Below are 57,671 nucleotides of genomic sequence, written 5' to 3'. Positions count from 1 at the left end.
TTGGGAGAAAGCCTCGGCTTTCCTGTCGCGCACGGCAGCCCAGTTGCGCCTGGTCAGCTCTTCCGTCTCTAGTGTGGCGCTTTGGGCCCAGCACAGCGTAGCGGTATGCGTGATCATCATTGGCGTCTACCAGATCATGGAGGGCAATCTCACCCAGGGTGGATTGATAGCCGCTTATTTGCTTTCGTCGCGGGCGATGGCGCCCGTCAGTCAGGCGGCCTCCCTGCTCGCCCAGTACCACCAGTCATCGACCGCACTGCAATCGCTCAATGATGTCATGGAGCGCCCAATAGAGCGTCCGGAGGGCAAGGCATTCGTTAGTCGCCCCGCGATCCGTGGTGAAATCCGCTTCGACAAGGTGAGCCTTCGCTACCCTGAGGAGGAGCGTGAGGCACTGCGTGATATTTCGCTCAAGATTGAGGCGGGGGAGAAGGTAGCGTTACTCGGACGCGTTGGCTGTGGCAAGACTACGCTGCAAAAACTGATTCTGGGTCTCTACCAGCCGACGGCCGGCGCCGTGATGATCGACGACGTTGACCTGCGCCAGATCGACCCGCTTCAGCTGCGCCGGCAGATCGGCTATGTCCCCCAGGACGTTAACCTGTTCTTCGGGACGCTGCGCGAGAACATTGTCGCCGGTGGCGGTAGCGATGGCGTCGACGATGAAGCGCTCCTGCGAGCCATCAAACTCAGCGGTCTAGAAGCCTTGGTCAATGCCCACCCTCAGGGGGTTGACCTGCAGGTCGGTGAGCGCGGTCAGGCGCTCTCCGGTGGCCAGCGCCAGGCCGTGGCTATTGCCCGTGCCCTGGTCAACGATCCTCAGGTGCTGCTGCTCGACGAACCCAGCAGCTCGATGGATCACGCCAGCGAAGAGGCCTTCAAGGCCAGCCTCAAGGAGTATGCTCGCGCCAAGACCATGATTGTCGTGACCCATCGGACCTCGCTGCTTTCCCTGGTTGACCGCATCATAGTCATTGATGGCGGGAAGGTGGTTGCAGACGGTCCGCGTGACAAAGTGGTAGATGCACTGCGCAAGGGGCAGATCGGGAGGGCAAGCTAATGGCCGGCAAGAATAGTCGCAGCGCTGAACAGCGGGGGTTCGAAGCGATCGGGCGATTCTCGGAGGCCGGGGGCAAGCCGTTTCGACCTTTCATCGACCGGCTATTCGCTAGGCGAGTGACCTCCGCCCACCTCAATCGTGATTGGGCGAGTGACGCTGACTGGGCGCGCATGCAGCAGGATCCTCTTCGGGCACGTGCTTTTCTTTACATCGTGCTGCTGACTGTGGCGGCGCTGCTGGTGTGGTCCTACTTTGCTGCCATTGATGAAGTGACGCGCGGCAGTGGGCGGGTGATTCCCTCCAGTCAACTGCAGCGTGTACAGAGTTTCGATGGCGGCGTGGTTCAGGAAATCCTGGTGAGAGAGGGGCAGCTGGTTGAGGCGGGGCAGGTCCTCATGCGTATCGACCCCACGCGCTTTGTCGCCAGTTTCAGAGAGAATCGGGCACAGGCCTTGGCGTTGAAAGCACGTGCCGAACGCCTGCGGGCGCTGGTGACCGATACACCGTTCGATCCTGATGAGGAGTTGCGTGTCGAAGCCCCACACATCGTGGCCCAGGAGCGCGAGGTGTATGAAAGCCGGCGGGAGGAGCTTCGTGAGCAGGAGCAGGTGCTGCGTGACCGCATCCGTCAGCGTGAAGAGGAGCTCAATGAAGCAACCGCCCGGCGCGACACTGCCCAGCGTGAGGCCAATATGGCCAGCAGGGAGCTTAACCTGACTCGCCCGATGCTGGAATCCGGTGCTGTATCCGAAGTGGATGTGCTGAGACTCGAGCGCGAGGTGTCACGTGCCACCGGTGAGCGGGATCAGGCCCAGGCCTCCATGGCCAGGCTGCAGGCGGCGGTGGAAGAGGCCCGCAATCAGTTGAGCGAGCTTGGCGTCGAGCGGCGAAGCGACTGGCGCAACGACCTGGCCCAAACCCTGGGGGACCTCAATGCGCTGGATGAGTCGAGCGCTGGCCTGCAGGATCGGGTGCGCCTCGCCGAGATTCGGTCACCGGTGGATGGGGTCGTGCAGCGGCTCAACATCAATACCATCGGCGGGGTGGCCCAGCAGGGGCAGGAAGTCGTCGAGATCGTTCCCTCAGATGATCAGCTGTTGGTCGAGGCCCGTATCGCGCCGCAGGATATCGCCTTCCTGCGTCCCGGGCAGCCAGCCACCATCAAGCTCACCGCCTATGACTTCGCCGTCTATGGCGGACTCCAGGCGGAACTCGACCATATCAGTGCCGATACGATCACCGACGATGACGGCAATACCTTCTACCTGGTGCGCGTGCGCAGCATCGAGGGGGAAGAAGTGGACAGTGAACTTGCCGTGATACCCGGAATGACGGCTCAAGTCGACATCATGACCGGCAAGCGCACTGTGATGCAGTTCATGCTGAAGCCCGTATTGCGGGCCTGGAGCAATTCGATGGGAGAGCGATGATGGCGGTCTACTTCATCAGTCAAGGACGTGATGAGTTTCCACGCTGGCGCGAGGCCTTCAGCGATGCTGAAATCATCGTGCCCGATCAGGCTCGCAGCGTAGGTCGTGGGGACAGTGTCTGGGTCATGTCGAGGTTGGATGGTTGGGAGGAGCTGGTCAGGGACTTGGCTGCACGTGGTGCCTTTATGGCAGTGCTAACGTATCGACCCGAGGCCAGAGAGGCCTTGCAGGCACTGGAAGCCGGAGCCAGGGGATATACTCACGCGCTAGCTGCGCCGGAGGTGCTCCGTCAGGTTCAAGTCGTAATGACGCATCAAGGGATTTGGGTGCCATCGGAGCTGATGGCCCGCGTGGCAGGTGGCACGTTCCGGGCCTTGGGTGGCGTCCATGAGGAGAGCGCTGGCGCGCTGGACGATCTCACAGAGCGGGAGCGAGCCGTGGCCGAAGCAGTGCTGGAGGGCCTTTCCAACAAGGAAGTGGCACGAAAGCTGGGCATCACCGAGCGTACCGTCAAGGCGCACCTTGGTGCTGTGTTCCACAAGCTGGGTGTGAGGGACCGGATCCAGCTTGTGTTGCGGCTATCGGGGCGCAACGCCGAGGTTGTGTCGAGCTCTACCTGACCAACGTCAATGACAGGTTGCACAATGCTAAAGGCCGAGGGCATAAGCTTCTCGGCCTATGTCATTTGTGGGGTGTCTTGACCTGTCCATCGGTCCAATACTGCTTCTTCCGTACAGCGGATACCTTAAGGGTAATAGCCGGCCTTGTGTCGTCTTGCCTTGATAACGCTTTCATGCAGGGAGTCTTACCATGACCATCGCAACTGTCATAGCTATCACCGGACAGGCCTGGGCGCGCGACGCCGATGGCAATCTACGAGAGCTGCGTGTGGGGGACACCCTGCAAGAAGGGGAGGTGCTCGTCACCGCGGAGAACGCGCGCGTGCAGCTCGACTTTGGCGATGGTCTGGACCCCACGGTGATCGCTGGCGATCAGCAGATCGTCATGGCACCGGAGCTGGATGCCAGCGAGCCTGCTGAAGCCTTTGATTTTAGTGCCGAAGATGAAGACCTCGATGCCCTCCTTGCGGCGATCGACGAAGGGGAAGGCGACCTGCTCGAACTGCTCGATGCTACTGCTGCCGGTGCAGGCCCGGGTGGTGCCGCTGACGGTGGCCATAGCTTCGTGATGCTGGGGCGGATTGCTGAAGACGTCGACCCGCTTGCCTTTGAAACTCAAGGCATTGAGCTTGGCGCCGTAGATTTCCCAGAAGATGAACCTGCACTGCTGGCAGAAGAGGAAGAGCCCGTCGAAGAGCCGGAGCCGGAACCTGAGCCCGAGCCCGAGCCCGAGCCGGAACCCGAGCCCGAGCCTGAGCCGGAACCCGAGCCCGAGCCTGAGCCGGAACCCGAGCCCGAGCCCGAGCCGGAACCTGAGCCCGAGCCGGAAGATCCGGAGCCCGAGGATCCGGAGCCGGTGCCTGAACCGAGTCTGAGCGTAAGCGTCGAGTCGGTCCTGGAGCTGGAGAGCAGCGCCGATGCCGAAGCTGGTCAGACCGCGTTCACCATCAGCAGCGAGACCACGCTAGACGGCATTGATCCCGCCTTGGCTGGTGACGTTACCTATGTGATCACCGGGGGCAATGACAACGGCTACTTCGAACTGGGCGAGGACGCTGACGGCAACCCGGTGTTGGTGCTGACCGAGGACGGTGCCGAGGCGATCCGCAATGGCCAGTTCGACCCGGCGGGGGCCAATGTCACCGTGACCGGCACCCAAGAGGTGGATAGCATCACGGTCACTGATGACGACTCTGCCGGTATCGAAGTCCCGACGCCGTCCCCGAGCCTGGAGGTCAGCGTTGACGCGGCCCTGGACCTCGACAGCAGTGCCGATGCCGAAGCCGGCCAGACGGCGTTCACCATCAGCAGCGAGACCGACTACGCGGGCATCGATCCGGCGCTGGGCGGTGAGGTCACCTACACGATCAGCGGCGGCAACGAGGAAGGCTACTTCGCACTGGGAGAAGACAGCGACGGCAACCCGGTGTTGGTGCTGACCGAGGACGGTGCCGAGGCGATCCGCAACGGCCAGTTCGACCCGGCGGGGGCCAATGTCACCGTGACCGGCAACCAGGTGATTGCCGAGGGCGAGCTCAACGAGTTCACGCTCAACGCCAGTGACGATGCCGGCGTTGAAGTGCCGACGCCGTCCCCGAGCCTGGAGGTCAGCGTTGACGCGGCCCTGGACCTCGACAGCAGTGCCGATGCCGAAGCCGGCCAGACGGCGTTCACCATCAGCAGCGAGACCGACTACGCGGGCATCGATCCGGCGCTGGGCGGTGAGGTCACCTACGCGATCACCGGCGGCAACGAGGAAGGCTACTTCGCACTGGGAGAAGACAGCGACGGCAACCCGGTGTTGGTGCTGACCGAGGACGGTGCCGAGGCGATCCGCAACGGCCAGTTCGACCCGGCGGGGGCCAATGTCACCGTGACCGGCAACCAGGTGATTGCCGAGGGCGAGCTCAACGAGTTCACGCTCAACGCCAGTGACGATGCCGGCGTTGAAGTGCCGACGCCGTCCCCGAGCCTGGAGGTCAGCGTTGACGCGGCCCTGGACCTCGACAGCAGTGCCGATGCCGAAGCCGGCCAGACGGCGTTCACCATCAGCAGCGAGACCGACTACGCGGGCATCGATCCGGCGCTGGGCGGTGAGGTCACCTACGCGATCACCGGCGGCAACGAGGAAGGCTACTTCGCACTGGGAGAAGACAGCGACGGCAACCCGGTGTTGGTGCTGACCGAGGACGGTGCCGAGGCGATCCGCAACGGCCAGTTCGACCCGGCGGGGGCCAATGTCACCGTGACCGGCAACCAGGTGATTGCCGAGGGCGAGCTCAACGAGTTCACGCTCAACGCCAGTGACGATGCCGGCGTTGAAGTGCCGACGCCGTCCCCGAGCCTGGAGGTCAGCGTTGACGCGGCCCTGGACCTCGACAGCAGTGCCGATGCCGAAGCCGGCCAGACGGCGTTCACCATCAGCAGCGAGACCGACTACGCGGGCATCGATCCGGCGCTGGGCGGTGAGGTCACCTACGCGATCACCGGCGGCAACGAGGAAGGCTACTTCGCACTGGGAGAAGACAGCGACGGCAACCCGGTGTTGGTGCTGACCGAGGACGGTGCCGAGGCGATCCGCAACGGCCAGTTCGACCCGGCGGGGGCCAATGTCACCGTGACCGGCAACCAGGTGATTGCCGAGGGCGAACTCAACGAGTTCACGCTCAACGCCAGTGACGATGCCGGCGTTGAAGTGCCGACGCCGTCCCCGAGCCTGGAGGTCAGCGTTGACGCGGCCCTGGACCTCGACAGCAGTGCCGATGCCGAAGCCGGCCAGACGGCCTTCACCATCAGCAGCGAGACCGACTACGCGGGCATCGATCCGGCGCTGGGCGGTGAGGTCACCTACACGATCAGCGGCGGCAACGAGGAAGGCTACTTCGCACTGGGAGAAGACAGCGACGGCAACCCGGTGTTGGTGCTGACCGAGGACGGTGCCGAGGCGATCCGCAACGGCCAGTTCGACCCGGCGGGGGCCAATGTCACCGTGACCGGCAACCAGGTGATTGCCGAGGGCGAGCTCAACGAGTTCACGCTCAACGCCAGTGACGATGCCGGCGTTGAAGTGCCGACGCCGTCCCCGAGCCTGGAGGTCAGCGTTGACGCGGCCCTGGACCTCGACAGCAGTGCCGATGCCGAAGCCGGCCAGACGGCGTTCACCATCAGCAGCGAGACCGACTACGCGGGCATCGATCCGGCGCTGGGCGGTGAGGTCACCTACGCGATCACCGGCGGCAACGAGGAAGGCTACTTCGCACTGGGAGAAGACAGCGACGGCAACCCGGTGTTGGTGCTGACCGAGGACGGTGCCGAGGCGATCCGCAACGGCCAGTTCGACCCGGCGGGGGCCAATGTCACCGTGACCGGCAACCAGGTGATTGCCGAGGGCGAGCTCAACGAGTTCACGCTCAACGCCAGTGACGATGCCGGCGTTGAAGTGCCGACGCCGTCCCCGAGCCTGGAGGTCAGCGTTGACGCGGCCCTGGACCTCGACAGCAGTGCCGATGCCGAAGCCGGCCAGACGGCGTTCACCATCAGCAGCGAGACCGACTACGCGGGCATCGATCCGGCGCTGGGCGGTGAGGTCACCTACGCGATCACCGGCGGCAACGAGGAAGGCTACTTCGCACTGGGAGAAGACAGCGACGGCAACCCGGTGTTGGTGCTGACCGAGGACGGTGCCGAGGCGATCCGCAACGGCCAGTTCGACCCGGCGGGGGCCAATGTCACCGTGACCGGCAACCAGGTGATTGCCGAAGGTCTGCTGAATGAATTCAATATCACTGATTTTGATTCCGCAATAGTGGAAGTGCCTGTTGACCCACCCCAAATCCAGGGTCTCGATGGAGAGGGTGCTGATGTCGTGCTCAACGAGAAGCACCTTGAAGATGGTACCAAGCCTGCTGAAGAGAAGCTGACACAAGGCGGTGTCTTTACCCTTGTAGCACCTGCAGGCATCGACAAGCTGACCGTTGGTGACAAGGAAGTTACCCTTGCCGAGCTAGAGGCTCTTGAGCCGACGGATCCGGTCCAGATCACCTCCTCTTCCGGGAATACGCTGTCGCTTATTAACTATGATTCAGCGACTGGTGAAGTGTCGTATGAATACACTCTGGTCAATAACCTTGAGCATGAGGAAGGTGGTGGAAGAAACTCGCTCTTCAAAGAGTTCGAAATCGTTCTCTTCGACACCTTAGGGCGTGATTCGGATCCAGCCTCGCTGGATGTGGAGATCATCGATGATGTTCCCGAGTTTGATGAGGCTGGAATTGATGATGTCACCGTGTCCGCAGCTGAGGGCAGCGATGCTTCTGGTGACCTGAATCTCACCATTGGTGCTGATGGCGACGGTGCCTTCGTGCAGAATGTTACGCTGCAGGAAAGCGGCGGCTTCATTCAGGTTCAATATACTGATGACGGGGAGTCAAACACTGCCTTCCTGACCTCTAATGGCAGCAAGCTCCAGTATGAGTTTGATCAGGATAGCCAGCAGCTGATCGCCTTCAAGGAAGGCGAGAGTAGTGAAAGCCCGGTATTTACCATCGATTTCAGCATTGATGGCAATAGCTACGAGCTCAATGTGATCCAAGAGCTTGATCCGGTAGCTGCCTCCTTTACTTCTGATGTGGCCGGTACGCAAGGCGGCGGCATAGATGGCGAGCTGGAAATCAGCAGCCCGAACCTGGAGGCAGAGTTCTTTGCCTTGGGTGGGCAAGTCAACTGGTCAACCAATGGGATTGGTGTCGACAACAATCTGATTGGTGCCGGTGAGACGCTCGTGGCGCAATTCAGTCAGCAACTGACAGAGCTTTCCTTCAAGATGGGTAACAGCGGCGCGATGAGCTGGGAGATTTTCAGCGGCGGTGAGTCGGTTGGCACAGGCTCTGAGTTGACGGTTGATTACCCTGATGGTTTCGATGAAATTCGTTTCTACGGAAGCTCAGGTGGCGATCAGTATAATGTCAATGACTTTAGCGGGACGTTCCTGGATACGCTGCTCCCGTACCAGCTACCTGTAAACGTTGATGTGGTTGATGGTGATGGCGATCCTGCCTCAAGTGATTTCGACATCACCTTCGAGCCTGTCGAGTCTGTTAATGAGCCAAATCCGCCGTCAGATCCTGATGGGCCGGCAATTCTTGGACTGGGTGCTTCAGGTGGCGATGTGGTTGTCGATGAAGCCTGGCTGGAAGGCGGCACTAAAGAAGGCGAAGGCAACCTGTTGCAGCACGACACCTTTACTCTCGAGGCCGAGGGGGGTATTCGCTCGTTGACCGTGGCTGGGAAGGAAATTACCTGGGAGAACTTGCAGGAACTTTCAAATAGTGCCCCCGTGGTGATTGAGCTTCCAAGTGGTAACGTACTCTCCATCACCGGTTTCGATGGCGATCTGTATGGTGGTGAGGTCAGCTACACCTATGAGCTGAAAGACAACTCGCTAGCCCACGACGAGCAAGGGCGAGATGAGTTGGAGAAAGAGGTGTCGGTAGTTCTTGAGGATCGCTTTGACAGCACCTCTGAGTCCGAGATGTCGATTGTCATCATTGATGACGTGCCTGGTGAGTTCGAGGGTGGTCAAACCATTCAGGTGCCGATCAGCGAGGTCATCGTGGGTGACTGGGCTGCGGGGTGGATCAATATCAACACCACTAACGGTCAGTTCAACGCTGAGGATCTCGATGAGGATGACTTCAAGGATCTGATTTCCTGGGGTACTCCGGCGGGTGGCTCTGAAGGCTCGAATTATGTCTTCGATGATAATGAAGACCTGCGTGATCTTGACACCGGTAAGGTTGACCAGACTTTTGTGCTTGGCACTTTTACCCATAACAATTTCCCGATCTTTGCTGATGGGGGCGTGCTTCAGTCAGTCGATCTGACTATGGAGTTCACCATTGTGATTGATGGTGTCGAGACGACGGTGACGCACACCATCAATATCGAGCATGATGAGACGCCCAACTATGATGATTGGGGTAATCCGCTGCCCCCTGAAGAGGCTGCGGATATCGTCACTATCTCCAATGCCATGACTCAGGTACCGATTGAAGTCGGTGATCGTGAGTATGTCTTCGATATCCTTGGCTTCAAGCCTATCGGCGAGCCGGATGGCGAGCCCGTCAACGAAGTGATCACCTTCGAGGATGCATCCAACAGCTTCGAACTGGTTGGACGAATTTCCTCTACGGATGATCTTCCTGTGCTCACGGGGCAGATTGAAGAGCCATTCTGGGGTGCCGATGGCCCTGATGAAGAGGAGCCGCTGCTGTGGTCCACGGCCGAGGGAGATCAGGCAGTTGCCGAGGGGGAGACGCTGTCAATTGAAGGGCAGTTTGGCACGCTGATCGTAAGTGATGATGGCAGCTATACCTATGAGGTTAGCCGCGAAACACGCGACAACATTAATATCGGAGAAGACAAGGAGGACGTATTCACTTATTACCTCCAGGATGCCGATGGAGATCGTGTGCCCTCGACGCTGACCATCACCCTGGAGGGTGCCGTCAACTCGATTGATCTGGATAGCCAGCAGGCCAGCGCCGAGATCAACAGTGATACCGTGACACCCGATCCGGTCCCTGCGGGCTCCATCGCAGGTGGTGGCCAGATTCAGACAACGTCCAGTAATCATAGTAATGGCGTCGAGGATACATGGGAGAGCGAAAGCTTCACGGTTGAGGAGGGCGGCACAGGTAGCTTTAGCTTTACCGCCGAACTGTCTTCACCGGGTAGCAGCTCGGCCTCTCTCAAGTGGCACCTGGAGAAGCTGGATAGCAACGGTGATTGGCAGCAGGTCGAGGGTGTCGGTGGCACCGTTGGCTCTGGCACCCACTCGGTGGATGGGCTTGAGTCCGGTGAGTATCAGGCTGTCTTTGAGGCTGAAGCTGACGGTCGGGAGTCCAATTTGGTATGGCCACTTCCGCCAATATTTAATTACAACTATCCCTCAGTAAGCGTGGGTGGGCTTGAGTCCGAGTTCCTGGCCGACCCCTATGAAGAGCTTTCGGTCAGTGAGTTTGAAGGTAACGTGCTTGAAGGGGCGACGCCGGGCTCCATCAACTCGACCCTTAGCGTCAAGCTGCCGGATGGAGACTGGCAGGAGGTCGGTGAAGCGGGCCTGACGCTGGCTGGAGAGTACGGCACCCTGGTGATTCAGAAAGATGGGAGCTATGTCTACACGCCGGAAGCCAATGCGGACTTCGTAGGGAAGTCAGAAGCCTTCGAGATCCAGCTGACGCATCCGGCCGGAGAGTCGGTCACGGCGACATTGACGATCGATATCGGTGGCAATGCCCAGCCGGCTGGCGACCAGGGTGGCGAGATTCAGGCAACAGGCTTTGGTCTCTTCTCGCTGGAGGACCTTGACGCGCTAAGCGGGGAAGAAGATGCCGCCGCCTCCGATGAGTCTGAGGATGCCGTTGAAGATGATGAAGTGGAGCCTGAGCCCACAGACGAAGACGACACGGAGTCAGAGTCTAAAGATGAGGATGAAGGCGACGAGAAAGAGGGCGAGGAAGGTGCGAATGAGCCTGTAATCGAGGGTGAAGACGCAATTGATGAGCCTGAGAATGAAAATGCAGATTCAGCACAGGATGATGAGGCAGGCACAGCGCCCGAGGATGCTGCTGAAGATGACGAGGGCGACTCTGACAGCTCCGATGAGGGGGAGCAGGTTGCCGAGTCTGGCAGTGTTGACAAAGACGATAAGGATGAGCGTGCCGAAGAGGACGAGAAGGAAGATGGCATCAAGCTTCAGGATGTCGTCAGCGATGACGATGAACTTCTGAAAGACGATGATTCCTCTATGGACAAGATGCCGAAGTCGGTGAATGGCGGTGACGATCCTTCTGTGGGCTATTCCTCCGGCCCCGACGAGTTGGATACCACGACCAACACCACCGATCAGTAACCTTTAACTGTGTTGAGTTGGCCCCGCCCGGTTCGCCGGGTGGGGCTTTTTGCTAGGCTAAGCAGAACGAAGCCATCACTCTGGGGAGAGACGTGTGTTCATCAAACGCAACGAGTCGGGCGAGATCGTCCAGGTCAGCCGCGAGGCCACCGAGGAGTGCCGGGAGTTTGCGCCCCCATGCTCGCCGGAGCTTCAGGCCTTCGTCGGGGACGACGATGAGCTAAAGAACCAGGCGCTGACCAAGTCCGACCTGGATTTTGTGCGGGTACTGGAGGATGTGATCGATGTGCTGATGGACAAGGGCGTCATCAGCTTTACCGACCTGCCTGAGCCCGCTCAGCGCAAGCTGATGGAGCGTCAGTCACTTCGCCAGCGCTTGAACAGCGTCGGCTTGATGTCGGAGACCGACGACGACAGCGGCGTCATCTAAGTCGCGCCAGGGCAGGGGTGAGGCAGCGGTGCGTGGATCATGGCACTTACCGCCGCTCTGTGCCTAGCGGATCCACGCACCGCCTTGCCTGCAGGTCGTCAGTCCTTGCGCTCGCTGCCGTTCTGGCGAACTCCCGGGCCGGTCACCCCGTCCATGCCGAGTTCGAACAGCGTGCGGGCTGCCGTTTGAGTCTCCACCCCCTCGGCAATGACTGTGATGCCCAGCGAGTGGGCCAGGGTCGACACGCCTCGCAGCAGGCTCTGATGCTCCTGATTCTCTGCGATGCCCTTGCTTAACGAGGCGTCGGTTTTCAGATAGCTTAGCCCGAGGTGCTGCAGCCCCTCGATCTGCCCGAACTGGCTGGTGGCGTGCTCCAGGCCCATCTGGCATCCCAGCGTCCGTACTTCACGACACAGGCTGCTGAACCCTTCGGGATTGTGGATGGCGACTGCTTCCGGCAGCTCCAGCCACAGCCGTGCGGCTTCCTGCGGGTGGGCGCGAAGCGTGGCGATCAGTTCGCTGACGAATCGCCCGTCGCGCAGTGAGCGCGGGGAAAGGTTGATGCCAACGGGCTTGCCGCTTATCGCCGTGTCGTCTAGCGCTGCCGCCACCGCGGCGAGATCCAGCTGGGTGGCCATCTCCAGGCGCGAAATCCACGGCAGGAAGACCCCGGCCGGTCGCCACTCGCCCTTTAGCTTGAGGCGCGTGGGGGCCTCGTAGTGGAGCAGCTTGCCCTCGGTGTCCAGGACCGGGAAGTGGGCGAGATAGACGCCTTGCTTCAGGGCGTCTTCCAAGGCATGCCGCCACTCGTCATGGGTGGTGAATAGGGCTTCCTGATCGGGGGATTCCACGATGACCTGGCCGACAACGCCCTGGTTCTCGGCGGCGGCTAGGGCCCCGTCGAGGCTTGCCAGCAAACCTTCGCGACTCTTGCCCTGGGCGTACTCTGTCAGCGCCGAGGGTAGCGTCAGAGAGGCGCCAGACTGGTTGACAAGCGCTTCGAGGTGCTCGGTCAGCTCGTCCCCCAGCCTTTTCAGGTCGTGGGCGCGGGGAATCAGTAGAGCGAAGTCGCTGCCGTTGAGACGGCCTACCCGGCCATCGCCGTTCATCAGGCTGAGCTGCTTGAGGCGGCGTGCTAGCTCGACCAGCAGGGCATCGGTTTTCTGGTGGCCGAGCTGCTGATTCACCTCGCTCAGATTGCCGACGCGAATCATGGCCAGGGTGCCGCTGGCATCGTGGCTGTCGCTGGCCAGGCTTGACTCGAGACGCTCCAGGAAGGGGGCGCGGGCCAGGGTGTCGGTCACCGGGTCGTGCTGCAGGCGGCGCCTGAGCTGGTCGAGCTTCTCGCTCTCCCTGCCCAGCATGGTGCGCACGCTTTCCGAGAGGCGGTTCATGGCCTTGACCAGCTCGCGTAGCTCACGGGTTCTCGGTTCCGGCGAGGTGACGAAGCGCTGCTCGCCGATGGCCTGGGCCTGATTCACTACGTTGCGTAGCGGCTGGCGGATGGTGCGCACGATCCAGGCGGCCAGCAGCAGGCTGATGGCGGCGGCAACGGCAAACCAGCCGGCAAGCGTCAGGCTGCTGCGCCACAGCGAATGGTAGGCAAAGCTGTGGTGACTCTCGAGAATCAGGGTGCCGTACTGACGCCAGCCATCCTGGACCACGGCGCGCCCCGGTGGCACGTCGAATCGCACCAGGTTCACGAACCAGCCGGGGACCTCGTCGATGGCCTCGTTGCCGACGCGCCGTTCGATGACTTGGCCCTCGGGGTCGCGCAGCTCGATGCGCCGATAGTGGCCGGTATCGAACTGGGCAGCCAGTAGCAGCTCGAGAATCACCGGGTCCTTTTCCAGCTGGCTCATGGACAGCGCCAGGGCGTTGGCGTTATCGCTATTCTTGATGCGGACTTCCTGCTCGATATAGTGCCGGCTGCTGCTGATACTGACGAACAGACTGCCAACGAAGGCCAGTATCAGCAGTGCCACGATGGTCAACCAGAGCTGCTTGATCAGTGACATCTTGTCTCCCCCTGCGGGCGTTAGGTCCCTTGTCGCGTGGTCGCGTGTTGTTGTGGCGGCTCAGATAAATCCTTGTTCTTGCATGCGGCCGACGACGCTGCGCCAGCGCGACAGACGTGCCAGCGGGTCGGCCCTGGATTGGGTCGAGCCGCCTGCCCAGAGCCCTTCGCTGTTGAAACTGAAGACCGGGTCCAGGTCGGTGCGCTGCGAGGCCGGCGTGATCGAGGGCACCAGGTTGTCGAGGATGCGCGGCTCGGCGGCGGGGGTCTGGTAGTAGCCCAGCACCATGTGGGCCTGCACGATCTGGCTGCGACCGATCCGGGCCCTGACATAGATCAGCCGCAGCCGATCTCCCGGGACGCCCAGCTCCTTGAGGGAGATATACTTGGCGATCGAATAGTCCTCGCAGTCGCCCTGACCCTGGCCCAGGGTTTCCAGCGGTGTCGCCCAGAAGTCCTCTTGCCCCCAGTTGTCGATGTCGTCCACCCAGCGTATCCGACGATTGAAGAAATCGTTGACACTGCGAAGCTGTGTTTCGAGGTCGCTGTGGCGAAGCTGGTCGAGCAGGTCGAACCAATCCTCCAGCGCCTGGACCCCTTGCGGCCCGTGCATCTGGCGCATGCTGTCGCGCAGCCGGGCGCGGTTGATGCCGGCCTCGAGCGGGGCGGACGTCAGCCCCAGGCCCGCCGTCAGCACAAGCGCTCCCAGGCCCACCAGAAAGCGGCGGCGTCCGGTGTGGCAGCGATGGGAGGTGATGGGCTGTCGCATGAAGTGTCGCAGGATGAATGAGCACTTGCTCAAGTGTAGGAGGCGGGTGCCGGCGTTGCTACCGGTACCAGGGACCCCAGTCGTTGGCATCAGTTCACGTTCAGCCTTTCCCCGGCCCTTGCCAGACCCGCAGACGACCGAGCCAGGTCAGTTCCCGGGAGGCGTCACGCAGCTCCCTGGCGGCAGCCTCCAGGCTCTGACCGGCGGGCAGGGCATTGACATAGACGGAGACATCGACCTGGTTGTCGAGGTAGTGCAGGTCCAGCGCTACCCGACTCTGCCAAACGGCGCTGGATGACCACACCCTGTCTAGCACCCCTTCTACATCGCGGCGCAGGGGCAGGCCGGGGCGCAGGCTGTGCTCGGTCTCCCCGGCGTCGTCCTCGGGGTCGATATGGAAGGTGACATCGGCCAGGGCGGGATTGTCCTCGCGCAGGCGTCGGCTGACTTCGTTGCCGATCTCATGGGCCTCCGACACCGTGAGTCGAGGGGCTACCACGATATGCAGATCGAGCACCGCCTGGCTGCCCAGCGATCGGGTTCGCAGGTCATGCACGCCCTGCACGCCGGGCACGGTCTCCGCCAGGGTCTGCATGGCCTCGCGCTCTGTCGCCGGCAGCGCCGTATCGATCAGTTCCTGACTGGACTCCCACAGCAGCCGCCATCCCACTCGGCCGACCATGACGCCAACGATGATGGCGGCCGCCGCGTCGACCCAGCCGGCTCCGAACTGGGCGGCCACCAGGCCCACCAGCACCACCACCGTGGAGAGCGCGTCGGAGCGAGAGTGCCAGGCGTTGGCCTCCAGCAGCCTGGAGTTGACTCGCCTGGCCACGCGCATCGTATAGCGGAAGATCCACTCCTTGGCGAGCAGAGCGAGAATCGCGACACCGATGGCCCAGAGGCCGGGTGCGGCAATCGGTTCGCCGCCGATCAGACGCACGAGGCTCGCCCAGGCGATGCCGCCGGCGACGAAGATCAGCACGCTGCCCAGCCACAGCGTCGCCAGGGTCTCGATGCGGCCGTGACCGTAGGGGTGATTGCTATCGGGAGCCTGGCGACCGAAGTGGGTGGCGGCCAGCACGAAGGCATCGGTCACCAGGTCGGAAAAGGAGTGGATACCGTCGGCGATCAGCGCCGCCGAGCCAACCAGCCAGCCGGTGATGAGCTTCATCAGGCCGAGCAGGAAGTCCACCGCGGCGCCGATCAGCGTGACCTTGTGGGCCTCGCGGGTCTGGGCGCCCTGGTCCGGTGAATGGTGCGAGGGGGTGTGCCCCATGGCGCTCGCCCTCCGCGGTCAGCTGTCGATCATTCCGGCACGATGGCGAACCGGATTGGCATACTGGGCCAGCCACCATTCGCGTAGCGCCGGGGGAATCTCGTGCAGACGTGCCTGGAAGCGGGCGCGATCGGCCTCGGTCACCTCCTGCATATCCAGCAGCTCGGGGGCGTCGCCGAGGGCCTCCAGCGCCAGATAGTGACTGGGGAAGAGGCGATAGCCCGAGATGACCTGGCGGTCGATCTCTGCCGCGACGGCTTCGGGCGTATCGAAGCCGGGGCCCAGCGGCTCTCCGAAGCGCAGCTGCACGCGCCCCTTGTGGCCGGTAATGCCGGTAACGATGGAGAGAATATCCTCGAACTCCCCCTTGTCGTAGCGACCAGCGGTGTGCACGGCGTGCAGCTCGCGGGCCTTCTGCAGGTCGCAGGGGTCGTACTCGTAGCTGATCGATACCGGCACCAGCCTTAGCTCGGCGATGGCGTCGCCGATGGGGGCCTGGCGATCCTCACGACGGCGCGCCATGGTCAGCATCTTGATGATGGCAGGATCGGTGCGGTCGATCCCGTCCTTGGCGCGCCCCTCCCGCTGGGCCATCCAGATGGAGTGGTTGTCGGCGGTGATGGAGTGGCGGATATAGTCGGAGAGCGTCTGGTAGGCGGCCAGCATGGCGCGCTTGCCACGCAGGGCCCGGGGCACGATGAAGCTCTTGTTGAGCCGCATCAGGTCGGTGACGTAGGGCTTCTTGAGCAGGTTGTCGCCGATGGCAATGCGCACCGTGTCGCGCCCCGCCTGGTGCAGGGCGAAGTTGACGAAGGCCGGGTCCAGGGCGATGTCGCGATGGTTGCCGATGAACAAATAGGCGGTATCCGGCGCCAGGTGCTCCAGGCCGTCGACCCGAAAGTCGGCGGTGGAGGTACGAATCATGCGCTCCATGTAGTAGGCGACGCGCATCTGGAAGTCGTGCACGCTGGCCACGCCGCGGGTTTCCCGGCGAATGGCGAAAGCGGCGATGGCTCGGGCCAGGCCGGGCAGCAGCCGGCTCAGTCGCGGCAGACGGTAGCGGGTCAGGGCGTCCAGCAGCTCCCGATTGCCGGCCAGGCGTGTCAGCACCGCGGCGACCTCGTCGTCGTGATAGGGGCGGATGTCGGCCCAGGGATCCTGCGCGGGGGGAGTCGCGTCGTTCATTGTTGCGTCTTGTCGGCCTGGGTGAGTCATGCGACGCCCTGCGTCGGACTGTTCTCGGCTTCGCCGTCGAGCCACTCTATCAGTCGCTCGATCAGCTCGGCCAGAGCCTGGGTCATGAGCATGAAGTCGGCCTCCAGGCGCACGATGGCGTCTCCATCGTCCTCGATTTCGCCGGCCTCGTCGATCAGTGCGTCATTGAACCGCAGCGATTTCAGCGCCAGGTCGTCGTGCAGGACGAAGCTTAGCTGGCCCTCCCGCTCCAGCGCCATGCGACTGGCCTGACGGCCTGCGGACAGCAGCTGCTGGATCTCGTCGCTGTCCAGGTCCACCTGGCGTGCGCGCAGTACGCCGTCGTCGCCCTTGGCCTTGAGCTCGACCTGATCGCCGAGCAGCAGATCGGCAGGGCGGGTCTGCTCATCCGCTAGCCACTGGGTCATGGCCCGCATCGGCAGGGCTCGGGTGGCCAGCGGCGTTACCTTCAGGCTGCCCAGCGTCTCGCGCAGCAGATCCAGGGCTTCCTCGGCGCGCTTGCGGGAGCTGGTGTTCACCGCGATCAGGCTGCGGCGGGTGTCCCACCACAGGTCGACCTTCTGGCGGCGAATGAAGGCGCGGGGCAGCAGTTCCTCATAGACTTGTTCCTTGATCTCCTGCTTCTCCTGGCGACGCAGCTTGCGGCCCTCGCGGGCCTCGATGTCGCTGGCACGCTCCTCGACCTCCTCGCGAACCACGCTGGCCGGCAGCATTCGCTCCTGGCGCAGGAGGGTCATCAGCCGCTGGCCCTGAAGCTCGTGCAGCAGCGCCGTGCCGGCACGGCCGGCGGGGGGCACCAGCCCAGACGCCTCGCTTCGCTACCGCCCGGCTGGCGGGCGGCCTGCTCGGCCAGGGCCGCTTCCAGGTCGGCAGCCGGGATCGCCGTTGAGCCGTGCAGGCGGTAAAGATGCAAGTGCTTGAACCACATGGCGCATTCCCAGAATGAAAAGGAGGCATATTATGGCGAACGGGGGGCGGCTGTACCAGTGCGCGGGCCACGGCAGAAGTGTTGAACGTTATCGCATGGATTCAAACTGCTGTTTGAAAGTGTGTCGGGGCGGGGCCTAGAATCGGTCCTTTCCCCTGCAAGGAGCTTGTTCGATGGATTCACGACTCTCCCGCGCCACCCTGCGCGTGCGCGGCTACCACCTGGACGGCTACGGTCATGTCAACAACGCTCGCTACCTGGAGTTTCTCGAGGAGGGGCGCTGGGGGTATTTCGATGACCGCCCCGATGTCGCCCGGCGGTTTGCCAGCGGCAATCCCGCCTTCGTGGCGGTCAACCTCAATATCAACTACCGGCTTGCCGCCGTGGCCGGCGACGATCTAGAGGTGGTGACCCGGTTGGCCGAGCTGGGTACGCGCAGCGCCCGCATGCATCAGGAGATTCGCCGTGTCGATGACGGGGCGGTGGTGGCCGACGCCGACCTCACCTTCGTGCTGCTCGACGTCAAGGCCAACCGCTCGCTGGCCATCGAAGGGGAGCTGCGTGATGCCCTGGCGCCCCTGGTGCTGGCGGACTGAGGCTCACCGCTAATGCCGGTCAGCCGGCGCGCCGTCGTCATGCGACGGCGGTGAGCGCTTAGGGCGATTGCATGATGCAATGTTTTCTCATCGGGTGGCTTCTGATTGGCAAGGGATGGCAGGTGGGAGGGCGGCTTTGCCGCGCGAAGGCGCCGACAGGCGCCCATTCTCTGGCAGCACGACGCGCTGCTTCGCCCGCTGAAGCGGCCTCCCACGGTAGGAATCGCCCTATGACGAGAGTCGTTCTTGTCGTGCGATTGCCCTGGGCGAGCGCTCCCTGCGCTGCCTTTGTGCTGAGCAGAGTGGTATGATGGCAGGCTGTTATGGCGCGCCCCTTAGATGGCTCGGCGGCGTGCCAACCTGCTGCAGTGCAAAGGATTCGACGACCCATGGGTGACATCGCCAGAGAGATTCTGCCAGTCAACATCGAGGACGAGCTCAAGCAGTCGTACCTCGATTACGCGATGAGCGTGATCATCGGCCGCGCGCTGCCGGACGTGCGCGACGGCTTGAAGCCGGTGCACCGGCGCGTGCTATTTGCCATGCACGAGCTCGGTAACGACTGGAACAAGCCGTACAAGAAGTCGGCCCGCGTGGTGGGCGATGTCATCGGTAAGTACCATCCCCACGGCGACAGCGCCGTCTACGACACCATCGTGCGCATGGCCCAGCACTTCTCCATGCGTCATGTGCTGGTGGATGGCCAGGGCAACTTCGGCTCCATCGACGGCGACAGCGCCGCCGCCATGCGTTACACCGAGGTGCGCATGGCACGCCTCGCCCACGAGCTGCTCGCCGACCTGGAGAAGGACACCGTCGACTGGGTCGACAACTACGACGGTACCGAGCGCATCCCCGATGTGCTGCCCACCAAGGTGCCGAATCTGCTGATCAACGGCTCCTCGGGCATCGCCGTGGGCATGGCCACCAATATCCCGCCCCATAACATGGGCGAGGTGATCGACGCCTGCCTGGCGCTGATCGACGACTACACCCTGTCGGTCGATCAGCTCATGGAGTATGTCCCGGGGCCCGACTTCCCCACCGGGGCGATCATCAACGGCCGTGCCGGCATCCTCGAGGCCTATCGCACCGGCCGCGGACGCATCTACGTGCGCGCTCGCCACACCATCGAGCACGATGACAAGAGCGGGCGCGACCATATCATCGTCACCGAGCTGCCCTACCAGGTGAACAAGGCGCGGCTGATCGAGAAGATTGCCGAGCTGGTCAAGGACAAGAAGGTCGAGGGCATCGCCGAACTGCGCGACGAGTCCGACAAGGACGGCCTGCGGGTGGTGATCGAGGTCAAGCGCGGCGAGTCCGGCGAGGTCGTGGTCAACAACCTCTTCGCCCAGACCCAGCTGCAGAACGTCTTCGGCATCAACATGGTGGCCCTGGAAGACGGCCAGCCGAAGATCCTCAACCTCAAGGAGGTGCTCGAGGCCTTCATCCGTCATCGCCGCGAGGTGGTCACCCGTCGCACCCTGTTCGAGCTGAAGAAGGCCCGCGAGCGCGGCCACATCCTCGAGGGGCTGGCGGTGGCGATCTCCAATATCGACGAGGTGATCGAGCTGATCAAGGCCTCGCCGAGTGCCGCCGAGGCCAAGGAGAAACTGCTGGCCCGGACCTGGCAGCCAGGGCAGGTCACCGGGATGCTGGAACGTGCCGGCGCCACCTCCTGCAAGCCGGAGGACCTCCCGGAGGGCTTCGGCCTCAGCCCGACTGGCACCGAGTATCGGCTCTCGCCGGCCCAGGCCCAGTCGATCCTCGAGCTGCGCCTGCACCGCCTGACGGGCCTTGAGACCGAGAAACTTCTCAACGAGTACCTGGGCATTCTCGAGAAGATCGCCGAGCTGATGGCGATACTGGCCTCCAGCGAGCGGCTGCTCGAGGTGATTCGTGAAGAGCTGAACGCGGTTCGCGACCAGTTTGGCGATCCCCGGCGCACCGAGATCCAGGCCAGCCATCTCGACCTCTCCATCGAGGACCTGATCGCCGAGGAGGACATGGTGGTCACCGTGTCCCGCTCCGGCTACGCCAAGACCCAGCCGCTTTCGGACTACCAGGCCCAGCGCCGGGGTGGTCGCGGCAAGTCGGCCACCGCCATGAAGGACGAGGACGTCATCGAGCACCTGCTGGTGGCCTCCACCCACGACACCGTGCTGCTGTTCTCCAATCGCGGCAAGGTCTACTGGCTCAAGGTCTACGAGATGCCGGCGGCCAGCCGTGGCTCCCGTGGCAAGCCGCTGGTCAACCTGCTGCCGCTGGAGGAGGGCGAGGCGATCAACGCCATCCTGCCGGTGCGCGACTACTGCGCCGAGAGCTACATCTTCTTCGCCACCGCCAAGGGCACCGTCAAGCGCACCAGCCTGGATCAGTTCTCCCGGCCGCGCAGCGTGGGCCTGATCGCCATCGACCTGGAGGAGGGCGATCGCCTGGTGGGGGCCGCCATCACCTCGGGTAGCGACCACGCCATGCTGCTCTCCTCCAACGGCAAGGCGATCCGCTTCGAGGAGGGCAACGTGCGCGCCATGGGCCGCACCGCTCGAGGGGTGCGCGGCATGCGCCTGCAGGATAATGCCGAGGTGATCAGTCTGATCATTCCTCAGAGCCAGCAGATCGACGCCAACGCCGACCTGGAAACCGAGGATGAAAACGGCGAGCCCCGCGAGAACGGCAACGGCGGGCAGATCTATATTCTCACCGCCAGCGAAAACGGTTACGGCAAGCGAAGCCGGCTCGAGGAGTTCCCGCTTCGCGGTCGCGGCGGCCAGGGGGTCATCGCCATGCAGACCAGCGAGCGCAACGGCTCGCTGGTGGCCGCCATGCAGGTCTACTCCACCGACGAAATGATGCTGATCACCGACCGCGGCACTCTGGTGCGTACCCGAGTCGATGAGGTCTCGATCACCTCGCGCAACACCCAGGGCGTCATGCTGATTCGCCTGGGCAACGACGAGAAGCTGGTCAAGACCGTGCGCATCGACGAGCCTGAGAGCGAGCTAGAGGATGAGCCGGAAAGCGGCGTCGAGAACGAGCTCGAGGGTGAGCAGCAGGAAGGGCAGGGCCCGGAAGAAAGCGAGCCGCGAAACGGCGAGTAATCGCGCTTCAAGCCCGGAAAGCGATGAGCTGTTCCGGCGACAAGCCTCGCGAGGGCGCTGTGAACCCATCCCTGGGCGCTACTTTTGCCATCCATGGCAAAAGACCCTCGCTACGGCTTGTCCCCGGCGCTCATCCCGCTTGGTCACGAGACATGAGAAAAACGGAACACCACGCTGATGACACGCCACTATAACTTCTGCGCCGGCCCCGCGGCGCTTCCCGCGCCGGTGCTGGAGCGGGCTCGCGAGGAGATGCTCGACTACCAGGGGCGCGGACTCTCGGTGATGGAAATGAGCCATCGCAGCCCCGAGTTCGTCGCCATCGCCGAGCAGGCCGAGCGCGACCTGCGCGAGCTGCTGGCCATTCCGGCCAACTACAGGGTGCTCTTTCTTCAAGGCGGCGCCAGCCTGCAGTTCGCCATGGTGCCCATGAACCTGCTGGGGCGGGGCGGACGCGCCAATTTTGTTTATACCGGTATCTGGGGAAAGAAGGCCCTGGCCGAGGCCGAGCGCCTGGGCTTTCCGGTGCACCTGGCGGGTTCCAGCGAACCTAGCGGCCATACCCGGGTGCCCGAGCCGTCGCAGATCGCCCTGTCCGACGACGCTGCTTACCTGCACTACACCGCCAACGAGACCATCGGCGGGCTCGAGTTTGACTACATTCCCGAGGTTGGCGCGCCCCTGGTCTGCGATATGTCCTCGTCGATTCTCTCCGGGCCGCTGGATGTGTCGAAGTTCGGCATCCTCTATGCCGGCGCCCAGAAGAACATCGGCCCGGCGGGCCTGACCCTAGTGGTCGTGCGCGAGGATCTGCTCGACCGGGCGGGGAATGCCATTCCGAGCCTGTTCGACTACCGCGGCCTGGCCGATGCCGGCTCCATGGTCAATACGCCGCCCACCTTTGCCTGGTACCTGGCGGGGCTGGTCTTCCAGTGGCTCAAGCAGGATATTGGCGGCCTGGCCGCCATGGACGTCATCAATGCCCGCAAGGCCGCCAAACTCTACGCGGCCATCGACGCCAGCGAGCTCTATTCGAACCCCATCGCCGAGCGCAACCGCTCGCGGATGAACGTGCCCTTCGTGCTCGCCGACGCGCGCCTGGACAAGCCGTTTCTCGCCGAGGCCGAGGCGGCCGGGCTGCTCAATCTGAAGGGGCATCGCAGCGTGGGCGGCATGCGGGCCAGTCTCTACAACGCCGTTCCGGAAGCGGGTGTCGACGCTCTGATCGCCTTCATGGCCGACTTCGAGCGGCGTCACGGTTGACCCCTTCGGGGAGCTATAAGCTGTAAGCTTTTAGCTGTAAGAGAAAACCGTTGCCAGCGACGGGGCTGGTAGTAGCATCTCGGCTTACGGCTTACGGCTTACGGCTTACGGCTTACGGCTTACGGCTTACGGCTTACGGTCATCAACAATTCAGGGAAGCGCCCATGAGTGAACCCCCCATCGATCTGGATGCGCTGCGCGAGCGCATCGACAGCCTGGACAACGAGATCCTTAGGCTGATCAGTGCCCGGGCGGACTGCGCCAAGCAGGTCGCCGAGGTGAAGACCAAGACCGATCCGGGCGCGGTCTTCTACCGCCCCGAGCGTGAAGCCCAGGTGCTGCGCCGCATCATGGAGCTCAACGCCGGTCCGTTGGACAGCGAGGAGATGGCGCGCCTGTTCCGCGAGATCATGTCCGCCTGCCTGGCGCTGGAGCAGCCCATCAAGGTGGCCTACCTGGGCCCGGAGGGCACCTTTACCCAGCAGGCCGCGCTCAAGCACTTCGGTGAAAGTGCGGTGAGCCTGCCCATGGCGGCCATCGACGAGGTGTTCCGCGAGGTGGAGGCGGGCGCCGTCAACTACGGCGTCGTGCCGGTGGAGAACTCCACCGAGGGTGTCATCAGTCACACCCTGGACTCCTTCATGGACTCCTCCATCCGTATCTGCGGCGAGGTGGTGTTGCGCATTCACCATCACCTGCTGGTGGCCGACACCACGCGCCGCGACAAGGTCTCGCGGATCTACTCCCACCCGCAGTCCTTCGCCCAGTGCCGCAAGTGGCTCGATGCCCACTACCCCCGAGCCGAGCGGGTGCCGGTGTCGTCCAACGCCGAAGCCGCTAAGATGATCAAGGGCGAGTGGCACAGTGCCGCCATCGCTGGCGACATGGCGGCCAAGCTCTACGAGCTGGAGAAGATCGCCGAGAAGATCGAGGACCGCCCCGACAACTCCACGCGCTTTCTGATCATTGGCAGCCAGCACGTACCGCTTTCCGGCGAGGACAAGACCTCGGTGGTGGTGGCCATGCGCAACCAGCCGGGTGCACTGCACGACCTGCTGGAGCCCTTCCACCGCCATCAGATCGATCTGACTCGCCTGGAGTCGCGGCCGTCGCGCAGCGGCGTGTGGAACTACGTCTTCTTCATCGATTTCAAGGGGCACGTAGACGAGCCGCGGGTCGCCGCCGTACTGGAGGAGGTGCGCCTGCGCGCCGCCGAGCTCAAGGTGCTGGGCTCCTACCCCATGGGCGTGCTCTAGACATGCGGCAAGCGTTGGACGGGGCGTGTCGGGTGGAGGAGTCGCGGATCCTGATCGTCGGCCTGGGGCTGATCGGTGGCTCGCTGGCCGCCGCCCTTCGGGCGAGCGGCTACGGGCGTTGCGACAGCGATGCTGCCGGCGGCGTCGGACCGACCGGCGGGGGCGGGCCGGTGAAGAGAGCGGAGATCGTCGCCTGCGACCCGGATGCCGACGAGATCGCCCGCGGCATCGAGATGGGGCTGATCGACCGCGGCGGCACCCGGCTGGCACCGCTGGTGCAAGATGCCACGCTGATCGTGTTGGCGGTGCCGGTGCTGGCCATGGAGCCGGTGATGCGCGAGCTGGCCGACAGCCTGGCATCGGCCCATGGGCGGGTGGTGATCACCGACGTGGGCAGCACCAAGGGCGCCATTCGCGACTGCGCACGGCGAGTCTTCGGTCGGCGGCCGCCCAACCTGGTGCTGGGGCATCCCATCGCCGGCTCCGAAAAGAGCGGCGTGGCGGCCTCGAACCCGCGGCTCTACGTCAACCACAAGGTGATCCTGACCCCTGGCGCCGAGACCGATCCCGTGGCCGTGGCCCGGGTGCGGGCGCTGTGGGCGGCCTGCGGCGCCGAGGTGCTGGAGATGGAGGTCGAGCGCCACGACCAGGTGCTGGCCCGCACGAGCCATCTGCCGCACCTGCTGGCCTTCTCCCTGGTGGACACCCTGGCGCGCCAGGACGAGCGGCTGGAGATCTTCCGCTACGCCGCCGGAGGCTTTCGCGACTTCACCCGCATCGCCGGCAGCGATCCGGTGATGTGGCGCGATATCTTCATCGCCAACCGCGACGCCGTGCTCGCCTCCCTGGACGACTTCGAGGTCGGGGTGGCCCGACTTCGCCGCGCCGTGGAGGCGGGCGACGGCGATGCCATGCTGGCGACCTTCGATCGTGCGAGCCATGCGCGCCACTATTTCGATACTCTCCTGAACCAGACCAGCTATCAGGCGGAATATAAGATGCAACAACGAGGCAATCTGCGCTTCCGGGCGGGTCCCGGTGGCAGCGTGGCCGGCCGCATTCGCGTGCCCGGCGACAAGTCGATCTCTCACCGCTCCATCATGCTCGGCGCCCTGGCCGAGGGCGTCACCGAGGTGAAAGGCTTCCTGGAAGGCGAGGACAGCCTGGCCACCCTGCAGGCCTTCCGGGAGATGGGCGTGGCCATCGAGGGTCCCCATCAGGGGCGGGTGACCATCCATGGAGTGGGCATGCACGGCCTCCAGGCGCCGGCCGGGCCGCTCTACGTGGGCAATGCCGGTACCGCCATGCGCCTGTTCGCCGGCCTGCTGGCCGGCCAGGCCTTCGATACCGAACTCACCGGCGACGCCTCCCTGACCAAGCGCCCCATGGGCCGGGTAGCCGATCCGCTGCGCCTGATGGGCGCCGAGATCGACACCGCCGAGGGTGGCCGCCCGCCGCTCCACATCCATGGCGGCAAGGCGCTCAAGGGCATCACCTATGACATGCCCATGGCCAGCGCTCAGGTGAAATCCTGCCTGCTGCTCGCTGGGCTCTACGCCGAGGGCGAGACCCGGGTGCGTGAGCCGGCGCCGACCCGCGATCACACCGAGCGCATGCTGCAAGGATTCGGCTACGCCGTGGAGCGCGACGGCGACACCTGCTGGCTGTCCGGCGGCGGCAAGCTCACCGCCGCTCCCATCGATGTGCCCTCGGATATCTCTTCGGCCACCTTCTTCCTGGTGGCCGCGGCGATCACCCCCGGGGCCGACCTGACCCTCGAGCACGTCGGCATCAATCCGACCCGCATCGGCGTGATCAATATCCTCAAGGCCATGGGCGCCGACCTCGAACTCTCGAATCAGGCCGAAGTCGGCGGCGAGCCGGTGGCCGATATCCGCGTGCGCTATGTGCCGCTCAAGGGGATCGATATCGACGAGGCCCAGGTACCGCTGGCCATCGACGAGTTCCCGGCGCTGTTCATCGCCGCGGCGAACGCCGAGGGCACCACTCGGCTGCGCGCCGCCGAGGAGCTGCGGGTCAAGGAGTCCGACCGCCTGCAGGCCATGGCCGACGGCCTGGCCGCCATCGGCGTCGAGCACACCCTGCTCGCCGACGGCATCGACATCGTCGGCAGCGGCAAGGCCGAGGGGCCGAGCTACGGCGGCGGGCGCATCGACAGCCTGGGCGACCACCGTATCGCCATGGCCTTCGCCATCGCCTCGCTGCGTGCTAGCGACGAGATCATCATCGACGACTGCGCCAACGTGGCGACGTCGTTTCCCGGCTTCGTCGATCTGGCCCGACGGGTGGGGCTGAGCCTTAGCGAAGAGCGCTTCCCTGATGCCGAGGCCGAGGCGGCGGGCGAGGAGGGCGCATGACCCATGCCGAGGATGCGCCGCCGGTGCTCGCCATCGACGGTCCCGGCGGGGCCGGTAAGGGCACCATCAGCCGGTTGATCGCCGAACGACTGGGTTGGCATCTGCTCGACAGCGGCGCCCTGTATCGCTTGACCGCCCTGGCCGCCCACCGGCACGGGGTGGCGCTGGACGATGAGGCGGGCCTGGCGAGCCTGGCCCGCGAGCTGGACGTGGTGTTCGTCGCCGAGGGGGATGGCACCCGTATCGAGCTGGAGGGCGAGGACGCCACCGCGGCGATTCGCACCGAGCAGATCGGCGACGCCGCCTCCCGAGTGGCGGCGCTGACGGCGGTGCGCCAGGCGCTGCTGCAGCGCCAGCGAGACTTCCGCCAGGCGCCGGGGCTGGTGGCCGACGGCCGCGATATGGGCACTGTGGTGTTCGTGGACGCCCCGCTCAAGGTGTTCCTCACCGCCTCGGCCGCCGAACGCGCCCGGCGACGCCACCTTCAGTTGCAGGAAGCGGGGGTGGATGCTAGTCTATCGAGTCTTTTAAAGGAGATTCAGGCACGCGATGCACGCGACATGCAGCGCAGCGTGGCCCCGCTCGTACCGGCCGATGACGCCCTCGAGCTGGACACCACGAGCCTGAGCATACCGGAAGTGGTGGATCGGTTGACGGAGTGGCTGGCCGAGCGCGGCCTCACTCGCGACACCTGACTCTCCCTTGCGGCGCTCCCGTCAGGATGTGATGGCATGGTCGGGCACCCCTTTCCGAAAGCCCGGCCAGGTCCAACCAGCGCTAACATCCCCGGGGGCTTGGCACATAAGGCCCGCACTCGCTGGTGGTGCGGAGAAGGCGGCGACGCCTCAACACCGTTGATCACGTAGGAACATCATGAGCGAAAGCTTTGCTGAACTGTTTGAACAGTCACTTCAGGACATCAACATGGAGCCGGGCGCCATTGTTCTGGCTACCGTCGTCGACATCGAGGGTGACTGGGTCACCGTCAATGCCGGCCTGAAGTCCGAAGGGCAGATCCCCGCGGCGCAGTTCCGCGACGACAATGGCGAACTGACCATTGGCGTCGGCGACGAAGTCAAGGTCGCCCTGGAAGCCGTCGAGGACGGTTTCGGCGAGACCCGTCTGTCTCGCGAGAAGGCCAAGCGCGCCGAAGCCTGGAAGGTCCTGGAAGCGGCCTTCGAGAAGGAAGAGATCGTCAAGGGCGTGATCAACGGCAAGGTCAAGGGCGGCTTCACCGTCGACATCGACTCCATCCGCGCCTTCCTCCCGGGTTCGCTGGTCGACGTGCGCCCGGTGCGCGACACCACGCACCTGGAGCATAAAGAGCTCGACTTCAAGGTCATCAAGCTCGATCCCAAGCGCAACAACGTGGTGGTGTCCCGCCGCGCCGTGCTCGAGGCCGAGAACAGCGCCGAGCGTGAGGCCCTGCTCGCCACCCTGCAGGAAGGCCAGCAGATCCTGGGTATCGTCAAGAACCTCACCGACTACGGCGCCTTCGTCGATCTCGGTGGCGTCGACGGCCTGCTGCACATCACCGACATGGCCTGGAAGCGCATCAAGCATCCGTCCGAGATCGTGGCCGTGGGCGATGAGATCAACGTCAAGGTGCTGAAGTTCGATCGCGAGCGTAACCGCGTGTCGCTGGGCCTCAAGCAGCTGGGCGAAGATCCCTGGGTCAACATCAAGGATCGCTACCCCGAGAACACCGTGGTCACCGCCCGCGTCACCAACCTCACCGACTACGGCTGCTTCGCCGAGCTGGAAGAGGGCGTCGAGGGCCTGGTTCACGTCTCCGAAATGGACTGGACCAACAAGAACATCCATCCCTCCAAGGTCGTGCAGATCGGCGATGAGGTGGACGTCATGGTGCTGGATATCGACGAGGAGCGTCGCCGCATCTCGCTGGGTATCAAGCAGTGCACCGCCAATCCGTGGGAAACCTTCAACGCCCAGTACAACAAGGGCGACCGGGTGTCCGGTACCATCAAGTCGATCACCGACTTCGGTATCTTCATCGGCCTGGAAGGCGGTATCGACGGCCTGGTGCACCTCTCCGACCTCTCCTGGACCGAGACCGGCGAAGAAGCCGTGCGTCGCTTCAAGAAGGGCGACGAGGCCGAGGCCGTGATCCTCTCCATCGACCCGGAGCGCGAGCGCATTTCCCTGGGCATCAAGCAGCTCGATACCGACCCGGTCGCCGAGTTCCTGTCCGTCAACGACAAGGGCAGCATCGTCACCGGTCGTGTGGTGGAGGTCGATGCCAAGGAAGCGCAGGTCGAGCTGGCCACTGACGTGGTCGCGGTGCTCAAGGCCTCCGAGATCAGCGCCGACCGCGTCGAAGACGCCCGCAACGTGCTGAGCGAAGGCGACAGCGTCGAGGCTCGCATCATCGGTGTCGATCGCAAGAATCGTCAGATCAACCTGTCGATCAAGGCCAAGGAGCATGACGACACCCGTCAGAACCTCAAGAAGCTGCGTGAAGAGAGCGTCGAGAGCGGTGGTCCGACCACCATCGGCGACCTGATCAAGCAGCAGATGGGCCAGGACTAAGCTGCCCTGCAAGGCCGCTGCCGTCGGCCTTGCGTCAGCCAGTCCCACGCTGACAACGCCGTCCCGGCTAGCCGGGGCGGCGTTTTCGTCTGCTTGTCATGCGGCAGGTCGGCGATTGCCGGATGCGAGGTGATCGAAACCGGGCCTGCAATCTGGTGTACTTGTATGCACACGCATCAATTCTTCGTCGAGGAGCACAGGGACGCCATGGCCACCATCGAACACAGCGCTATCCTCAAGGCGCCTCCCGAGCGGGTGTTCGCCCTGCTGGAACGGGTCGAGGACTTCGTCGACTACTCGGACCTGATTCGGGATATCGAACCGCTGGGCGGGGAGCGCTATCGCTGGCACGTCCATGCGGTAGGGATGGACTGGACGTTCGATGTGGAGATCACCGAATCCCAGCCGCCGGAGCTTCTCGCCTGGGAGTCGCTGGACGGTGTTCACAATCAGGGCTGCTATCGTCTGACCGCGGTAGAAGAAGGCACCAAGGTGGCCCTCACCCTCACCTACGCCATCCGCAATCGGCTGGTGGAAAAGGCCGTCACGCGTGCCGCCAAGCCGCTGGTCAACAAGGTCAGCCGCGAGATTCTCGCCCGGGTGGAGGCGCGCCTGTGATTCCGCTACTTTTCCTTGTCGGGGAGGGCTAAACTGCAGGCAGAAGGCCGCCGGCCTCATACGAGGAATCGAGCATGCTTAAGGCATTGATCTGGTGCTGGGTCGCGCTGGGGCTCCAGCTGGTCCTGCTTCACTATGTGGATCGTCGGGTCGCGGCGATGCCGCGCCTGGGGGAGGAGGCGTCTCATGACGTGGAGGGGATGGCGACAACACCTCCCAGCGGCGAGCTAGATGCCTGAAGCAGTCGGCGTTGCGTGACCCGGGCCCGGGCGCATGGCACCATAGGCGCTTTCCACTGGCACGCAAGAGATAGCGGATGCAGCAAGACACCTCTCTACGCTGGCGTTGGCGCTGGGTTGCCATTGGCGCCAGTGTCCTGATGGCCGGCTATCTGTGGATCTGGCACTCGCCGGACCTTACCGCTATCAAGCATTGGGCCGAAGAGGCCTCCCACCATCCGGCGACGGTGATGGGTGTGATCTTGATCATGGCCGTGACCCTGGCGTTCGGGCTGCCCGGGAGCATCGGGCTGTGGCTGATCGCTCCCTTCTATCCCCCCCACGTGGCGACACCCATGCTGATTGTCGGCAGCGTAGGCGGTGCCCTGGGCGCCTACCATCTGGCCGCTCGCGTTGGCGATGCCTGGAGCCCCAAGGGGCTGACCCGTAAAGTCATGCGCATGCTGGAAAAGCGCAGCGATTTTCTCACCCAGTGCGCGCTGCGCGTGCTCCCGGGATTTCCCCACTCGGTGATTAACTACGCCGCCGGGCTGCGGCGCCTGCCGTTGCGTACCTTCGTGATTGCCGCCGTGATCGGGCTGGGGGTCAAGTGGGCCGTCTACGCCAGTGCCATCCACGGTGCGCTGGAAGCGGTGGAGCGGGAGGACGCCCTGAGCCTCGACGTGGTGATGCCGCTGGTGGCGCTAACCCTGTTGCTGCTGATCGGCGCCTGGATGCGGCGCCGCGTCGAGCAGGGCCGGGAGATGTAGGCGGGAGTCGCTGGGTTCGCAGTGGCGTGGCAGGATCAGCTGCTCTGATACAGCCCCACGCCGTTGCGGCCGCCGTGCTTGATGCCGTACATGGCCTGGTCGGCGGCGTCGACCAGCGCTTCGACACTGGCAAACTCGCTGTCTTCCAGCGCCGCGATACCGATCGATGCGGTGACGTGAACCGGCTTGCCCTGGGCGTGAGCCAGGGGGCGTTCCGCGAGATGTTGGCGCACCCGGTCGGCGAGGACGCCGGCCTGGTGGTGACGGGTATGCGGCATGATCACCAGAAACTCTTCTCCGCCGTAGCGTCCGGCGATATCACTTTCGCGCACCATCCGTTTCAGGCTACCGGCGAAATGGATCAGGACGCGATCCCCGAATCGGTGCCCGTGGCGGTCGTTGATGCGCTTGAAGTGGTCCAGGTCGATGAACATCACGCTCAGCGGCTGTTGATGGGTCCGGGCGGTATCGAAGTGGACGTCGAGAAGCCTTTCTAGCCAGCTGCGATTGGCCAGTCCGGTCAGCGGGTCGGTGCGGGTCCGTTTGTCCAGCGCCACATGGCTGGCGTTGAGGGCCTCGAGCTCGCGCCGCTGTTCGGCCAGGTGGCGGCTGATTCGGAGGTTCTGTTCGAACAGCAGCTGCTTGGCCTCGGTGAGCAGCGTGATGGCGTCGATGTCCGGCGGGCAGGTGATCTCGAAGAGCCGCGCGGTGGAGGGTAGCCGCTGCTGGAGCTGCTGCAGTACGCCTGTCAGCAGCTCGGGGTTCAGGCTGTCGAGGGTGTCGAGCTGATGCAGCAGGTCGCTCATGGCCCGGGCTGGCTCGGGCGCAAGCCAGGCCTCGGCGATGCGGCAGGAGAGTCGCAGGCAGAGCCGGGGGATATCGCTTTCCTCGAGCGGGCCGTGACTGTCGGCAATACCCTGCGCCAGGTGGCCGGGTACTCCCCAGCTGGCGGCCAGCCAGGCGCCGACCAGGGCGTGGTCGCAGCCATAGCGCTCGCGCTCGGCCAGGGAGAGGGCGTGATGGTCCCGTAGGCCCGGCATCTCGCCGCTGTAGCGCTCGCCGTCCACTGCTTCGAGGGCCATGATCCCGATATCCTGGATCAGCGCCGTGGTGAAGACCCGGCCGGCATCCTCGGGGCTGAGCCGCTGTGCCAGGTGCTGGCCGGCCAAGGCGGCGATGATGGCGCGCTGCCACAGGTAGTCGTAGTCCAGAGCGAAGTGGTTGCCGGTGCTCGGCAGCCCGAAGCTCATGGCCGCTGCCAGGGTGGCGTCCAGGCCGAGGCGTGAGACGGCGTCCAGGCAGGTGCTGACCTGCGCGCCGCTGCGGGCGTAGAAGGCGCTATTGGCCAGCGACAGCAGCCGCAGCGTCAGGGCGGGGTCCCGCTCGATGACCTTGGCGAAGTCGGCCAGGCGGGGCTCCGGCATGCGGGCCAGGTTGAGCACCTGGGCCGCCGCGGCCGGCAGGCTGGGAAGCTTGCTGCAGCGGCTCAGGCGGTCGCGAAGCGCATCGGGAAGTGGGGGAAGATCAGGAGCCGTCAGGCCGCTATCGTCATCGATAGAATGCGACGGTGCATGGTTCGGCATGACAGCTCCCGAGTAAAACGGTTGGTTTAATTTTTGTGATTATCATAACCGAATTGTCAGCGAGTTCATCCTTTTCTCACGCCCTTTAGCCTTTACGCAGTGATGCATCGAGGTGGTCGACCACTTCGGCCCAATCGGCGTCCTCCTCCAGGGCCTCATGGAGAAACTCCGACTGGGCCTGATTCCAGAACGGCGCCTCGTGCAGCGGCAGGGTGTCGGGCAGCGGCGCATGCCGCTCGATGAAGGCCTTGATGGAGGCGTCGTCGGCGGGCAGCCCAAGCTGTTCGAAGAGTTCGGTGAAAGGGTGTACGGGGTGTTCCATGGCCACGGCTCCTTTGCTTGCGTTACTCCCACCCTAGCGCTTTGCCGGGCTGAGCGCTCAGGAGGCCTCAACGATGAAACCATTGAAGGACTCCCCCTCTCAACGCTCGCCCACCAGGGGGGTGAGGAAGCGGCGGCGTCGCTCGGCGTCGGGCAGCGGCTGCGCGAGCAGGTGCAGCAGCTTGGTCATCGCCGCCTCCGGCGTCATGTCGCCGGCCGACAGCACGCCGGCCTCGACCAGACCTCGTCCCGCCGCATAGTGCCCCATGGCGACACCGCCTTCCGGGCACTGGCTGGCAGCGGCGAGCAGCTTGCCCTCGCCGCAGGCATTGGCCAATACGCCCAGCAGCGCCGGGTCGTCCGGTACGTTGCCTCCGCCCCACACCTCCAGCAGCGCGCCCTTGACGCGATCATCCTCCAGCCAGGCGGCCAGCTGCCAGGCCTGGATGCCCGGCCACAGCGAAAGGCGCACGACGCTGCCCGCAGCCAGCCCCGAATAGTCGGGAAGCTCGAAGCGTGGCGCGCCGCGTTGTTGCACGGCGAGCCCGCGACTGGGATAGAGTACGGCCTGGTCGTCCACCCGTTCGCCAAGCAGGGGGTAGTTGGGGCTGACGAATGCCTCCATCGCGCCGGTGTGCCACTTGCGCGTGCGCACCCCGCGCAGCAGGCGTCCGGCGAAGGCCACGGCCACCTCCTTTAGTGCGGGCTGGACGGCGAAGCGCAGCGCCAGCTCGATATTGGCCAGAGCGTCGCTGCCTGCGGCCTCCAGCGGCAGCATGGCGCCGGTGACCACCACCGGGCGGTCCACTCCCTGCAGCTGATAGGCGAGACTCGCCGCGCTCCAAGCCAGGGTGTCGGTGCCGTGCAGGACCACGACGCCGGTATGGTCGGGCAGGGCGGCGGCGACGGCCCGGCCCAGCCGCTGCCAGTCGAGCGGCGTGGCGGCGCTGGAGTCGATGGGCTCGGGGCTCTCCTGCAGCACGAAGTCGGGGAGGCTCGCCTGGCGCGCCGGGGGCAGGGTGGCCAGCGCCCGGCGCAGTCGCGCCTCGAAGTCACGGCCCGGGGCGAGTCCCTGGTCGGTCTCGACCATGCCCAGGGTGCCGCCGGTGTAGAGCACCAGCACGGGCGGGTCGGCGAGGGAAGAGGCGGTCACGGCGGCTCCTGGCTGTCGGCAACGGGAAAAGCGCCATGATAACGCTTCACTCCTCGCTCCTCACCCTGACGCCATCATCGACGCGCTCGCCGGGATGGGTGATCAGCGTCTCACCTTCGCTCAACCCCGCGAGCACCTGGGTCACCAGGCCCTGGCGGCGGCCGATCTCCACGCTGCGCCGAACAGCTCGCCCGTTTTCGATGACGAAGACCGCCCAGTCACCGTGATGGCGGAACAGCGCGCCGGTGGGGATCTGCAGCACCTCATCGGCTTCCCAGAGGATGAACTCGGCGTCGATGCGAAAGCCGCTGCCCAGCCCCTGTCGGGCGGGGACGGCGTCGGCGGCGAAGTCGACGATCACCGGCACGCGCTGCTCGTCCACGCCCAGCGCCGAGGTGCGCGTGAACCCGGCCGGCTCGACGCGCCGGACCTGGCCGCTGAGCGTCTCGCCGCCCCAGCCGCTGAGCTTCACCGCCATACCGGGACGCAGCTGCACGGCGTCCATGGAGAGCAGGTCCACCTGCACCTCGAGATCGTCGGGGCGGCCCAGCTCGAGAATCGGCTCGCCGGCCGACACGCTGCCTTCGCAGCAGCGGTAGCGGGTCAGCACGATGCCGGAGACCGGGGCATTGACCGCCAGCTCGGGGGTGTCCCCCGGGGTGCTGCGCTGGCCGCTGGCCACCTCCAGTACGGCACGGGCACTCTCCACCTCGAAGCGGGCGACCTCGACGCTGGAGGCCGCGGCGTTCTCCAGGGCCCGCTGGCGGTCGCGCAGGCTCTGGCGGTGCTCCAGGTCGGCGGTGGCCACCAGGTTGCGCTCGTGGAGCCGCCGGTAGCGCTGGTATTCGGACTCGGCGAAGCGCCGCTCGGCGCGGGCGGTCTCCAGGTTGGCCTGGGCGGTGCCGAGGCGGGCCTGGGCAGCCTGCAGGTTGTCCTCGGCCTGCTGCCGGCTGCGCGCGTCCAGCGCTGGGGCGGGGGTCGGTTCGAGCCGGAACAGCACATCGCCCTCCTCGACGCTGTCACCGACCTCGAGGGTGACGCGCTGGAGGTAGCCGGCGATGGGCACCGAGACGTTCCAGGTATCGCGCAGCCGGGTGCGGCCCTCCTCGGTCACCGAGTCGACGAAGGGGCCGGCGCTGACGGTGGCGACGCTGACCGTCACCGGAGCAGGCCACAGCGCCCAGCCCAGCAGGCCGACCGCGGCCAGGGCGGCGATGGCGCCGATCAGTCGTTTGATGCCTCGGGATCTGGATGGCATGGCGGTTTCCTTGGTTATTCCACGGCCTTGAGCACGGCGATCATGTCCAGCCGCCCCAGTCGGCGAACCGCGAGCAGGGCGACCGCCAGCGAGGCGAGGATGACGCCGGCGGCGGCGAAGCCGAAGGCGTAGGGGGTAAGCACCAGCGGTACGCGAAACAGGTCGTTGCTGAAGGCCTGGTTGAGCAGGGCGCTGAACCCGATGCCGATCAGCCAGCCCAGCGGAATGGCCAGGGCGGTGATCAGGGCGATCTCGCCGAGCAGAATTCGCGCGACTTCGCTGCGGGTATAGCCGAGCACGCGCAGGGTCGCCAGCTCTCGGGCGCGCTCGGAGAAGGTGATGCGAGCGTTGTTGTAGATGACACCGAAGGCGATGGAGCCCGCCAGGACGACGAAGACCAGGGCGAACATCAGGATGGTCTCGTCCATGTACTCGCGAATGCCGCGCTCGGCCTCCGACAGCAGGCCGATGCCCGCCACCGCCGGCAGGCCATGGAGCGCCCGGTGCAGGTGATCGTTCAGGTCGGGGTCGACCAGCAGCCAGGCGCCGCTGATGGCCGGCCCTTCACTGAGCAGGGCGTTGAGGGCGTCGCGCTGCAGGTAGGCGCCGACACCGATGGGCTCGTCCACCAAGGCCACCAGCGGCAGGGTGAGCCGCTGGCGGCGCCCCTCCATGACGGCGATCTCCAGAGCGTCGCCTACCTCGGCCTCGAGAAAATCGGCGAGGAAGCGGGTCAGCATCACGCCGTCGCTGGGTACCGTCTGGGGGCGCCCGCTGCCGTCCAGGACCTGACGCAGCTGGGGCTTTGCATCGGTGCCCAGCAGGCTGGTGCGGTACTCCCGGTGGGCGTGATGCAGGGTCACCGGCACCCGGCGCCAGGTCTCCACGGCCAGCACCCCAGGCTGGTGGCGCAGCTCGCCGGCGGCCCGGGCCGGGGTCACCTCGCCGAAGGTCAGTTCGATATCCATGCGCATCACCTGCCGATACTGCTGGTCGAGCATCCTTTCGACCGCGCTGAGCTGATAGGCGCCCATCATCAGCAGGCCGGCGGAGAGCGCGATGCCGGCAACGGACAGCCCCGCCTTGGCCGGATGGCGAAGCAGGTGGCGCAGCACGATACGCGCTTCGTGGCTAAGCCCGGACCCCAAGGCGGCGCGCTCCAGCCAGGTGCGCCGGAAGCGCTGGGGCGCCGGCGGGCGCATGGCCTGGGCGGGCGGCTCGCGCACGGCCCGCCACACCGCGTGCCAGGTCCCCGCCAGGGCCGCGATGCCGGCCACGGCCAGAGCCAGCGCCATGGCCCAGGGCGGCACCCGAAAGTGCATCTCGGCGAAGCGAAAATACTCGGCGTAGATGCCGGCGAGCCCCCGGGCGGCCCAGGCGCCCAGGGCCACCCCCAGGGCCCAGCCCAGCAGCACGATGAGCCCCGCCAGCATGCCGTAGTGGCGGGCCAGCTCGCCGTCGCGATAGCCGAAGGCCTTGAGCATGGCCAGCGCCTCGCGCTGGGTCTGGATGATCCGGCCCATCACCACGTTGAGCAGAAAGGCCGACACCGCCAGGAAGATCGTCGGCAGGATCGCCGCCTGGGCCCGCTGCTGGGCCAGCTCCTCCTCCAGGAAACGGTGCGACTGCTGGTCGTGGCGGGTCTGGGTGCCGGTGGCGCCGTAGCGGGCCAGGATATCGTCCAGGGCGTCGCCGAGGGTGTCGGCGTCGGCGCCCGGCTGCAGGGTCACCAGCAGCTGGTTGAAGGCCCCCTCCATGCCGAAGGCGTTGGCCAGGGCGCGCTGGTTCATCCACAGGATGGCGTAGCGCCGATAGTCGGGCAGCAGGTCGGTGGGGGCGGCCTGGTAGATCACCTCCGGGCTGCGGGCGATGCCGCTCAGCGTCAGTTGGGTCTGGCGCCCGTCGATGATCGCCTGGAGGCTGTCGCCGGGGGCCAGGTCATGGGCCACGGCGAAGGCGTCGCTGACCACCGCCTGGTCGGCGCGCCCCGGCTCGGGCAGGCTGCCGGCCACCAGGTGAAGGCGGTTCAGGTTCGGCTGGCGGCCGTCGGGCAGCGACAGCATCTGGCCGCGCACCGGATCGTCGAAGCCCGCTACCGACAGCCGCACCGGGGCGCGCACCCGCGGTTCCATGCGGCTGACGCCCTCCAGGGTCTGCAGGCGCTCGACCAGCCCCAGCGGCGCGCGCTTGACGTCGACGAAGAGGTCGGGATAGTGGTGGCTGGCGTAGAAGCCAGACTGGGCGCGGGTCAGGGCGTCCAGGGTGGTCACGGCGAGGATCAGGGTCATCACGCCGCTGGCGATCACCGCGGCGATGGCCAGCGACTGCCCCTTCAGGCGAAAGAGGTCGCGCAGCAGCTTGCGATGCAGGACGCTCACGGCCGTGCCCCCGTTACCAGCGCAGCTCGCCGGGCGGGGTGCGCCGGGCGTTGACGTGGATGTCCCCCACCTGGCCGTCGCGCAGGCGAATCACCCGGTCGGCCATTTCGCCGATCACCTCGTTGTGGGTGATGATCGCCAGGGTGGTGCCGGTGGTGCGGTTGAGGGTCTCGAGCACTTCCAGCACGCGAATGCCGGTGCGAAAGTCCAGTGCCCCGGTGGGCTCGTCGCAGAGCAGCACCTCGGGGCGCTTGGCGATGGCCCGGGCGATGGCCACTCGCTGCTGCTCGCCGCCGGAGAGCTGCGACGGGAAGTGGTCGAGGCGATGCGCCAGGTCGACCATGGCCAGGGCCTCCTCCGGCGCCATGGGCGCGCGGCTGATGTCGGTGACGATGGCCACGTTCTCCCGGGCGGTGAGGCTCGAGATCAGGTTGTAGAACTGAAACACGAAGCCCACGTGGTGGCGGCGAAACTCGGTCAGCTGCCGCTGGCTGGCGTGGGTCAGTTCATGGGTCTGCCGGCCCCGGTCGATATAGTGCACGCTGCCTTCGCTGGCGCTATCCAGGCCGCCCATGATATTGAGGAGGGTCGACTTGCCTGAGCCGGAGGCGCCCAGCATCACTACCAGCTCGCCCGAGAAAAGCTCCAGGTCGACGCCGCGCAGCGCTTGGATGGTCACGTCGCCCATCGGGTAGAAGCGCTTGAGCCCGCGGGTCTGGAACACCGCCTGTGGCGAGTCGTGCATCGGTAACCTGCTGAGGTCGGGGGCTTGATCCAGTATGCAGGGGGAGCGTCGCGCGGAATATGGTGAACGGCAATCGGCAAAAGGTAAGTCGTACTGCCTTTGACAAGGATCAAGCAATGACGGCACGGAGGCTGAACGAATGACGCGACCCTTATCCCACTGGGGGCTGCTGGTGTCGCTGGCGATCATCTGGGGCAGCTCCTTTGCCCTGACCCGGATCGCCGTGGCGGAGCTGACCCCGGCCATGGTGGTGGCCGGGCGCAACATGGTGGCGGCCTTGGGGCTTCTGGCGCTGGTACTGCTGCTGGGGCGGGCCTGGCCCCGGGGGCGCCGTGTCTGGGGCTTCATGTTGGCCATTGCGGTGATCGGCAACATGGCGCCGTTTCTGCTGATCAGCTGGGGGCAGCAGCGCATCGACAGCGGCCTGGCGGGGATCCTGATGGCGGTGATGCCGCTGGTGACCCTGGTGCTGGCGCACTTCCTGGTCCCCGGCGAGACGCTGACCCGCCAGCGCCTGCTCGGGTTTAGCATCGGCTTCGTCGGCATCCTGGCGCTGATCGGCCCCGCCGCGCTGCGCGAGCTAGGCGGGTATGGCGAGAGCCTGCTGGCGCAGCTGGCGGTATTGCTGGCGGCCTGCTGCTATGCGGTGAATGCCATCGTCTCGCGCCACAAGCCAGCCAGCGATGCCTGGTCGACCTCGGCGCTGGTGCTGGGGATGGCGTGGCTGCTGACGCTGCCGCTGGCGGTGTCACCCTACCTGGGCGAGTCGGTCCCCGGGCTCTCGCTGTCGGCCGGGGCGCTCTGGGCGGTGCTGGTGCTGGGCATCGTCTGCACGGCGCTGGGCAGCGTGGTCTTCTTTACTCTGGTGGCCGCGGCGGGGCCGACCTTCCTGTCGCTGATCAACTACCTGATTCCGCTTTGGGCGGTGGTCATTGGGATTCTCTTTCTGGGCGAGCGGCCCGAGTGGAACCACCTGCTGGCGCTGGTGTTGATCCTGGTGGGCGTGGCCATTTCCCAGCGCCGGTAGCGAGGTGGTGTTGTCCAGCGTTGGCGATGACAGCTAACGCTGCAGCCTCCGCCAAGGCGCCTATCGGCCCCAGTCGCGATTGTAGGAGGAAGCTTCAGCTCACGACTGGAGGCCGCAGGCCTCCCGGCGGTGTTGTCAGGCGTTGGCAATAACAGCGAACGCGGCAGTCTCCGCCAGGGCGCCTATCGGCGCCAGTCGCGATGCACAGCAGCGCTCCTACAGGTGCAAGCCTCTGATGTAGGAGCATCTTTAGATCGCGACCGGAGGCGACAGCCTCCCGGCGGTGTTGTCCGGCGTTGGCAATAACAGCGAACGCGGCAGTCTCCGCCAAGGCGCCTATCGGCGCCAGTCGCGATGCACAGTCGGAGCGCCGAACCGAGCGCTCCTACAGCTGCTTTTTCCACCGACGGTGCCACACCCTTAGCGTGTCACCAGTTGGCCGTTGTCATCCACATCCAGGCGCCGGTTGCGGCCCGCCAGCAGCGCGAAGCCGGCGGCAACGGCGACGATCAGCAGCAGCACCGCGGTGACGGTGGCCAGGCTCACGTCCAGCTGGAGCAGCACGCCCACGGCCAGCGGCCCCAAGGCCGCCAGGGTGTAGCCGCCGCCCTGGGCCAGGCCGGAGAGCTTGCCGGCCAGGCGCGAGTTGGCGGTGCGCAGCACGATCAGCGTCAGCGCCAGGCTGAAGCTGCCCCCCTGGCCGAGGCCGAGCAGCACCACGCCGGCCCAGCGCCAGCCGTACGGGCCGAGCAGCAGCAGCCACAGCCCGGCGGCCACGCAGGCCAGCACCAGCAGCAGGGCGGGTCGCTGGTCGCGGCCCAGGCGTGCCAGCCAGGGCGCGCCCAGCGCCGAGATCAGCTGCACCATCACCGAGGCGCCCATCAGCCAGCCGGCCTCCGATTCCCCGTAGCCGCGCGTCTGCAGCAGGGTTGGCAGCCAGCCGAAGACGATGTAGGCCAGCGAGGACTGACTGCCCATCAGCAGCATGACCTGCCAGGCCAGCGGCTGGCTGAGCAGCTGGCGCATGGAGCCGCCGGGAGGGCTCAGGCCAGCGGCCTGGGGCGCACGCGGCATGAGCCCGACCCAGGCGGCCAGAGCGGCGGCGGCCAGCAGCGCCCAGCTGATCAGGCTGGCCTGCCAGCTGCCGAGCAGGTTGGCCAGGGGAATGCTCAGGCCGGCGCCCAAGGCGCCACCCAGACACAGTGCCATGGTGTAGACGCCAGTCATCAGGTCGGCGCTGCCGGGGAGTTCGCGCTTGACCAGCGCCGGCAGCAGGGTACCGGCCACGCCGATGGCCGCGCCGACCAGCAGGGTGCCAGCGAACAGCAGTGGGATGGGCGGGATGCCGCGCACCGCCAGGCCGACGATCAAGAGGCCCAGGGCCAGCGACAGGGTACGCTCGGCGCCCAGCCGTTTGGTCAGCCACGGGGCCAGGGGGGCGAAGATGCCCAGACAGAGCACCGGCAGGGTGGTGAGGGCGCCGATCGCTAGCGGCGAGAGCCCGGTCTCCTGCTGGACCCGGACCAGCAGCGGGGCCAGGGAGGAGAGGGCGGGGCGCAGGTTGAGGCCCACCAGCACCATCAGAAACAGAAACAGCAGCAGTCGTTTTACGTTGGGTCCACTAGGCGTCATCGTCGTCTCGCCGTTCCCAGCCCTTTCCCGGCCGCGTCGGGCGGGTGTGCTCACCGTCGCGAGGGGCGATCAGCGGATGGTCGTTGGGCCCCATATGGCCGAACGGCACCACCTGTGGGTCTTGGCTGATCCGCGCCTGGCGGCGTATGTTGGATACGTCTTCGACGCTGACCAGCGGCGGCTGGCCGTTCTGGCGCTGGGGAGTGAGTTGTCCTTCGTAGGTCCAGCAGCGCTGGGGCACCTGTGAGACCAGCCAGCAGCGACCCCGCCAGTGGGCCTGGCCCTGGGCATCCAGGGTAAGATCCTCGACCGGTACCAGGGCAGCAAACAGCCGGGCATTGAGCACCGGCCCGCTGCCGGCCATGCTGACGGCGCCCTGGTAGCGACCCTCGTTCAGTGCCGCCAGCGTGCTGCTGCGCTTCTTCTCGGGGGTCACCTGGGCTTGTCCGCAAAGGTGCAGCAGGCCGTCATCGATCTGCTTGATGGCCCATACCGAAATGGGCTTCTTGCCGGATAGCCACTTCAGCATGGCTGGCTCGCAGTTGTCGTGGAGCGCTGGCGTGAGCGCATTCCCCTGTCCTCTCCAGTCGGCGCCGGGAAAATGGCAGCCTACATTCGCATATTGCGTTGTAGACTGCCATGCGCGGGGTCAAGCAGGACGTCAGGCCTGGCGAGCCCCCTGGCCGCCACGCCGCCGACGACGACCTGTGCCACTCGGCGCGTCGCCGCGCCGCTGGCCCTGAGCGTTGCCGCGTCCGCCGCCATTGCCGCCGCGGCGGTTACGGCCGTTCTCGATGGGCTCGGGCTTGGCGTTAGGGTCAGGCTCGAAGCCGGGCTCGATGCGCTTCTCCAGGTCGCGCTTGATCAGCCGCTCGATGCCCTTGAGCAGGCCGTGCTCGTCGACGCAGACCAGCGATACCGCCTGGCCCTCGCTGCCGGCGCGGCCGGTGCGGCCGATGCGATGCACGTAGTCCTCGGCGACATTGGGCAGCTCGAAGTTGACCACGTGGGGCAGCTCGCTGATGTCCAGGCCGCGGGCGGCGATATCGGTGGCCACCAGCACCTGCAGATCGCCGGTTTTGAAGGCGGCCAGGGCCCGGGTGCGCGCCGACTGGCTCTTGTTGCCGTGGATCGCCATGGCCGGGATCTCCTGCTTGGAGAGCTGTTCGGCTAGGCGGTTGGCGCCGTGCTTGGTACGGGTGAAGACCAGCACCTGGTGCCAGCCGTGGCGGCTGATCAGGTGGGCCAGCAGGTCGCGCTTCTTCTCCCGGTCGACCCGGTAGATGGCCTGGTCGACGGTCTCGGCGGTGGTGTTGCGCCGCGCGACTTCGATGGTCTCGGGGTTGTCGAGCAGCTTGCCGGCCAGCGCCTGAATCTCGTTGGAGAAGGTTGCCGAGAAGAGCAGGTTCTGACGCTTGGCAGGCAGCAGGCGCAGCACCTTCTTGATGTCGTGAATGAAGCCCATGTCGAGCATGCGGTCGGCCTCGTCGAGCACCAGGATCTCCACCCGCGAGAAGTCCACGTGCTGCTGCTGGTGCAGGTCGAGCAGGCGTCCGGGGGTGGCGACGAGCACGTCGAGGCCCGGGCGGATGGCGTCCACCTGGGGCTGCTGGCCCACGCCGCCGAAGATCACGTGGCTCTTCAGGGTCAGGTGGCGGCCATAGTCGGCTACGCTCTCGCCCACCTGGGCGGCGAGTTCCCGGGTGGGGGTGAGGACCAGGGCGCGGATCTGGCGCTTGCCGGGGCGCGGGCCATCGGCCAGGCGCTGCAGCAGCGGCAGGGTGAAGCCGGCGGTCTTGCCGGTGCCGGTCTGGGCGCTGGCCAGCAGGTCGCCGCCCTTGAGCACGGCGGGAATGGCCTGGCGCTGAATGGGGGTCGGAACGCTGTAGCCCTGTGCCTCCACGGCACGGAGCAGTTCGGCACGCAGGCCGAGGTCGGAAAAGGTCATGCGGTCTCCGCAGAGTCGCCTTCGCCGCGCCGCGTGCATCAGGCGCGCGACCAGTCCCGGGCCAAGGCGTGAAAGAATCGGTTCAGGGGCGCGGCAGGAGGGACTCGATGAATGCCGCGAGGCCATAGTATGCCAGAACAGCGTCGACGACGCAGCAATTTCGCGTTCTCATCCATCGCCGGTGCTTCCGCTAAGGCGCCTATCGGCGCCAGTCGCGATGGGGACCAGCGCTCCTGCAGCAAGGCTTGCCAATCTTGTAGGAAATGGGATGGACCCGTCCCTCCCTGTGCCAAGATGAGTTTGCAACGCCATCTTGGGTGCACGGGGCACCACACGGCATCTCGAAGAGAGGGTCCATCCATGAATCACATTAGCATCGTCGGGATCGATCTCGCCAAGCATGTCTTTCAACTTCACGCCGTCGATTCCAAAGGGCGGCAGGTGTTCAGCAAAACGGTGTCACGCTCGGCATTTCCCACCACGCTAGCCCAACTGCCTCGCTGCGTTGTCGCCATGGAGGCCTGCGGTGGGGCCCATTACTGGGCCAGGGAGATCCAGGCGCTGGGGCATGAGGTCCAGTTGATTCCGCCCCAGTACGTGAAGCCCTTCGTCCTCGGGCACAAGAGCGACGCCCGGGATGCCCGCGCGATTGCCGAGGCAGCGGCCCGGGATGCCACGCCACGGGTGGCGCCCAAGACACTGGAACAGCAAGCGCTGCAGGCGATGCATCGCGTGCGCTCACGGGCCATCACCAGCCGGACGGCGCTGGGTAATGAGCTGCATGGCTTGCTCGCCGAAATGGGGATCATCGTGGCCAAGGGGCACTCGGTGTTTCGCCAGGGGGAGGTCAGGCGCGTGCTCGCCGAGCATCGAGCCCAGCTGGGCGACGACCTCTTCGTGGTACTGGATGATGTCCTGGACCAGTGGCTGGCGCTGGATGCCCGCATCCGTGCCTATGATCAGCGCCTGGCACGGCTGGCCAAGACGACGCCGGTTTGTCAGCGCTTGATGAGCGTGCCCGGCATCGGGCCGGTCAATGCCACCTTGCTGGTCAGCCATATCGGCGATCCGAAACGGTTTGCCAATGGCCGCGCCTTCAGCGCCTCGATTGGCTTGGTGCCCCGCCAGCACTCGAGTGGCGGCAAGGAGCGATTGATGGGCATCTCCAGACGGGGCAACGGCGAGGTGCGTCGACAGCTCGTGCATGGTGCCCGAGCGGCCTTGCGTGCCTTGCAGCGCCAGCAACAGCCGGATCGGTTGGCACGTTGGGCATGCTCCTTGGCCGCGCGACGCGGCGCTGCCAAGGCCACTGTCGCCCTGGCGAACAAGCTCGGCAGAATCTGCTGGGCGGTGATGGCGCGTGACACGCGCTACACAGCCATGCCGTGAAGCACGAAGATGGCATGAAATAACTTAGATTCCCCCGGAGGTTGCGCAGGTACGTACGTAGATGGCAGGACAGGTCAGACCGGCTCTCCGCCACTCTGTGAAGCTGTATGGCCACTCGTGAGGCCGAGTAGGAGATCAGATCGGAGAGCGCGCATCCCATCATGGCCAGGTACCGACGAAGTGCCACTGACAGGCCGGATATAAGCGTGCAGTCTCACCCCCGCCGATACGTGTCGGGCTTGCACAACGGGACGGGTCCATATAAGCAGCTTCAGCTCGCGACTGGAGGCCGCAGGCCTCCTGGCGGTGTTGCCCACGCTGGCGATCAATGCCAACGCCGCCGCCTCTGCCAAGGCGCCTATCGGCGCCAGTCGCGATGGGAACCGGGCGCTCCAACGCGCTATGGCTGGCGACGAATGGCGTCGCCGATCTGGTCGACCACCTGGTCCCAGCTGTGGCCGAGCGCCCGCACCAGGGCCGGATAGCCGTCGTCGGCAAGCTCCGTGGCGACACGGAAGTGTTCCGTGGCCAGCAGTCGGCCGTCGGGGGCGTGAAGCTGCCACTGCCCGCTGGCCAGCGCCATGCCGTCGTAGCGGCCCTGGAAGCGGTCGATCTCGAGCCTGAGCGTGAGCGCTTCATCGCTGCTGCCCTGGCCGTCATCGCGGATCACCCGGGTGTCGGGCAGCGCCTCGGCGAGCCGGCTGCGCAGGCCGCGCTCCAGCTGGCGGGCCAGCGGCTCCGCCCAGAGATGCTGGCGCGCCTCGTTGAGGGTGATGTCGTCGAGCTGCAGCACGATGCCATCCACGTCCAGGTAGTGGGCCAGCCGCGGCGGGCGGACCTTGAGTACCTGCTCGGCGTCGGCGCCGGCGGCGGCCGGGGGGGCGTCGCTGCCGGGCAGGGTGTAGCGCTGGTGGGGCGCGCTCGGCGTGGCGCAGCCCCCCAGCCAGAGCAGGGCAGCGGCGGCGATGATCCAGGGCATGGCTCTCATGGGGCATCCTTCCTCAAGGGGCTCGTCGGGGCGCACGCGGCTGGGGGTCGACGGTATCCAGGTTGTCGAACAGCAGGGCGCGGGGATTCTCGTTCAGGGTGCGGGCCACCGGCTGCAGGTCGCGCATCAGCCGCTCCAGGCGCTCGGCCGCGGCGGTCAGCTCGCGATAGGCGCTGGAGTCTGGCGCCATGCCGTCCAGGGTATCGCGTAGCGAGACCAGGGTGGCGTTGAGGTTGCGGGGCAGCTCGCGGGTGCCGGGGTCGTCGAGCAGCGCCTGGAAGGCTCCGCCGAGCTCGCGCACCTCTTCGAGCATGGCCTGGGAACTCTCCAGGTTGCGGTCCAGCCCGGCCAACAGCGGCTCGATCTCCAGGGCGTTGAGCTTGTCGAGCAGCGCCGTGACCTGGGCCTCGATCTGCGCGAAGCCGGCCGAGGTGGTGGGGAAGACGGTGCGCTGGGCGAAGGACTCGGCGACGTAGCGGCCGGCCTCGTCGCGCTGGAAGTTGAGATCCACGAATAGGGCGCCGGTGAGCAGGTTGCCGGACTTCAGCGAGGCGTGCAGCCCAAGGTTGAACAGCCGTTCGAAGCGGGCTTCCCACTCCGCAAGGTCCACGTCCTGATTGTCGATGCCCAACCGCTGGGGCTCGATGCGGATCAGTACCGGGATCGAGAAGCCGCTGCGGGTCTCCGGCTGGGGGGCGTTGAACTGCCAGGGTACCGCCGCGACGGTGCCGATGCGCACGCCGCGAAACTCTACCGGGGCGCCGCGAGACAGGCCGCGCACGGTGTCGTCCACCAGCAGCACGTATTCCAGGTAGCGGTCGAAGGTGCCCTGGCGGGCGGTGTCCTCGTCGGCATAGAGGTTGAAGGTGGTGTCGTTGGCCACCGGTGTGCCCGGGGGCAGGTCCTCGGGCACGCCGAAGGTCACTCCGCCGCCCAGCAGCGCCTCCAAGGATTCGACGTTGACCCGGATGCCGTCGGCATCCAGGCGCAGGTCGACCCCGCTGGCCGACCAGAAACGGGTACTGTCGGTGACCAGGCGGTCGTAGGGGCTCTCGACGAAGATCCGCTGCTCCATGCGTCGTGCCTCGGCGTCGAATCGCACCTCCTCGACGCGGCCCACGGTATAGCCCTGGTAGGTGACCGGGTCGCCGACCCGCAGGGAGTTGCCCAGCTGGCTGATCAGGCTGATGCGCAGCCCGGCCACGCCGGCGGGGGAAACCGGCGGCAGGTCGCTGACCTCGAAGTTGCGCCGCCCCGGCTCCCCGGGGCCCGGTTCGAGCTGCAGGTAGGCGCCGGACAGCACGGTGCCCAGCCCGCTGATGCCTTCGCGCCCGATGCGCGGCTTGACCACCCAGAAGCGGCTCTCCTCGGTGAGCATGGCCTCGGTGTTCGGCGCCATGCGCGCGGTGATCACGGTATGGCTGAGATCGTCGGCGAGCTGCACCCGCTCGACCCGGCCGACCTGCACGTTGCGGGTCTTGATCAGGGTGCTGCCGGCCTCGATCCCCTCGGCGTTGCTCATGGTCAGGGTGATCAGCGGCCCGCGGCTGCGATAGTTGTCGTAGACCAGCCAGAGGCCGATTAGGATGGCCACGATGGGGACGATCCAGATCGGCGAGAGCCGAGCCTGGGGAGAGCGCCTGGCGCGATGCAAATCGCGCGGGGTGTCGGGGTCGCGGGGCGTCTCGCTCATCCGGGGGTTCCTCGTGTATGGCGGGCATCACGCGGCAGCGGCGTGTCCCAGATCAGTCGGGGGTCGAAGGTCATGGCGGCCAGCATGGTCAGCACCACCACGGCGCCGAAGGCCAGGGCGGCCGGCCCGGGGGTGATCGACATCAGCGAGCCGGCGCGAATCAGCGCCACCAGGATGGCCACCACGAAGACGTCCACCATGGACCAACGGCCGATGAACTCGGTCAGTCGGTAGAGCCGGGTTCGGGCCCCGGCGTTGAGTTCATGGCTGCGCTCGACCACCAGGCAAAGCCAGGCCAGAGCGACCAGCTTGCCGACGGGCACGATCACGCTGGCCACGAAGATCACCAGTGCCACCGGCCAGGAGCCCATCTGTACCAGCTCGACCACGCCGCCGATGATGGTCGAGGTGGAGGTCTGCCCCAGGCTGGTGGTGGTCATGATCGGGTAGAGGTTGGCCGGCAGGTACATCACCGTCGCTGCCGCCAGCAGGGCCCAGGTGCGCTGAAGGCTGTGGGGCAGGCGAGCGTGCAGCCGCTCACCGCAGCGTCGGCACTGGCCGTGTCCGCGTTCGTCCAGGCGATTGACCAGCCCGCAGGTGGGGCAGCCGGTGAGCCCCTGGGAGGCGGCGGTGCTGCCGGTGCGGGCCCCCGGGGGAGCCAGGGGCTCGCCGGTCAGCGAGAACCACATCCAGTCGGCGTCGAGAGACTGGGTGGTCAGCAGCAGCAGCAGGGCGAACACGCAGAAGGCCCAGAAGGAGATGCCGAATTCGATCTGGGCCATGCCGGCCACCTTGATCAGGCTGACCAGGGCGCCAATGATGAAGACGTCAGCCATCATCCAGGGGTGCAGATGGGCTAGCGAACGGGCGATGCTGCGGCTGGCCGGCAGCGGCTGGCCGCGCAACAGACCCCCCTGCAGCCAGATCACGCCGCTCAGATAGACGGCCGGCAGCACGACGATGGTGAGAATCACCGCAATGGCGACGATGGGCTGGTGGAAGCCGATCAGCGTGGTGGCGGTCTGCGAGAGTTCGATGCGATTGCCGATTCCGCCGACGTTGAAGCTGACGAAGGGAAAGGAGATTGCCAGCAGAAGCGCCACCAGCGCCGATAGGGCCAGCGCCATGCTGCGCTGGGCCGGCCGATGGTGGCGGCTGGCCAGGGTATGGCCGCAGCGCGGGCAGTCGGCCTTCTCGCCGGGGCTCAGCGGCGGCAGGGCAACCAGCCAGTCACACTCATGACAGGCGCGCAGCCGGCGCCGTGAAGTGCGGACCTCCGGCGGTGTCTGATCGACCCGGGGCTCGCCCCGCGGCAGTGATGGAAGCGTAAAAGGGGGCCTGTACACCGGCGATGATTACCTGAGACGAAGAGAGGCGTTGGGAAGCAGCCAACGGAAGTGTGACACGTTGACGCAACGCGTACCATAGACAAACATGCACACCTGAATGTTCCCGAGGATCTCCCATGCTGTTACCCGTCGCGGCCGTGATCGTCGGCCTGTTGCTGCTCGTCTGGAGTGCCGAGCGTTTCGTCGAGGGGGCGGCGGCCACCTCCCGCCGTCTGGGGCTTTCCCCGCTGCTGATCGGCATGCTGGTGATCGGCTTTGGCACCTCGGCGCCGGAACTCATGGTGTCGGCGCTGGCTGCCGGGCAGGGCAATCCCGGCCTGGCGCTGGGCAACGCCTACGGCTCGAACATCGCCAATATCGGCATGATTCTCGGGCTGGTGGCACTGATCGCCCCGCTGACGGTGCACTCCGGGGTGGTGCGGCGTGAGCTGCCGGTGCTGGGGGCGGTGACCCTGCTCTCGGCCCTGCTGATGTGGGGCGGCGTGATCGGCCGCTTCGAGGGGGCGCTGCTGCTGGCGCTGCTGGCGGGCTTCGTCGGCCTGAGCATCGCCCAAGCGCGCCGCGGCGCCGGCGACCCGCTGGCCGCCGAAACCGAGGAGAGCCTCGCCGTGCATCCGCTGTCGCTGACGGCAGGGCTCGTCTGGACCGGCGTCGGGCTGGTGCTGCTGGTGGCCAGCTCCCGGCTGCTGGTCTGGGGGGCGGTGGCCATCGCCCAGGGCTTCGGCGTCAGCGACCTGGTGATCGGTCTCACCGTGGTCGCGGTGGGGACCTCGCTGCCGGAGCTGGCCGCCTCGATCAGCGCCCTGCGACGCCGCGAGCATGACCTGGTACTGGGCAATGTGGTGGGGTCGAACCTGTTCAATACCCTCGGCGTGGTGGGCCTCGCGGCGGTGATCACGCCCATCGAGGTGGGGGCCGAGGTGCTATGGCGCGACTGGAGCCTGATGGCGACTATGACCGCCATGCTGGCGCTCTTTGCGCTGGGCCGGCAGGGGCGGCCGGGGCGCATCAATCGCCTGGAGGGGGGCGCGTTGCTGGCGATGTTCTTGGCCTATACCGCCTGGCTGATTCACCTTGTCGTGACCGGTATGGCCTGAAACGACTCGTGCCGCACTGCGACAATGAGACGCGTCAATTTCGGGCAACGTGACGGGATCACGAGGGGTCTCTAATAGTAAGCTCTGTCGCGCAAGGAGGAATAAGCTTAGTTGATTGTGTGCTGAGTGAGGCGGCCCAGAGAGGGGCCGCCAAACTGCTAGGCTTACCTTGTCCCTGGTGTCGAGGTGGAATGCGTCACGGCACGGCTACGGTCGCGCCTGAAGCACAAGAATGCACTTTAGGTGTCCCGCATCCCTTGCGACGTATCTGAGTCCATCGCTGTCATGAGGCTTGCGACATGGAACTGGATCCTCTCCTGCTATCACGATTGCAGTTCGCCTTCGTGGTCTCCTTTCATGCCATCTTCCCGGTGTTCACCATCGGTCTGGCATCCTATATCGCCTTGCTACACGGTCTCTTCTACCGGACGGAAAACCCGGCCTGGGACCGGCTGGCGCTGTTCTGGACCAAGGTCTTCGCCGTGGTATTCGGCATGGGGGTGGTGTCGGGCATCGTCATGTCCTTCCAGTTCGGTACCAACTGGAGCAACTTCTCTCAGGCCTCGGCCAACTTCATGGGGCCAGTGCTCAGCTATGAGGTGGTGACGGCCTTCTTCCTCGAGGCGGCCTTCCTCGGCGTGCTGCTGTTTGGCCGTGGCAAGGTGCCCCAAGGGGTCCACCTCTTCTCGGCCGTGATGGTCGCTTTCGGCACTTTCCTTTCGTCGTTTTGGATCCTGTCGGCCAACAGCTGGATGCAGACCCCGGCTGGCGTGGAGCTGATCGATGGCAGCTTCCGGGTGACTTCTTGGGCCGAGGCGATCTTCAATCCCTCCTTCGGCTGGCGCTTCGTCCACATGGTGATGGCCTCCTTCCTGACCGGCGGCTTCGTGGTGGCCGGGGTCAGCGCCTGGTACCTGCTGATCGGGCGTGACGTGGAGGCCAATCGCCGCGCGCTCTCCATGTGCCTGTGGCTGCTGCTGGTGCTGACGCCGACTCAGGCCGTCGTGGGGGATTTCCATGGCCTGAATACCCTCGAGCACCAGCCCACCAAGGTAGCCGCCATGGAGGGCAACTGGGAGACTCGCTCCCATGTGCCGCTGCTGCTGTTTGCGCTGCCGGATCAGGAGGCCCAGACCAACCGCTTCGAGGTGGGCATTCCGAGTCTTGCCAGTGTCATCCTCAAGCACAGCCCGTCCGGTGTGGTGCCCGGCATCAGCGAGGTGCCGCCGGAAGAGCAGCCCCCGGTCGCCATCGTCTTCTGGTCGTTTCGCATCATGGTCGGCATTGGCTTCTTGATGATTGGCGTGGCGATCGCTGGGCTCTGGCTGCGCCGCGGGGGCCGCGTCTATGAGCATCGTGGCTTCCTGCAGCTGCTGAGAGTCATGAGCGTGACACCCTTTATCGCCGTGCTGGCGGGTTGGGTGGTCACCGAAGTGGGGCGGGCTCCCTGGCTGGTCTATGGCCTCTACACCCACGCCGAGGGCGTGACGCCGTCACTCACCGGCGGCATGGCGCTCTTCACCCTGGTCGGCTATGTCGCGGTCTATGCGGTGGTGTTCTGGGCCGGGGTCTACTACCTGACTCGGGTGGTGCGCAACGGCATGTTGCCCGCTGATGAACAGGCGGTCGTGGAGGGTGAAGTCGAGCGCCCCAAGCGCCCGTTCTCTGCCGCCCATACCTCGTTTGAGCAGGACGCTAGCCCGACTTGGAGGAAATGACCCATGGAAATGTTCGATCTTTCAATGATCTGGGCGTTGATCATCGGTTTCGGCGTGATCATGTACGTGGTGATGGATGGCTTCGACCTGGGGGTGGGCATCCTCTACCCCTTCGCGCCAGACGAAGAGGCCCGGGATGTGATGATGAACTCGGTGGCCCCGGTATGGGACGGCAACGAAACCTGGCTGGTGCTTGGCGGGGCCGGCCTGCTGGGGGCCTTCCCGCTGGTCTACTCGGTGTTTTTGCCGGCCCTCTATATCGGGGTCTTCCTGATGTTGGCGGGGTTGATCTTCCGTGGGATCGCCTTCGAGTTTCGCTTCAAGTCGCGGCGTAATCGCCACTGGTGGAACCGTGCCTTCTGTTGGGGCTCGGCGGTGGCGGCCTTTGCCCAGGGGGTCGTGGTCGGCGCCTATATTCAGGGGTTCGCGGTGGAGGACTTCGTCTATGTCGGCGGTGCCATGGACTGGTTGACCCCCTTCACCGTGTTGACTGGCCTGGGGCTGATGACCGGCTATGCGCTGCTCGGTGCCACCTGGGTGATTCTCAAGTCCGAGGGATATGTTCAGGACTGGGCGTACCGTATGGTGCCGGGGCTGCTGCTGGCGGTGTTGGTGGTCTTTGCCATCATCAGCCTCTGGACCCCGTTCGTGAACCCCGAGGTGTGGGAGCGCTGGTTCGATCGCATCCAGCTGATCTGGATCTTCCCGGCACTGGCCATGGCTTGCGCCGCCTGGCTGTGGCGCGCGACCCGCCGGCGTCAGGAGGGGCAGCCCTTCGTCGCCACCCTGGGGCTTTTCATCTTCACCTACCTGGGGCTGGTGGCGAGCAAGTGGCCGGTGATCGTGCCGCCCAACTACACCATCTGGGATGCGGCCTCGGCGCCGGAGTCGCAACTCTTCCTGCTGCTCGGGGTGCTCTTCGTGATTCCCATCGTGCTGACCTACACCGCCTGGACCTACTGGGTGTTCCGCGGCAAGGTCAAGGTGGGCGAAGGCTACCACTGAGCCATGACCACGCCTGAAACCACCGGCGGCGGGCGCGATGCCCGCCGCTGGCTTGTTCATCTGGCGGCCCGAGAGCGTCGTTCTCTTGGCCTGGCCGTGGCCGCCGGCGTCGTGGCCACCCTGGCCACGGTCGGTCAGCTCGGCCTGCTGGCCTGGAGTGTCAGTGCCCTGCTGGTCGATGGGGCGGTGCTGGGCGAACTCCTGCCGGCGCTTGGCGCGATGGCGCTGTTGCTGCTGGTGCGGGCCTTCGCCCTCTATGCTCAGGAGCGTCTTGGTCAGATGGCCAGCCTGCGTATCCGCACCCGGGTGCGAGGCGAGCTGCTCGACCAGTTGGCCAGGCTCGGGCCGGGCTGGCTGTCGGGGCGCCACTCGGCGAGCTTGGCCAGCCAGCTGGTGGAGCAGGTGGAGGCGCTGGACGGCTACTTCGCCCGCTTTCGTCCTCAGCTGGTGCTGTCGGTGCTTAGCCCGGCACTGGTGCTGGCGGTAGCGCTATGGCTGGACTGGCTGGCGGCACTCTTCCTGCTGCTGGCCGCGCCGCTGATTCCGCTGTTCATGGCCCTGGTGGGCATGGGGGCCGAGCGCCTCAACCGCGATCAGTTCGAAGCGGTGGCCCGGCTCTCCGGGCACTTCATCGACCGGGTACGGGCTATTTCCACCCTGCAGCTCTTCGACCATACCCGGTCGGCGACCCTCGAGGTGCAGGGAGCCGCCGATGACTATCGGCGGCGCAGCATGCGCACCCTGAGGGTCGCTTTTCTCTCCTCGGCGGTGCTGGAGTTCTTCGCTTCGGTAGCCATCGCCGTGGTGGCCATCTATGTGGGGTTCGGACTGCTTGGGTATATCACCTATGGCCCCTCGCCGGAGCTCACTCTCTTCAGCGGCCTGCTGGTGCTGCTGCTGGCGCCGGAGTTCTTCCAGCCGCTGCGCGCCCTGGCGCAGCACTACCACGACCGGGCCGCTGCCCTCGGGGCCGCCGACGGCCTGATGGCCTTGCTGGCCGAGCCCCCCGACCCGGTACGCCGGTGCCGGGCCGAGGCGACCACCGAGCCTGGCGCCCTGATGCAGCTGGTCGGCGCCGGTGTGACACGCCCCGAGCGCGGCCAGGTGCTGGCGCCCTGCGACCTGACCCTGGAGCGCGGCGAAGTGGTGGTCCTGACCGGTGTCTCGGGGGCCGGCAAGTCGACCCTGCTGCAGCTGATGGCCGGTTTTGTCGGTCCCGATGCGGGGCAGCGCCGCCTGCTACCCGACCTGCGTCTGGCCTGGGTGGATCAGCGCCCGCTGCTGATCCAAGGCAGTCTGGCCGACAATCTGCGCCTGGCGGCACCGGATGCCTCGTCCGAGGCCATGGTCGAGGCGCTCGGCCGGGCGGGGTTCGGCGAACTCTTGGCACGCCTGCCCGGGGGGCTCGATACCCCCTTGGGTGAGCGGGGTGCCGGCCTCTCCGGGGGGCAGGCACAGCGCCTGGCCCTGGCCCGGCTCTTTCTGGTCGAGGCGCCCCTGGTGCTGCTCGACGAGCCCACTGCCAGTCTGGATATCGAGACCGAGGCGAGGGTGATCCAGGCCCTGGAGGCGCTGGCGGCCCAGGGGCGCACCCTGGTCATTGCCACCCATCATCCGGCGCTGATCGCCATGGCCAGCCGCCGGCTACGGCTCGACGAGGGTCGGCTAGAGGAGGTGCCCCATGGCGCATCGCGCTGATCACGATACCCTGACCCGGGAGCTGCGGCCCTGGCTCCGGCAGCTGGATCAGCGGCGGCGACGCCTGGTCATCGGTGCGGCGCTGATCGCGCTTACGCTGCTGTCGGCCATTGGCCTGCTGGCGCTCTCCGGCTGGTTCATCACCGCCACCGGGCTCACCGGCCTGCTGCTGGCGGCGGGTGTTGCCGCCAGCCTGGACGTCTATGTGCCCGGCGGCGGAATCCGTTTCTTTGCGGTCAGTCGCACCGTGGCACGCTATCTGGAGCGGCTCTACAACCACGACACCGTGCTGCGGCTGCTGGCCGATCTACGTGGGCGTCTCTTCGGCGTGCTATCGGGCCTGGACGGCGAGGCCCTGGCCCGACGCCGGGCCAGCGACTGGCTCAACCGGCTGACCGCCGACATCGATACCCTGGACAGTCTCTACCTACGGCTGCTGGCTCCCGCCGGCGTTGGCCTGCTGGCGATCCTCGGCCTTGCGCTCTTCCTGGCGTTCTTCTCCCTCGCGGCGGGGCTGGCCGGCGGGGCCCTGCTGCTGCTGGGTTGGCTGTGGCTCACCCTGGGACAAGCACGGCTGGGCATGGCCGAGAGTCGCGCTCAGGTAGGCGAGTTAGAGGCCCTGAGAGGGCGGATGATGGAGGCGCTGCAGGGCATGGCCGAGCTCGAGGCCTATGGCAGCCTGGCCCGCCACCGTCGCGAGCTGCACGCTATCGAGGCGCGGCTCTATCGTGGCCAGCGTCGCCTGGGCGCGCTGGTGGCGCTGGGCAACGCCCTGGCCGGCCTGCTGGTGGGGCTCGCCATGCTGCTGACCCTGTGGGTGGCCGCCGGCGCCTGGGAGGCCGGGCGGCTCTCCGGGCCCCTGATGGTGATGATGCCGATCGCCATGCTGGCCATGAGCGAAGTCCTCACCCCGCTGCCGGCGGCCTTTACCTGGTTGGGGGCGACTCGCGGTGCCGCCGGGCGCCTCAATGAACTGGAGGACCAGGCCAGCAACCGCGCCTCTGGCGAACGGGAGGCGGAGCCGCCCATGGGGGCCCTCGATGCCGAACTCGAGGGGGTGACCCTGCACTACGCCGGTGCCCTGACCCCGGCCCTTCAGGCGCTCACCCTGCATATCGCGCCCGGTGAGCGCCTGGCCCTCTGCGGGGCCTCCGGGGCGGGCAAGTCCAGCGTGGCGGCGCTGCTGCAGGGCCAGCTTCAGGCCCAGCAGGGCGCGGTACGCCTGGGGGGGGTGGCCCCGGCCCAGTGGTCCGAGGCCAGTCTGCGCCGCCGCGTGGCGGCGCTTCCCCAGCGCATTGACCTGCTCGATGACAGCCTGGCCGCCAACCTGCGTATCGCCTATCCGCAGGCGGAGGAGGCCGAGCTCTGGGCGGCTCTGGCCTGGGTAGGGCTAGACGCCTGGGCCTCCACGCTGCCCCGGGGGCTCGAGACCCGGGTGGGCGAGGGCGGCAGTCAGCTCTCCGGTGGCCAGGCCCGGCGTCTGGCGTTGGCGCGGCTCCATCTGCGTGCTCCGGACATGGTGATCCTGGATGAGCCCTTCGCCGGCCTCGATGCCGACACGGCCGTTACTCTGGCGGCGCGCCTGGATGCCTGGCTCCAGGGGCGCAGCGTGCTCTACCTGGTGCACCAGCTCAACGGGGGGGCCTTCGATCCGCCGGGGATCGATCGTGCCCTGACGCTGGTCGAGGGGCGACACAAGGACGATACCTGAGCCTCCCTTATGGTATCGAGGCCGAGAGCCGGCGTGGGGCGCGTCGCCTGGCGCTGGAGGCAGCCAGAGGGCGCTACCCCGGGGTAGGGTTTACCCTTCAGGTTTTGCGCAACGGCGAGGTTTCTATCAGGATTGGGTAAAACAACCCGTGACGAGTGAGACGAGCCATGCGTGACTTCCTGACGCGCCTGCCCAAGGCCGAGCTTCACCTGCATATCGAGGGCTCCCTGGAGCCCGAGCTGATGTTTGCCCTTGCCGAGCGCAACGGTGTCGAACTGCCCTATGCGTCCGTCGAAGAGGCCCGCGCCGCCTACGACTTCACGGACCTGCAGTCGTTCCTCGACCTCTACTACCGCGGGATGAGCGTGCTGCGCACCGCCGAGGACTTCCATGACCTGGCGATGGACTACTTTCGCCGCGCCCACGCGGAGGGTGTGGTGCATGTGGAACTGCACTTCGATCCCCAGGCGCATCTCGTGCGGGGCGTCGAACTCGCGGCGGTGATGGAAGGGCTCGGCCTGGCCCGTCGCCAGGCCGAGCGGGAGCTTGGGATGTCCACCGCGCTGATCATGGCCTTCCTGCGCGACCGACCGGCCGAGGAGGCCATGGAGGTGCTGGAGCTTGCCTCCCCCTACTGGGAGCTGCTCGATGCGGTGGGGCTCGACAGCGCCGAGCGGGGGCATCCGCCGTCGAAGTTTCGCGATGTGTTCCAGCGTGCCCGGCTGCTGGGCATCCCAAGGGTGGCCCATGCGGGGGAGGAGGGCCCGCCCGAGTACATACGCGAGGCGCTGGACCTGCTTGATGTGTGTCGCATCGACCACGGGGTACGCTGCCTGGAAGATCCCTCGCTGGTCGCGAGGCTAGGCGATGAGGGCGTGGTGCTGACCGTTTGTCCGCTCTCCAATGTGCGGCTGAAGGTCGTGGAGCGCATCGAGGATCACCCTCTGCCGAGGCTGCTCGACGCCGGGCTGCGCCTGACCCTCAACTCCGATGATCCGGCCTACTTCGGCGGCGGCATGCTGGCCAACTTCCTGGCCTGCGAACAGGCCTTCGGCTGGTCGAAGGAGGTCTTCGTCGAACTCGCCGGCACCGCCATCGAGGCCGCCTTCATGAGCCAGGAGCGGCGCCTGGCCCTGCACCGCCGGCTCGCCGAGAGCGTCTGAGGTTGCACGCCCAGCCGCCGTGCGCTGCCCCCGGCAATCGCCGGGGGCGGTGGCAGGTAGCCCTGGGCGCTTGTAGAGGCGCTTAGAATGCCTCCCACTCCGGCTCCGTCTGGCGGGCGGCAGGACGCTCCCGCTCGTAGCGGGCGGCCAGTGGCCGGGCACGCTCGACCCCGGGCGCGGACAGGCTGGGAGCTGCCGGGGCGCTGGTGGAGTCCGCCGGCGGTGGGGCGTCGCCCAGCTGGAAGCCGTCGATCAGCTGGCTGAGGCGTTCCGCCTGACGGCGCATCTCGGCGGCCGTGTTGGAGTTGTGTTCTACCATGGCGGCGTTCTGCTGAGTCATGGTATCCATCTGGTTGACGGCGGTGTTGACCTCGCGGATGCCCGCGCTCTGCTCCTGGGAGCCGGCGCTGATCTCGGCGATCACGTCGGTGACCTCGGTGACACGCGCCACGATCTGCCGCATGGTCTCGCCGGCCGCTTGCACGATGGTTGAACCGTGCTGAGAGTGGGCCACCGATTTGCCAATCAGCTCGCGAATCTCACCGGAAGCATCGGCGGAGCGCTGGGCCAAGGTGCGCACTTCCTGGGCCACGACGGCGAAGCCTCGCCCATGCTCGCCGGCCCTGGCGGCCTCCACGGAGGCATTGAGGGCCAGGATGTTGGTCTGAAAGGCGATGGAGTCGATCATCGAGACGATCTCGCCGATCTGTGCCGACGACTGGTTGATGTCGCCCATGGTTGTCTCGACCTGCTGCATGGCCGACTGCCCTTCGCGAGCCACTTCGGCGCTGGACTGCACCAGCTGGTCGGCTTGAGAGGCATGGCCGGCGTTATTCTCCACCGTGGAGGTGATCTGCTCCATGGCCGATGAAGTCTGCTGCAGGTTAGCGGCCGCCTGGTCGGTGCGTGAGGCCAGCTCCTCGCTGCTCTGGGCGATGCCGTTTGACGCTTGATAGACGCTGTGGGCGCCGTTGCGCACATCCAGCAGGGTGGCCTGGATGCGGGCCAGGAAGCCGTTGAACTGGGTGGCCAACTCGCCGATCTCGTCACGGCTCGAGACCGTCAGTCGACGGGTCAGATCGCCCCTGCCGTCTGCGACTTCCTGGGCGATCTCCTTCATCGTGCTGGCCGTCTGGCGGATCTGGCGCACGGTGCGGCGGGTGAGCCAGATGGCGAGAAAGGTGATGGTCAGGTTGACCGCTGAGGCGATGAAGAACAACCGGACCAGCGACGCCACCAAGTTATCCCAAGCGCTGGATTCGATCTGGGCCATGGCGGCATCCACGTCGGTGGCATAGACGCCGGCACCGATGACCCAGTTCCACTCGGGAAAGGCGGCGGCATAGGAATACTTTGGCTCGACGTCGCCAGTACTCGGGTTGGGCCAGGCGTAATGGTAGTC

At 65.9% G+C, this 57,671-nt stretch carries 40 protein-coding genes and 1 pseudogene (2 of these 41 running past the window's edge); 23 read left to right on the top strand and 18 right to left on the bottom strand.

All coding sequences use genetic code 11. The features are described from left to right. From ACZIYR_RS10290 to ACZIYR_RS10270, 5 genes are all read left to right on the top strand, one after another. Positions 1-1,060, top strand: partial view of a type I secretion system permease/ATPase gene (locus ACZIYR_RS10290; RefSeq protein ID WP_483529069.1) — the 3' portion only. The gene continues 1,049 nt to the left of window position 1, outside the view; only the last 1,060 of its 2,109 coding nucleotides appear in the window; its start codon lies off the left edge, out of view; it ends in the stop codon at positions 1,058-1,060. Continuing rightward, positions 1,060-2,490 (top strand): HlyD family type I secretion periplasmic adaptor subunit, encoded by a 1,431-nt coding sequence (locus tag ACZIYR_RS10285; RefSeq protein ID WP_483526621.1) that lies wholly within the window; start codon positions 1,060-1,062, stop codon positions 2,488-2,490. The genes ACZIYR_RS10290 and ACZIYR_RS10285 overlap by 1 nt, the downstream gene beginning before the upstream one ends. Beyond that, the gene (locus ACZIYR_RS10280; RefSeq protein WP_483526620.1) at positions 2,490-3,110 is read left to right on the top strand and encodes a LuxR C-terminal-related transcriptional regulator; all 621 of its coding nucleotides are present in this window, start codon (positions 2,490-2,492) and stop codon (positions 3,108-3,110) included. The genes ACZIYR_RS10285 and ACZIYR_RS10280 overlap by 1 nt, the downstream gene beginning before the upstream one ends. A 190-nt stretch (positions 3,111-3,300) precedes the next feature. Further along, positions 3,301-11,022, top strand: coding sequence for a BapA/Bap/LapF family large adhesin (locus ACZIYR_RS10275; protein ID WP_483526619.1), 7,722 nt, complete (start codon positions 3,301-3,303; stop codon positions 11,020-11,022). 94 nt (positions 11,023-11,116) lie between these two features. Continuing rightward, positions 11,117-11,452 (top strand): tryptophan synthase subunit beta like protein, encoded by a 336-nt coding sequence (locus ACZIYR_RS10270; protein ID WP_483526618.1) that lies wholly within the window; start codon positions 11,117-11,119, stop codon positions 11,450-11,452. Between the two features lie 98 nt (positions 11,453-11,550). Here the strand turns inward: ACZIYR_RS10270 and ACZIYR_RS10265 are convergent, their stop codons facing one another. The 5 genes and pseudogenes from ACZIYR_RS10265 to ACZIYR_RS10245 all read right to left on the bottom strand — a co-directional run bounded on the left by ACZIYR_RS10265 (position 11,551) and on the right by ACZIYR_RS10245 (position 17,660). Next, positions 11,551-13,470 (bottom strand): EAL domain-containing protein, encoded by a 1,920-nt coding sequence (locus ACZIYR_RS10265; RefSeq protein ID WP_483526617.1) that lies wholly within the window; start codon positions 13,468-13,470, stop codon positions 11,551-11,553. Between the two features lie 60 nt (positions 13,471-13,530). Next, positions 13,531-14,238 carry a transglutaminase-like cysteine peptidase gene (locus ACZIYR_RS10260; RefSeq protein WP_473033667.1) on the bottom strand — a complete coding sequence of 236 codons (708 nt, stop codon included), beginning with the start codon at positions 14,236-14,238 and terminating at the stop codon, positions 13,531-13,533. A gap of 100 nt (positions 14,239-14,338) precedes the next feature. Then, on the bottom strand, positions 14,339-15,517 hold the full coding sequence (locus ACZIYR_RS10255; protein WP_483526616.1) for a cation diffusion facilitator family transporter: 1,179 nt from the start codon (positions 15,515-15,517) through the stop codon (positions 14,339-14,341). A gap of 18 nt (positions 15,518-15,535) precedes the next feature. Next, positions 15,536-16,702 carry a 1-acyl-sn-glycerol-3-phosphate acyltransferase gene (locus tag ACZIYR_RS10250; protein ID WP_483526615.1) on the bottom strand — a complete coding sequence of 389 codons (1,167 nt, stop codon included), beginning with the start codon at positions 16,700-16,702 and terminating at the stop codon, positions 15,536-15,538. A gap of 26 nt (positions 16,703-16,728) precedes the next feature. Beyond that, positions 16,729-17,660 (bottom strand): annotated as a pseudogene (locus ACZIYR_RS10245) (recombination-associated protein RdgC). A gap of 173 nt (positions 17,661-17,833) precedes the next feature. Between ACZIYR_RS10245 and ACZIYR_RS10240 the strand changes: the two are divergent. The 10 genes from ACZIYR_RS10240 (at position 17,834) to ACZIYR_RS10195 (ending at position 30,413) form a co-directional block, all read left to right on the top strand. Continuing rightward, positions 17,834-18,256, top strand: a complete 423-nt coding sequence (locus tag ACZIYR_RS10240) for an acyl-CoA thioesterase (protein WP_473033665.1) — start codon at positions 17,834-17,836, stop codon at positions 18,254-18,256. A 389-nt stretch (positions 18,257-18,645) separates the two neighbouring features. Further along, positions 18,646-21,360, top strand: a complete 2,715-nt coding sequence (gene gyrA / locus ACZIYR_RS10235) for a DNA gyrase subunit A (RefSeq protein ID WP_473033664.1) — start codon at positions 18,646-18,648, stop codon at positions 21,358-21,360. 177 nt (positions 21,361-21,537) lie between these two features. Continuing rightward, positions 21,538-22,623, top strand: coding sequence for a 3-phosphoserine/phosphohydroxythreonine transaminase (gene serC / locus ACZIYR_RS10230; protein WP_473033662.1), 1,086 nt, complete (start codon positions 21,538-21,540; stop codon positions 22,621-22,623). 164 nt (positions 22,624-22,787) lie between these two features. After that, positions 22,788-23,879, top strand: a complete 1,092-nt coding sequence (gene pheA / locus ACZIYR_RS10225; RefSeq protein ID WP_483526614.1) for a prephenate dehydratase — start codon at positions 22,788-22,790, stop codon at positions 23,877-23,879. Between the two features lie 2 nt (positions 23,880-23,881). After that, the gene (locus ACZIYR_RS10220) at positions 23,882-26,257 is read left to right on the top strand and encodes a bifunctional prephenate dehydrogenase/3-phosphoshikimate 1-carboxyvinyltransferase (protein ID WP_483526613.1); all 2,376 of its coding nucleotides are present in this window, start codon (positions 23,882-23,884) and stop codon (positions 26,255-26,257) included. Then, positions 26,254-26,952 (top strand): (d)CMP kinase, encoded by a 699-nt coding sequence (gene cmk, locus ACZIYR_RS10215; protein ID WP_473033659.1) that lies wholly within the window; start codon positions 26,254-26,256, stop codon positions 26,950-26,952. The genes ACZIYR_RS10220 and cmk overlap by 4 nt, the downstream gene beginning before the upstream one ends. A 178-nt stretch (positions 26,953-27,130) precedes the next feature. Next, entirely contained in the window at positions 27,131-28,807 is a 1,677-nt protein-coding gene (rpsA, locus tag ACZIYR_RS10210; protein WP_473033657.1) for a 30S ribosomal protein S1, read from the top strand. Between the two features lie 207 nt (positions 28,808-29,014). Further along, positions 29,015-29,425 (top strand): SRPBCC family protein, encoded by a 411-nt coding sequence (locus tag ACZIYR_RS10205; RefSeq protein ID WP_473035033.1) that lies wholly within the window; start codon positions 29,015-29,017, stop codon positions 29,423-29,425. 74 nt (positions 29,426-29,499) lie between these two features. After that, on the top strand, positions 29,500-29,664 hold the full coding sequence (locus ACZIYR_RS10200) for a hypothetical protein (RefSeq protein ID WP_473033656.1): 165 nt from the start codon (positions 29,500-29,502) through the stop codon (positions 29,662-29,664). Between the two features lie 77 nt (positions 29,665-29,741). After that, the gene (locus ACZIYR_RS10195) at positions 29,742-30,413 is read left to right on the top strand and encodes a TVP38/TMEM64 family protein (RefSeq protein WP_483526612.1); all 672 of its coding nucleotides are present in this window, start codon (positions 29,742-29,744) and stop codon (positions 30,411-30,413) included. 35 nt (positions 30,414-30,448) lie between these two features. On the opposite strand, the gene ACZIYR_RS10190 is transcribed toward ACZIYR_RS10195, so the two are convergent. From ACZIYR_RS10190 to ACZIYR_RS10165, 6 genes are all read right to left on the bottom strand, one after another. Continuing rightward, positions 30,449-31,996, bottom strand: a complete 1,548-nt coding sequence (locus ACZIYR_RS10190) for a sensor domain-containing diguanylate cyclase (RefSeq protein WP_483526611.1) — start codon at positions 31,994-31,996, stop codon at positions 30,449-30,451. 85 nt (positions 31,997-32,081) lie between these two features. Next, a complete protein-coding gene (locus ACZIYR_RS10185; RefSeq protein WP_473033652.1) occupies positions 32,082-32,318 on the bottom strand; it encodes a DUF2789 domain-containing protein in 237 nt (78 codons plus the stop codon). A gap of 99 nt (positions 32,319-32,417) precedes the next feature. Further along, entirely contained in the window at positions 32,418-33,470 is a 1,053-nt protein-coding gene (locus ACZIYR_RS10180) for an asparaginase (protein ID WP_483526610.1), read from the bottom strand. Positions 33,471-33,516: 46 nt separating this feature from the next. Further along, complete coding sequence (locus ACZIYR_RS10175; RefSeq protein ID WP_483526609.1) at positions 33,517-34,728, bottom strand: efflux RND transporter periplasmic adaptor subunit; 1,212 nt, start codon at positions 34,726-34,728, stop codon at positions 33,517-33,519. 14 nt (positions 34,729-34,742) lie between these two features. Continuing rightward, entirely contained in the window at positions 34,743-37,106 is a 2,364-nt protein-coding gene (locus tag ACZIYR_RS10170; RefSeq protein ID WP_483526608.1) for an ABC transporter permease, read from the bottom strand. Positions 37,107-37,119: 13 nt separating this feature from the next. Then, complete coding sequence (locus ACZIYR_RS10165) at positions 37,120-37,851, bottom strand: ABC transporter ATP-binding protein (RefSeq protein ID WP_483526607.1); 732 nt, start codon at positions 37,849-37,851, stop codon at positions 37,120-37,122. 139 nt (positions 37,852-37,990) lie between these two features. Here ACZIYR_RS10165 and ACZIYR_RS10160 point away from each other — a divergent pair, with 139 nt between their 5' ends. Continuing rightward, entirely contained in the window at positions 37,991-38,878 is an 888-nt protein-coding gene (locus ACZIYR_RS10160) for a DMT family transporter (RefSeq protein ID WP_473033644.1), read from the top strand. 420 nt (positions 38,879-39,298) lie between these two features. Here the strand turns inward: ACZIYR_RS10160 and ACZIYR_RS10155 are convergent, their stop codons facing one another. The 3 genes from ACZIYR_RS10155 to ACZIYR_RS10145 all read right to left on the bottom strand — a co-directional run bounded on the left by ACZIYR_RS10155 (position 39,299) and on the right by ACZIYR_RS10145 (position 42,458). After that, on the bottom strand, positions 39,299-40,510 hold the full coding sequence (locus ACZIYR_RS10155; RefSeq protein ID WP_483526606.1) for an MFS transporter: 1,212 nt from the start codon (positions 40,508-40,510) through the stop codon (positions 39,299-39,301). Further along, positions 40,500-41,039 carry a hypothetical protein gene (locus tag ACZIYR_RS10150; RefSeq protein WP_483526605.1) on the bottom strand — a complete coding sequence of 180 codons (540 nt, stop codon included), beginning with the start codon at positions 41,037-41,039 and terminating at the stop codon, positions 40,500-40,502. Before ACZIYR_RS10150 ends, ACZIYR_RS10155 begins: the two co-directional genes overlap by 11 nt. Positions 41,040-41,171: 132 nt before the next feature. Continuing rightward, positions 41,172-42,458 (bottom strand): DEAD/DEAH box helicase, encoded by a 1,287-nt coding sequence (locus tag ACZIYR_RS10145; protein WP_483526604.1) that lies wholly within the window; start codon positions 42,456-42,458, stop codon positions 41,172-41,174. Positions 42,459-42,818: 360 nt separating this feature from the next. Here ACZIYR_RS10145 and ACZIYR_RS10140 point away from each other — a divergent pair, with 360 nt between their 5' ends. After that, the gene (locus ACZIYR_RS10140) at positions 42,819-43,847 is read left to right on the top strand and encodes an IS110 family RNA-guided transposase (RefSeq protein ID WP_473033380.1); all 1,029 of its coding nucleotides are present in this window, start codon (positions 42,819-42,821) and stop codon (positions 43,845-43,847) included. A 400-nt stretch (positions 43,848-44,247) separates the two neighbouring features. Here the strand turns inward: ACZIYR_RS10140 and ACZIYR_RS10135 are convergent, their stop codons facing one another. From ACZIYR_RS10135 to ACZIYR_RS10125, 3 genes are read right to left on the bottom strand one after another with little or no spacing between them, the layout of a single operon-like run. Continuing rightward, the gene (locus tag ACZIYR_RS10135; protein ID WP_483526603.1) at positions 44,248-44,835 is read right to left on the bottom strand and encodes a PqiC family protein; all 588 of its coding nucleotides are present in this window, start codon (positions 44,833-44,835) and stop codon (positions 44,248-44,250) included. A gap of 13 nt (positions 44,836-44,848) precedes the next feature. Then, positions 44,849-46,528: an intermembrane transport protein PqiB gene (gene pqiB / locus ACZIYR_RS10130; RefSeq protein ID WP_473033637.1), complete on the bottom strand. Its 1,680-nt coding sequence runs from the start codon at positions 46,526-46,528 to the stop codon at positions 44,849-44,851. Next, positions 46,525-47,874, bottom strand: a complete 1,350-nt coding sequence (locus ACZIYR_RS10125; RefSeq protein WP_483526602.1) for a PqiA/YebS family transporter subunit — start codon at positions 47,872-47,874, stop codon at positions 46,525-46,527. The genes pqiB and ACZIYR_RS10125 overlap by 4 nt, the downstream gene beginning before the upstream one ends. A gap of 119 nt (positions 47,875-47,993) precedes the next feature. On the opposite strand from ACZIYR_RS10125, the gene ACZIYR_RS10120 reads away from it, so the two are divergent. From ACZIYR_RS10120 to ACZIYR_RS10095, 6 genes are all read left to right on the top strand, one after another. After that, entirely contained in the window at positions 47,994-48,974 is a 981-nt protein-coding gene (locus tag ACZIYR_RS10120; RefSeq protein WP_473033636.1) for a calcium/sodium antiporter, read from the top strand. A 299-nt stretch (positions 48,975-49,273) separates the two neighbouring features. Then, positions 49,274-50,692 carry a cytochrome ubiquinol oxidase subunit I gene (locus ACZIYR_RS10115; protein WP_483526601.1) on the top strand — a complete coding sequence of 473 codons (1,419 nt, stop codon included), beginning with the start codon at positions 49,274-49,276 and terminating at the stop codon, positions 50,690-50,692. A 3-nt stretch (positions 50,693-50,695) separates the two neighbouring features. Continuing rightward, on the top strand, positions 50,696-51,697 hold the full coding sequence (gene cydB, locus ACZIYR_RS10110) for a cytochrome d ubiquinol oxidase subunit II (protein WP_473033635.1): 1,002 nt from the start codon (positions 50,696-50,698) through the stop codon (positions 51,695-51,697). 3 nt (positions 51,698-51,700) lie between these two features. Beyond that, the gene (gene cydD, locus ACZIYR_RS10105; protein WP_483526600.1) at positions 51,701-53,395 is read left to right on the top strand and encodes a thiol reductant ABC exporter subunit CydD; all 1,695 of its coding nucleotides are present in this window, start codon (positions 51,701-51,703) and stop codon (positions 53,393-53,395) included. Then, positions 53,379-55,106, top strand: coding sequence for a thiol reductant ABC exporter subunit CydC (gene cydC / locus ACZIYR_RS10100; RefSeq protein ID WP_483526599.1), 1,728 nt, complete (start codon positions 53,379-53,381; stop codon positions 55,104-55,106). Before cydD ends, cydC begins: the two co-directional genes overlap by 17 nt. 167 nt (positions 55,107-55,273) lie before the next feature. Further along, positions 55,274-56,269 carry an adenosine deaminase gene (locus ACZIYR_RS10095; RefSeq protein ID WP_483526598.1) on the top strand — a complete coding sequence of 332 codons (996 nt, stop codon included), beginning with the start codon at positions 55,274-55,276 and terminating at the stop codon, positions 56,267-56,269. 82 nt (positions 56,270-56,351) lie between these two features. On the opposite strand, the gene ACZIYR_RS10090 is transcribed toward ACZIYR_RS10095, so the two are convergent. After that, positions 56,352-57,671: the 3' portion of a methyl-accepting chemotaxis protein gene (locus ACZIYR_RS10090; protein ID WP_483526597.1), read on the bottom strand. It continues 504 nt past the right edge of the window; the window shows 1,320 of its 1,824 coding nt (coding positions 505-1,824); its start codon lies off the right edge, out of view — the gene reads right to left on this strand; it ends in the stop codon at positions 56,352-56,354.

Source organism: Billgrantia sp. NRB1 (assembly GCF_056921725.1).
Note: the sequence above shows the minus strand (reverse complement) of the source record. Positions and strands in the feature narration are given on the sequence as shown.

Excerpts from the sequence above, each read along its gene's own strand:
- ACZIYR_RS10285 (WP_483526621.1), top strand. The coding sequence starts at position 1,060 with ATGGCCGGCAAGAATAGTCGCAGCGCTGAACAGCGGGGGTTCGAAGCG.
- ACZIYR_RS10280 (WP_483526620.1), top strand. The coding sequence starts at position 2,490 with ATGGCGGTCTACTTCATCAGTCAAGGACGTGATGAGTTTCCACGCTGG.
- ACZIYR_RS10275 (WP_483526619.1), top strand. The coding sequence starts at position 3,301 with ATGACCATCGCAACTGTCATAGCTATCACCGGACAGGCCTGGGCGCGC.
- ACZIYR_RS10265 (WP_483526617.1), bottom strand. The coding sequence starts at position 13,470 with ATGTCACTGATCAAGCAGCTCTGGTTGACCATCGTGGCACTGCTGATA.
- ACZIYR_RS10260 (WP_473033667.1), bottom strand. The coding sequence starts at position 14,238 with ATGCGACAGCCCATCACCTCCCATCGCTGCCACACCGGACGCCGCCGC.
- ACZIYR_RS10255 (WP_483526616.1), bottom strand. The coding sequence starts at position 15,517 with ATGGGGCACACCCCCTCGCACCATTCACCGGACCAGGGCGCCCAGACC.
- ACZIYR_RS10250 (WP_483526615.1), bottom strand. The coding sequence starts at position 16,702 with ATGAACGACGCGACTCCCCCCGCGCAGGATCCCTGGGCCGACATCCGC.
- ACZIYR_RS10240 (WP_473033665.1), top strand. The coding sequence starts at position 17,834 with ATGGATTCACGACTCTCCCGCGCCACCCTGCGCGTGCGCGGCTACCAC.
- gyrA (WP_473033664.1), top strand. The coding sequence starts at position 18,646 with ATGGGTGACATCGCCAGAGAGATTCTGCCAGTCAACATCGAGGACGAG.
- serC (WP_473033662.1), top strand. The coding sequence starts at position 21,538 with ATGACACGCCACTATAACTTCTGCGCCGGCCCCGCGGCGCTTCCCGCG.
- pheA (WP_483526614.1), top strand. The coding sequence starts at position 22,788 with ATGAGTGAACCCCCCATCGATCTGGATGCGCTGCGCGAGCGCATCGAC.
- ACZIYR_RS10220 (WP_483526613.1), top strand. The coding sequence starts at position 23,882 with ATGCGGCAAGCGTTGGACGGGGCGTGTCGGGTGGAGGAGTCGCGGATC.
- cmk (WP_473033659.1), top strand. The coding sequence starts at position 26,254 with ATGACCCATGCCGAGGATGCGCCGCCGGTGCTCGCCATCGACGGTCCC.
- rpsA (WP_473033657.1), top strand. The coding sequence starts at position 27,131 with ATGAGCGAAAGCTTTGCTGAACTGTTTGAACAGTCACTTCAGGACATC.
- ACZIYR_RS10205 (WP_473035033.1), top strand. The coding sequence starts at position 29,015 with ATGGCCACCATCGAACACAGCGCTATCCTCAAGGCGCCTCCCGAGCGG.
- ACZIYR_RS10200 (WP_473033656.1), top strand. The coding sequence starts at position 29,500 with ATGCTTAAGGCATTGATCTGGTGCTGGGTCGCGCTGGGGCTCCAGCTG.
- ACZIYR_RS10195 (WP_483526612.1), top strand. The coding sequence starts at position 29,742 with ATGCAGCAAGACACCTCTCTACGCTGGCGTTGGCGCTGGGTTGCCATT.
- ACZIYR_RS10190 (WP_483526611.1), bottom strand. The coding sequence starts at position 31,996 with ATGCCGAACCATGCACCGTCGCATTCTATCGATGACGATAGCGGCCTG.
- ACZIYR_RS10185 (WP_473033652.1), bottom strand. The coding sequence starts at position 32,318 with ATGGAACACCCCGTACACCCTTTCACCGAACTCTTCGAACAGCTTGGG.
- ACZIYR_RS10175 (WP_483526609.1), bottom strand. The coding sequence starts at position 34,728 with ATGCCATCCAGATCCCGAGGCATCAAACGACTGATCGGCGCCATCGCC.
- ACZIYR_RS10165 (WP_483526607.1), bottom strand. The coding sequence starts at position 37,851 with ATGCACGACTCGCCACAGGCGGTGTTCCAGACCCGCGGGCTCAAGCGC.
- ACZIYR_RS10160 (WP_473033644.1), top strand. The coding sequence starts at position 37,991 with ATGACGCGACCCTTATCCCACTGGGGGCTGCTGGTGTCGCTGGCGATC.
- ACZIYR_RS10155 (WP_483526606.1), bottom strand. The coding sequence starts at position 40,510 with ATGACGCCTAGTGGACCCAACGTAAAACGACTGCTGCTGTTTCTGTTT.
- ACZIYR_RS10150 (WP_483526605.1), bottom strand. The coding sequence starts at position 41,039 with ATGCTGAAGTGGCTATCCGGCAAGAAGCCCATTTCGGTATGGGCCATC.
- ACZIYR_RS10145 (WP_483526604.1), bottom strand. The coding sequence starts at position 42,458 with ATGACCTTTTCCGACCTCGGCCTGCGTGCCGAACTGCTCCGTGCCGTG.
- ACZIYR_RS10140 (WP_473033380.1), top strand. The coding sequence starts at position 42,819 with ATGAATCACATTAGCATCGTCGGGATCGATCTCGCCAAGCATGTCTTT.
- ACZIYR_RS10135 (WP_483526603.1), bottom strand. The coding sequence starts at position 44,835 with ATGAGAGCCATGCCCTGGATCATCGCCGCCGCTGCCCTGCTCTGGCTG.
- pqiB (WP_473033637.1), bottom strand. The coding sequence starts at position 46,528 with ATGAGCGAGACGCCCCGCGACCCCGACACCCCGCGCGATTTGCATCGC.
- ACZIYR_RS10120 (WP_473033636.1), top strand. The coding sequence starts at position 47,994 with ATGCTGTTACCCGTCGCGGCCGTGATCGTCGGCCTGTTGCTGCTCGTC.
- ACZIYR_RS10115 (WP_483526601.1), top strand. The coding sequence starts at position 49,274 with ATGGAACTGGATCCTCTCCTGCTATCACGATTGCAGTTCGCCTTCGTG.
- cydB (WP_473033635.1), top strand. The coding sequence starts at position 50,696 with ATGGAAATGTTCGATCTTTCAATGATCTGGGCGTTGATCATCGGTTTC.
- cydD (WP_483526600.1), top strand. The coding sequence starts at position 51,701 with ATGACCACGCCTGAAACCACCGGCGGCGGGCGCGATGCCCGCCGCTGG.
- cydC (WP_483526599.1), top strand. The coding sequence starts at position 53,379 with ATGGCGCATCGCGCTGATCACGATACCCTGACCCGGGAGCTGCGGCCC.
- ACZIYR_RS10095 (WP_483526598.1), top strand. The coding sequence starts at position 55,274 with ATGCGTGACTTCCTGACGCGCCTGCCCAAGGCCGAGCTTCACCTGCAT.